48 protein-coding genes, 2 tRNA genes and 1 pseudogene (1 of these 51 running past the window's edge) are annotated in these 57,671 nt (G+C 44.8%); 32 read left to right on the plus strand and 19 right to left on the minus strand.

The window, feature by feature from the left end; translation table 11 throughout:
• Positions 1 to 63 precede the first annotated feature (63 nt).
• The 11 genes from AB4589_RS00640 (at position 64) to luxS (ending at position 11,212) form a co-directional block, all read left to right on the plus strand.
• Positions 64 to 140 (plus strand) — tRNA-Arg (locus AB4589_RS00640).
• A gap of 71 nt (positions 141 to 211) precedes the next feature.
• Positions 212 to 288, plus strand: a tRNA-Arg gene (locus AB4589_RS00645).
• Between the two features lie 375 nt (positions 289 to 663).
• The gene (locus tag AB4589_RS00650; RefSeq protein ID WP_004741884.1) at positions 664 to 921 is read left to right on the plus strand and encodes an oxaloacetate decarboxylase subunit gamma; all 258 of its coding nucleotides are present in this window, start codon (positions 664 to 666) and stop codon (positions 919 to 921) included.
• A gap of 31 nt (positions 922 to 952) precedes the next feature.
• The gene (oadA, locus tag AB4589_RS00655; RefSeq protein WP_009847618.1) at positions 953 to 2,737 is read left to right on the plus strand and encodes a sodium-extruding oxaloacetate decarboxylase subunit alpha; all 1,785 of its coding nucleotides are present in this window, start codon (positions 953 to 955) and stop codon (positions 2,735 to 2,737) included.
• Positions 2,738 to 2,746: 9 nt separating this feature from the next.
• Positions 2,747 to 3,877, plus strand: a complete 1,131-nt coding sequence (locus AB4589_RS00660) for a sodium ion-translocating decarboxylase subunit beta (protein ID WP_009847617.1) — start codon at positions 2,747 to 2,749, stop codon at positions 3,875 to 3,877.
• A 173-nt stretch (positions 3,878 to 4,050) separates the two neighbouring features.
• On the plus strand, positions 4,051 to 5,004 hold the full coding sequence (locus tag AB4589_RS00665; RefSeq protein ID WP_372099100.1) for an NADP-dependent oxidoreductase: 954 nt from the start codon (positions 4,051 to 4,053) through the stop codon (positions 5,002 to 5,004).
• Between the two features lie 6 nt (positions 5,005 to 5,010).
• Positions 5,011 to 5,472, plus strand: a complete 462-nt coding sequence (locus tag AB4589_RS00670; protein ID WP_017097357.1) for a YqaA family protein — start codon at positions 5,011 to 5,013, stop codon at positions 5,470 to 5,472.
• A 9-nt stretch (positions 5,473 to 5,481) separates the two neighbouring features.
• On the plus strand, positions 5,482 to 8,340 hold the full coding sequence (locus AB4589_RS00675; RefSeq protein WP_372099101.1) for a M16 family metallopeptidase: 2,859 nt from the start codon (positions 5,482 to 5,484) through the stop codon (positions 8,338 to 8,340).
• 99 nt (positions 8,341 to 8,439) lie between these two features.
• The gene (gene gshA, locus AB4589_RS00680) at positions 8,440 to 10,008 is read left to right on the plus strand and encodes a glutamate--cysteine ligase (RefSeq protein WP_009847614.1); all 1,569 of its coding nucleotides are present in this window, start codon (positions 8,440 to 8,442) and stop codon (positions 10,006 to 10,008) included.
• 10 nt (positions 10,009 to 10,018) lie between these two features.
• Positions 10,019 to 10,669, plus strand: coding sequence for a hypothetical protein (locus tag AB4589_RS00685; protein WP_083994557.1), 651 nt, complete (start codon positions 10,019 to 10,021; stop codon positions 10,667 to 10,669).
• Between the two features lie 24 nt (positions 10,670 to 10,693).
• Entirely contained in the window at positions 10,694 to 11,212 is a 519-nt protein-coding gene (gene luxS / locus AB4589_RS00690) for an S-ribosylhomocysteine lyase (protein ID WP_009847612.1), read from the plus strand.
• Between the two features lie 323 nt (positions 11,213 to 11,535).
• Here luxS and AB4589_RS00695 read toward each other — a convergent pair whose 3' ends face one another.
• Together AB4589_RS00695 and AB4589_RS00700 are read right to left on the minus strand one after the other, a co-directional pair.
• A complete protein-coding gene (locus AB4589_RS00695) occupies positions 11,536 to 12,807 on the minus strand; it encodes an HlyC/CorC family transporter (RefSeq protein WP_371709500.1) in 1,272 nt (423 codons plus the stop codon).
• 127 nt (positions 12,808 to 12,934) lie between these two features.
• A complete protein-coding gene (locus AB4589_RS00700) occupies positions 12,935 to 13,729 on the minus strand; it encodes an inner membrane protein YpjD (protein ID WP_372099102.1) in 795 nt (264 codons plus the stop codon).
• Positions 13,730 to 13,929: 200 nt separating this feature from the next.
• On the opposite strand from AB4589_RS00700, the gene ffh reads away from it, so the two are divergent.
• The 5 genes from ffh (at position 13,930) to rplS (ending at position 17,546) form a co-directional block, all read left to right on the plus strand.
• Complete coding sequence (gene ffh, locus AB4589_RS00705) at positions 13,930 to 15,324, plus strand: signal recognition particle protein (protein ID WP_004735506.1); 1,395 nt, start codon at positions 13,930 to 13,932, stop codon at positions 15,322 to 15,324.
• 212 nt (positions 15,325 to 15,536) lie between these two features.
• The gene (gene rpsP / locus AB4589_RS00710; RefSeq protein ID WP_004735508.1) at positions 15,537 to 15,785 is read left to right on the plus strand and encodes a 30S ribosomal protein S16; all 249 of its coding nucleotides are present in this window, start codon (positions 15,537 to 15,539) and stop codon (positions 15,783 to 15,785) included.
• 26 nt (positions 15,786 to 15,811) lie between these two features.
• Positions 15,812 to 16,366 (plus strand): ribosome maturation factor RimM, encoded by a 555-nt coding sequence (rimM, locus tag AB4589_RS00715; RefSeq protein WP_009847609.1) that lies wholly within the window; start codon positions 15,812 to 15,814, stop codon positions 16,364 to 16,366.
• A gap of 26 nt (positions 16,367 to 16,392) precedes the next feature.
• Positions 16,393 to 17,133, plus strand: a complete 741-nt coding sequence (gene trmD, locus AB4589_RS00720) for a tRNA (guanosine(37)-N1)-methyltransferase TrmD (protein ID WP_004735512.1) — start codon at positions 16,393 to 16,395, stop codon at positions 17,131 to 17,133.
• A 59-nt stretch (positions 17,134 to 17,192) separates the two neighbouring features.
• Entirely contained in the window at positions 17,193 to 17,546 is a 354-nt protein-coding gene (rplS, locus tag AB4589_RS00725; protein WP_009847607.1) for a 50S ribosomal protein L19, read from the plus strand.
• Positions 17,547 to 17,875: 329 nt separating this feature from the next.
• Here the strand turns inward: rplS and yacG are convergent, their stop codons facing one another.
• From yacG to nadC, 8 genes are all read right to left on the minus strand, one after another.
• A complete protein-coding gene (yacG, locus tag AB4589_RS00730; RefSeq protein WP_017056605.1) occupies positions 17,876 to 18,073 on the minus strand; it encodes a DNA gyrase inhibitor YacG in 198 nt (65 codons plus the stop codon).
• 244 nt (positions 18,074 to 18,317) lie between these two features.
• The gene (zapD, locus tag AB4589_RS00735) at positions 18,318 to 19,058 is read right to left on the minus strand and encodes a cell division protein ZapD (RefSeq protein WP_371709501.1); all 741 of its coding nucleotides are present in this window, start codon (positions 19,056 to 19,058) and stop codon (positions 18,318 to 18,320) included.
• Positions 19,059 to 19,084: 26 nt separating this feature from the next.
• Positions 19,085 to 19,699: a dephospho-CoA kinase gene (gene coaE / locus AB4589_RS00740; RefSeq protein ID WP_371709502.1), complete on the minus strand. Its 615-nt coding sequence runs from the start codon at positions 19,697 to 19,699 to the stop codon at positions 19,085 to 19,087.
• 2 nt (positions 19,700 to 19,701) lie between these two features.
• Positions 19,702 to 20,571 carry an A24 family peptidase gene (locus tag AB4589_RS00745; RefSeq protein ID WP_086048774.1) on the minus strand — a complete coding sequence of 290 codons (870 nt, stop codon included), beginning with the start codon at positions 20,569 to 20,571 and terminating at the stop codon, positions 19,702 to 19,704.
• Positions 20,572 to 20,639: 68 nt separating this feature from the next.
• A complete protein-coding gene (locus AB4589_RS00750; protein WP_017097337.1) occupies positions 20,640 to 21,866 on the minus strand; it encodes a type II secretion system F family protein in 1,227 nt (408 codons plus the stop codon).
• A gap of 15 nt (positions 21,867 to 21,881) precedes the next feature.
• Positions 21,882 to 23,567 (minus strand): type IV-A pilus assembly ATPase PilB, encoded by a 1,686-nt coding sequence (pilB, locus tag AB4589_RS00755; protein ID WP_371709503.1) that lies wholly within the window; start codon positions 23,565 to 23,567, stop codon positions 21,882 to 21,884.
• Positions 23,568 to 23,572: 5 nt separating this feature from the next.
• Positions 23,573 to 23,977, minus strand: coding sequence for a pilin (locus tag AB4589_RS00760; RefSeq protein WP_371709504.1), 405 nt, complete (start codon positions 23,975 to 23,977; stop codon positions 23,573 to 23,575).
• A gap of 255 nt (positions 23,978 to 24,232) precedes the next feature.
• Positions 24,233 to 25,123 carry a carboxylating nicotinate-nucleotide diphosphorylase gene (gene nadC / locus AB4589_RS00765; protein ID WP_371709505.1) on the minus strand — a complete coding sequence of 297 codons (891 nt, stop codon included), beginning with the start codon at positions 25,121 to 25,123 and terminating at the stop codon, positions 24,233 to 24,235.
• An 83-nt stretch (positions 25,124 to 25,206) separates the two neighbouring features.
• On the opposite strand from nadC, the pseudogene ampD reads away from it, so the two are divergent.
• The 5 genes and pseudogenes from ampD (at position 25,207) to lpdA (ending at position 33,371) form a co-directional block, all read left to right on the plus strand.
• A pseudogene (gene ampD / locus AB4589_RS00770) lies at positions 25,207 to 25,807 on the plus strand (1,6-anhydro-N-acetylmuramyl-L-alanine amidase AmpD).
• Between the two features lie 481 nt (positions 25,808 to 26,288).
• A complete protein-coding gene (gene pdhR / locus AB4589_RS00775; RefSeq protein ID WP_029225519.1) occupies positions 26,289 to 27,050 on the plus strand; it encodes a pyruvate dehydrogenase complex transcriptional repressor PdhR in 762 nt (253 codons plus the stop codon).
• Between the two features lie 62 nt (positions 27,051 to 27,112).
• Entirely contained in the window at positions 27,113 to 29,776 is a 2,664-nt protein-coding gene (gene aceE, locus AB4589_RS00780) for a pyruvate dehydrogenase (acetyl-transferring), homodimeric type (protein ID WP_017101226.1), read from the plus strand.
• Between the two features lie 26 nt (positions 29,777 to 29,802).
• Positions 29,803 to 31,701 (plus strand): pyruvate dehydrogenase complex dihydrolipoyllysine-residue acetyltransferase, encoded by a 1,899-nt coding sequence (gene aceF, locus AB4589_RS00785; RefSeq protein ID WP_371709506.1) that lies wholly within the window; start codon positions 29,803 to 29,805, stop codon positions 31,699 to 31,701.
• 242 nt (positions 31,702 to 31,943) lie between these two features.
• Entirely contained in the window at positions 31,944 to 33,371 is a 1,428-nt protein-coding gene (gene lpdA, locus AB4589_RS00790) for a dihydrolipoyl dehydrogenase (protein WP_017106891.1), read from the plus strand.
• 224 nt (positions 33,372 to 33,595) lie between these two features.
• On the opposite strand, the gene AB4589_RS00795 is transcribed toward lpdA, so the two are convergent.
• The gene (locus AB4589_RS00795) at positions 33,596 to 34,201 is read right to left on the minus strand and encodes a LuxR/HapR/OpaR family quorum-sensing transcriptional regulator (protein WP_017101672.1); all 606 of its coding nucleotides are present in this window, start codon (positions 34,199 to 34,201) and stop codon (positions 33,596 to 33,598) included.
• A gap of 337 nt (positions 34,202 to 34,538) precedes the next feature.
• Between AB4589_RS00795 and hpt the strand changes: the two genes are divergently transcribed.
• On the plus strand, positions 34,539 to 35,069 hold the full coding sequence (gene hpt / locus AB4589_RS00800; protein ID WP_009847591.1) for a hypoxanthine phosphoribosyltransferase: 531 nt from the start codon (positions 34,539 to 34,541) through the stop codon (positions 35,067 to 35,069).
• Positions 35,070 to 35,164: 95 nt separating this feature from the next.
• Here hpt and can read toward each other — a convergent pair whose 3' ends face one another.
• Complete coding sequence (can, locus tag AB4589_RS00805) at positions 35,165 to 35,824, minus strand: carbonate dehydratase (protein WP_009847590.1); 660 nt, start codon at positions 35,822 to 35,824, stop codon at positions 35,165 to 35,167.
• A 286-nt stretch (positions 35,825 to 36,110) separates the two neighbouring features.
• Here can and AB4589_RS00810 point away from each other — a divergent pair, with 286 nt between their 5' ends.
• From AB4589_RS00810 to AB4589_RS00820, 3 genes are all read left to right on the plus strand, one after another.
• Positions 36,111 to 37,742, plus strand: a complete 1,632-nt coding sequence (locus tag AB4589_RS00810; RefSeq protein WP_029223085.1) for a SulP family inorganic anion transporter — start codon at positions 36,111 to 36,113, stop codon at positions 37,740 to 37,742.
• A 322-nt stretch (positions 37,743 to 38,064) separates the two neighbouring features.
• Positions 38,065 to 38,982 carry an ABC transporter ATP-binding protein gene (locus tag AB4589_RS00815; RefSeq protein ID WP_009847588.1) on the plus strand — a complete coding sequence of 306 codons (918 nt, stop codon included), beginning with the start codon at positions 38,065 to 38,067 and terminating at the stop codon, positions 38,980 to 38,982.
• A gap of 1 nt (position 38,983) precedes the next feature.
• The gene (locus tag AB4589_RS00820; protein WP_009847587.1) at positions 38,984 to 39,754 is read left to right on the plus strand and encodes an ABC transporter permease; all 771 of its coding nucleotides are present in this window, start codon (positions 38,984 to 38,986) and stop codon (positions 39,752 to 39,754) included.
• Between the two features lie 170 nt (positions 39,755 to 39,924).
• On the opposite strand, the gene panC is transcribed toward AB4589_RS00820, so the two are convergent.
• The 7 genes from panC to sfsA form a co-directional block, all read right to left on the minus strand.
• Positions 39,925 to 40,815, minus strand: a complete 891-nt coding sequence (panC, locus tag AB4589_RS00825) for a pantoate--beta-alanine ligase (RefSeq protein ID WP_009847586.1) — start codon at positions 40,813 to 40,815, stop codon at positions 39,925 to 39,927.
• A gap of 8 nt (positions 40,816 to 40,823) precedes the next feature.
• Entirely contained in the window at positions 40,824 to 41,618 is a 795-nt protein-coding gene (gene panB / locus AB4589_RS00830; RefSeq protein ID WP_009847585.1) for a 3-methyl-2-oxobutanoate hydroxymethyltransferase, read from the minus strand.
• 22 nt (positions 41,619 to 41,640) lie between these two features.
• Complete coding sequence (gene folK, locus AB4589_RS00835) at positions 41,641 to 42,126, minus strand: 2-amino-4-hydroxy-6-hydroxymethyldihydropteridine diphosphokinase (protein WP_009847584.1); 486 nt, start codon at positions 42,124 to 42,126, stop codon at positions 41,641 to 41,643.
• Positions 42,123 to 43,478, minus strand: a complete 1,356-nt coding sequence (gene pcnB / locus AB4589_RS00840; protein ID WP_009847583.1) for a polynucleotide adenylyltransferase PcnB — start codon at positions 43,476 to 43,478, stop codon at positions 42,123 to 42,125. Before pcnB ends, folK begins: the two co-directional genes overlap by 4 nt.
• A gap of 156 nt (positions 43,479 to 43,634) precedes the next feature.
• The gene (gluQRS, locus tag AB4589_RS00845) at positions 43,635 to 44,537 is read right to left on the minus strand and encodes a tRNA glutamyl-Q(34) synthetase GluQRS (protein WP_009847582.1); all 903 of its coding nucleotides are present in this window, start codon (positions 44,535 to 44,537) and stop codon (positions 43,635 to 43,637) included.
• Positions 44,538 to 44,685: 148 nt separating this feature from the next.
• The gene (gene dksA / locus AB4589_RS00850; RefSeq protein WP_009847581.1) at positions 44,686 to 45,132 is read right to left on the minus strand and encodes an RNA polymerase-binding protein DksA; all 447 of its coding nucleotides are present in this window, start codon (positions 45,130 to 45,132) and stop codon (positions 44,686 to 44,688) included.
• Between the two features lie 135 nt (positions 45,133 to 45,267).
• Entirely contained in the window at positions 45,268 to 46,026 is a 759-nt protein-coding gene (gene sfsA / locus AB4589_RS00855) for a DNA/RNA nuclease SfsA (protein WP_009847580.1), read from the minus strand.
• Between the two features lie 94 nt (positions 46,027 to 46,120).
• Here sfsA and hrpB point away from each other — a divergent pair, with 94 nt between their 5' ends.
• From hrpB to AB4589_RS00890, 7 genes are all read left to right on the plus strand, one after another.
• Positions 46,121 to 48,559 carry an ATP-dependent helicase HrpB gene (hrpB, locus tag AB4589_RS00860; RefSeq protein ID WP_371709532.1) on the plus strand — a complete coding sequence of 813 codons (2,439 nt, stop codon included), beginning with the start codon at positions 46,121 to 46,123 and terminating at the stop codon, positions 48,557 to 48,559.
• Positions 48,556 to 50,955: a penicillin-binding protein 1B gene (gene mrcB, locus AB4589_RS00865; protein WP_371709508.1), complete on the plus strand. Its 2,400-nt coding sequence runs from the start codon at positions 48,556 to 48,558 to the stop codon at positions 50,953 to 50,955. The genes hrpB and mrcB overlap by 4 nt, the downstream gene beginning before the upstream one ends.
• Before the next feature lie 38 nt (positions 50,956 to 50,993).
• Positions 50,994 to 53,333 carry a patatin-like phospholipase family protein gene (locus AB4589_RS00870; RefSeq protein WP_012604725.1) on the plus strand — a complete coding sequence of 780 codons (2,340 nt, stop codon included), beginning with the start codon at positions 50,994 to 50,996 and terminating at the stop codon, positions 53,331 to 53,333.
• Positions 53,334 to 53,605: 272 nt separating this feature from the next.
• Positions 53,606 to 56,194 carry a bifunctional aconitate hydratase 2/2-methylisocitrate dehydratase gene (gene acnB, locus AB4589_RS00875; RefSeq protein WP_029223086.1) on the plus strand — a complete coding sequence of 863 codons (2,589 nt, stop codon included), beginning with the start codon at positions 53,606 to 53,608 and terminating at the stop codon, positions 56,192 to 56,194.
• 159 nt (positions 56,195 to 56,353) lie between these two features.
• The gene (locus AB4589_RS00880) at positions 56,354 to 56,722 is read left to right on the plus strand and encodes a YacL family protein (RefSeq protein ID WP_029223087.1); all 369 of its coding nucleotides are present in this window, start codon (positions 56,354 to 56,356) and stop codon (positions 56,720 to 56,722) included.
• A 239-nt stretch (positions 56,723 to 56,961) separates the two neighbouring features.
• Positions 56,962 to 57,300: a P-II family nitrogen regulator gene (locus tag AB4589_RS00885; protein ID WP_372099103.1), complete on the plus strand. Its 339-nt coding sequence runs from the start codon at positions 56,962 to 56,964 to the stop codon at positions 57,298 to 57,300.
• A 27-nt stretch (positions 57,301 to 57,327) separates the two neighbouring features.
• Positions 57,328 to 57,671 carry the 5' portion of an ammonium transporter gene (locus AB4589_RS00890; protein ID WP_122045983.1) on the plus strand. 886 nt of this gene lie beyond the right edge of the window, so 344 of the gene's 1,230 nt are visible here — the first part of the coding sequence; it begins with the start codon at positions 57,328 to 57,330; its stop codon lies off the right edge, out of view.

A 57,671-nucleotide genomic window follows, 5' to 3' on the forward strand; every position in this document is an offset into this window, starting at 1 on the left:
GGTTTTCATTAATCCTGATGTTGAACGTTTAGTTTTAACTTTATGCTCAATATCAAAACCGTTGCGCCCTTAGCTCAGCTGGATAGAGTACCTGGCTACGAACCAGGCGGTCGGAGGTTCGAATCCTCCAGGGCGCACCACTATTTAGGGTTTTCATTAATCCTGATGTTGAATGTTTAGTTTTAACTTCATGCTCAATATCGAAACCGTTGCGCCCTTAGCTCAGCTGGATAGAGTACCTGGCTACGAACCAGGCGGTCGGAGGTTCGAATCCTCCAGGGCGCACCACATTATTAGAGAAAGCCTCGTTTTTACGAGGCTTTTTTTATGTCCGCTATAAATTTGTTGCAACAATGTTAAATTTGTGGTGTTTTTAACTTGTTGTATTTAAAGTAATTCTTGATTGCTTCTTTGTTATTCCACCTTTCTCATATCAATTCTCAGAAAAGCCCCGTTTAAGTCACAGTTTAAATATCTAAAAATGACTCATTTGACAGATTTATGTGATCTGATAGGCGAATAATTAACCTTATGTGTGCGTTATCCGTAACAGAACCTTAAACAAAATTGACAAACTTTTACCAATCGAGATAATCCATGGGTCGGGATCACTATTCGCTGAAATCCTGTACGTATGTCAGGATGACGAAGAAAGGAAGCAACATGACTAATATTGGAAGCCTGCTAGGAGATGCGGCGACTCTAATGATAACGGGGATGTCCGTTGTCTTTATTTTCTTAACTATTCTAGTTTACCTCGTTCGGTTGATGTCAAAACTGGTACCAGAAGAAGTACCGGAGCCGATCGCAGCACCTAAAAAAATTCAAAAATCACAATCAAACCCTTCAGCTGTTAGTCCACAGGTAGTGGCAGCAATTTCGGCCGCGGTTCATCAATACCGTGCGTCTACTGCTAAGTAGCATTTAAAGGATTAAAAAGGAGTTTATGAGCATGTCTAAACCACTAGCTATCACAGATGTGGTACTTCGTGACGCGCACCAGTCACTATTTGCTACTCGTATGCGTATCGAAGATATGCTGCCAATTGCGGCAGAACTGGATAAAGTCGGTTACTGGTCACTTGAGACTTGGGGCGGCGCAACGTTTGATTCGTGCATCCGTTTTCTTGGAGAAGATCCGTGGGAACGTTTACGAGAGCTGAAAAAAGCGATGCCCAACACACCAATGCAGATGCTACTGCGTGGTCAAAATTTATTGGGTTACCGTCACTACGCGGATGATGTAGTAGAAAAGTTTGTTGAACGTGCCCATAGTAACGGCATGGACGTATTCCGTATTTTTGATGCGATGAATGACGTACGTAACTTTGAAACCGCAGTGAAAGCAACGATTGATGTTGGCGGCCACGCTCAAGGTACGTTGTCTTACACAACCAGTCCGGTTCACAACTCAGATACGTGGGTTGATTTGGCTAAGCGGCTAGAGGATCTAGGTTGTCATTCACTATGCATCAAAGATATGTCAGGTTTATTAAAGCCCTATGAAGCGGAAGAGCTAATCACTCGCATCAAAGCGTCTTGTGATGTGCCTCTAGCGCTGCATAGCCACGCGACAACGGGTCTATCAACCGCTACAGCCGTTAAAGCTGTTGAAGCGGGTATTGATATTCTAGACACCGCAATCTCTTCTATGAGCTGTACTTACGGCCATACACCAACCGAAACGGTTGTTGCTATGCTAGAAGGCACAGAGCGCGACACGAATCTCAAACTAGACCAAATCGAACCAATCGCGGCTTACTTCCGTGATGTACGTAAAAAGTATGCGAAATGGGAAGGCCAGCTAAAAGGTGTCGACTCTCGAATCTTGATCGCTCAAGTTCCTGGCGGCATGTTAACCAACATGGAAGGCCAGCTTAAAGAGCAAGGCGCTGCCGATCGCATGGATGAAGTTCTAGAAGAGATCCCACGCGTACGTAAAGAGTTGGGTTACATTCCTTTGGTAACACCTACTTCTCAGATTGTCGGTACTCAAGCGGTTATCAACGTTCTAACGGGTGAGCGCTACAAGAGCATCACTAAAGAGACTGCGGGTCTACTGAAAGGCGAATACGGTCAAGCTCCTGCTGAGGTTGATGCTGAACTGCAAGCGAAAGTGTTAGATGGTGCTGAGCCAATCACGTGTCGTCCTGCTGATTTACTTAAGTCTGAAATGGATACGTTAACGACTGACCTTTTAGAAAAAGCGAAATCAGATGGTATTTCACTCGCTGAAGATACCGTTGATGATGTACTGACGTACGCACTATTCCCACAAGTGGGTCTTAAGTTCCTTAAAAACCGTCACAACCCTGAAGCGTTTGAACCTGTACCAACGGCTGAAGCTGCAACTCCTGTTACGGCTGCACCACAACCTGCTGCTGGCGGCATTGAGAGCTACAGCGTGAAGGTTGATGGTCAAGTTTATGATGTTGAAGTTGGCCCACAAGGTGAACTGACATCGGTATCTCCATCAGCGAAACCAGCACAAGCGGCTCAAGCAGCACCTGCTGCGGCTTCTGATGCAGAAGCGGTTCCAGCTCCATTAGCCGGCAACATCTTTAAAGTCATCGTTCAGGCGGGTGCTGAAGTTGCCGAAGGTGATGTACTGCTGATCCTAGAAGCGATGAAAATGGAAACGGAAGTACGAGCTGCTCGCAGTGGTATCGTTCAAGAATTGAATGTTAAAGAAGGCGATGCAGTTACTGTAGGCGCTCCACTACTAAGCTTAGCGTAAGGGAGTACCATGGAAGGATTGATGACCTTATGGTCTGAAACAGGGATTGCTAACTTTGAGTTCGGCCAGATCTGTATGATGTTGGTTGGTTGCTCACTGTTGTTTTTGGCAATTCGCAAAGGGTTTGAACCTTTACTGCTGTTACCTATTGGTTTTGGTGCTGTATTAGCCAATATTCCAAATGCTGGATTCACGGATCCCGGCGGTTTGCTTTACTACGTTTACTACATTGGTATTGAAACTGGCATTTTTCCACTGCTGATCTTTATGGGTGTTGGAGCGATGACGGACTTTGGTGCGTTGATTGCTAACCCTAAAACACTGTGGCTCGGGGCTGCTGCTCAGTTTGGTATATTCGCAACACTATTTGGCGCGATCTTGCTGAACTATGTACCAGGAATGGAGTTCTCAATGGCAGATGCTTCGTCAATTGCGATCATTGGTGGTGCCGATGGCCCAACCGCGATCTTTTTGGCGAGCAAGCTATCTCCTGATCTATTAGGTGCGATTGCGGTAGCGGCGTATAGCTACATGGCTTTAGTTCCTATTATTCAGCCACCAATCATGAAAGCGTTAACGTCTCCTGAAGAGCGCCAAATTAAGATGGCTCAACTTCGTCATGTAAGCAAAGCTGAGAAGATCCTTTTCCCGCTAGCTGTACTGCTGATGACGATTTTGTTCCTACCTTCAGCAACCCCTCTAGTAGGTATGTTCTGTTTGGGTAATTTAATGCGTGAAGCGGGTGTGGTTGATCGTCTTTCAAAAACAGCCCAAAACGAACTGATTAACGTTGTGACTATTTTCCTTGGCCTAGGTGTTGGCTCTAAGCTTCAAGCGGATACGTTTTTGAACTTAGAGACACTGGGTATTCTAGGTTTAGGTGCGGTGGCATTTAGTATTGGTACGGCTGGTGGTGTATTGATGGCGAAGTTGCTGAACCGCTTCTCGAAAGAAGACATTAACCCACTGATTGGCGCCGCTGGTGTATCAGCGGTTCCGATGGCGGCTCGTGTTGTGAATAAGGTTGGACTTGAGGCAAACCCTCAGAACTTCCTGTTGATGCATGCGATGGGTCCGAACGTAGCGGGTGTACTTGGTAGTGCCGTTGCTGCGGGTATCCTATTAGCTCTCGTAGGTTAATGAGCTACTTGGCTATGCTGCTCGTTACGTTAATTGGTCGTCAATTTACGCATGAGCGGTTAACTTCGCCTTATTAAATGGTTTATAGTCAAAGGGATGCTTTCGCATCCCTTTCTTTTTATTAATTAGGGTGCTTACTCATCAGGGCTTCTATCAATCAAGGAAATGTGGAAATGGAAAATAAACAGATTGCGATTACTCAATTCGGCGGCGTCGAAAACCTCAGTATTCAAACCAGTGCTATTCCTGAGCCAAAGGCCGGAGAAGTGGTGGTTAAAGTTTCCTTTTCAGGCATTAATCCTATTGATGTGAAAACCCGTGCAGGCCTTGGTTGGGCGGCAGCACAAAACAAAGACAACCTTCCTTGGGTTCCTGGTTACGATATTTCAGGGCAAATTGTCACGCTAGGCGAACAGGCAGAGCGTTTTACTGTTGGTGATAACGTAGCTGGCTTTATTGGTTTTCCACTGCAAGGTGGCGGTTATAGCCAGTATGTGTGTGTTCCAGAAGTCGCATTAAGTATGGTCCCAGACTCGGTTGCGTTAGAAGCGGCTGCAGCTTTACCACTCGCTAGCCAAACCGCAGCACAAGCGCTTAACAAAGCGGAAGTGAAAGAGGGCGATCGCGTACTCATCTTAGCGGGCGCCGGCGGCGTTGGTCACCTTGCGGTTCAAATCGCAGTGGCTGCAAAAGCTGAGGTTTACACGACCTGCAGTGAAGCCAACCTTGATTACCTTGCTACGTTAGGCGCTCATGCTATTAACTATCAATTTGCGCCAGCATCGGAAAGAGTCTCTGATGTTGATGTACTGATTGATTTAGTGGGTGGTGATACCGCGCTTGATGCGTTGAAGTGTTTGAAAGATGGTGCGAGAGTGGTAACGGTGCCTACGCTGTCTGCTGAATTAATTTGCGAGAAAGCGACATTATTGGGTTTCACTGCTTCAGGTATGCTCGTTGAGCCAAATCCAGAGCAAATGGACACTATGCTTTACATGGTTAGCGTAGGATTGCTCAAAACAGAAATTCAAACTATCTACCCGTTAGATGAAGCACAGTCGGCGCATCTACAAGTAGAAACCGGACACACCAGAGGCAAGGTACTACTTAAAATGGAAGAAGGTTAATATGCAGTGCTAGAGTTCTTTAATTCTCTTTTTGAAAACATAGCGTTGTGGTTTTCTGACTCGGCGCTGTGGGTGCTCTTCATTAGTGGCTTCTTGAGTGCCACATTGTTACCAGGGGGCTCAGAAGCAAGCCTTGTGGCAGCATTGAGCTTAGAACAGTTCTCAACATCATCAATCATTCTTCTGGCGACACTCGGTAATACTTTAGGCGGGCTGACCAACTATTGGATTGGTTTGTGGCTGCCTAATCGAACTCAATCTGAAAAGCATGGTCATAAGGCTATGGCTTGGCTGAGCCGCTATGGCTATTGGACACTGCTATTCAGTTGGTTGCCGATCATTGGTGACCCTTTGTGCTTAGCCGCGGGTTGGTTAAGAATGAAATTTATTCCTAGCGTTATTTTGATAGCGATTGGCAAAGCCGCTCGCTACAGCTTACTTGCTGCTATCTACTTCGGTTTTTTCTAAGGAGAACCTATGAAAAAGGTTTTACTTGGTACATTTTCTCTTATCGCCATTGCAGGCTGTTCTTACAATGTACCTAGCTCTACACCCTTCTTTTCCTCGTTACCTGAAGGTGTCACTCTGTTAGAAGAGGTTAAGCCTTCTAAAGATAAAGTGGTGATCCCTTACACCAAATATCAGCTTGAAAACGGCCTGACAGTTATTCTTTCCCCTGATGATTCTGATCCTCTTGTACATGTGGATGTTACCTATCATGTCGGCTCAGCTCGTGAAGAAATAGGCAAATCGGGCTTTGCTCATTTCTTCGAACACATGATGTTCCAAGGCTCTGAGAACGTCGGTGACCAGCAGCACTTTAAGATCATTACCGAGGCGGGTGGCTCGTTAAACGGCACGACTAACCGTGATCGTACTAACTACTTTGAAACCGTTCCATCTAACCAACTTGAGAAAATGTTGTGGTTAGAATCAGACCGAATGGGTTTTTTATTGGATGCGGTTTCTCAGAAGAAATTCGAAGTTCAAAGAGGCACGGTTAAAAACGAACGTGCTCAAAGTTATGAAAACCGTCCTTATGGCTTGATGTGGGAACGCATGGGTGAAGCGCTTTACCCTGAAGGTCACCCTTACTCATGGCAACCAATCGGTTATGTGGAAGATCTAGACCGTGTTGATGTGAATGACCTTAAGGCGTTCTTCCTACGTTGGTACGGCCCAAATAATGCGGTACTGACTATCGGTGGTGATATCGACGTTGATGACACGCTAGAGTGGGTTAATCAGTACTTTGGCCCAATCCCTCAAGGTCCGGAAGTTAAGGCTGCTGAGAAGCAACCAGCTGTTCTAACAGAAGATAAGTACATCACGTTAGAAGACAACGTTCGTCAGCCGATGGTGCTTGTTGGTTGGCCAACAACCTACCGGGGTGAAGATACGCAAGCTTCACTGAATGCGCTGTCTAACGTGTTAGGTTCAGGGACCAACAGTTATCTGTACCAAAACCTCGTAAAAACGCAAAAAGCGGTGAGTGCAGGCTCTTTCCACGATTGTGCAGAGCTCGCTTGTACTATGTATGTCTATGCGATGGGTGACTCAGGTGAAAAGGGGGATTTGACGGTTCTAAATAAAGAACTGATGGAAACCCTAGAACAATTTTCGAAAGGCGGTGTGGAACAAGATCGTCTAGATCAAATTACCGGCATGGCTGAAGCGAATGCGGTGTTTGCACTGCAAAGTGTTAGAGGCAAGGTTTCACAGCTCGCGTCAAATCAAACCTTCTATGGCCAGCCTGATCGTATTGAATCACAACTCGATCAAATCCGAGCTGTTACCCCTGAAAGCGTAAGCAAGGCGTATCAAGATTTTATCGAAGGTAAGCACAAGGTTACCTTGAGTGTGGTTCCTAAGAAAAAACTCGACTTAGCGGTTCGCGAGGCTACATTTAGCACTCCTGCTCGTACCCTTCCTGAATACAGCAAAGTGACAGAAGAACAATTGGATTTCAGAAAGGCACCGAACACATTTGATCGCAGCGTGATGCCCGAAGTGAACTTTGGTGTTGAAGCGACCATGCCTGAGCTGTATCGCATGCATTTTGCAAATGGTACTGACTTGATTGGTACTGTGACCAGCGAAACGCCGACAGTGCAGCTACAAATTCAACTCCCTGCGGGTGAGCGCTATGTTGGTAAAGGTCAAGAGGGTTTGGCGAACCTAACTGCATCAATGATGGAAGAAGGTTCGACTAAACGAACGGTTGAAGAGTTACAGGCGACCTTAGATAAGCTGGGTAGTAGCGTTAGCATTAGTGCTGGCAGTTATACCACAGATATTTCAGTCTCGACGTTAGAGAAAAACCTGCCTCAAACCTTAGCGATCGTGCAAGAAGTTCTATTTGAGCCTAAGTTTGATGTTCAAGATTTCGAACGCGTTAAGAGTCAGATGTTAGAAGGCGTAGTCTACCAGCATCAACAACCGAGCTGGATGGCTTCTCAAGCAACCCGAGAAGTGTTGTTCGGTAGCAGTATTTTTGGTCGAGCGAGTGATGGCACCAAGGACTCTCTAGAATCGTTAACTCTAGACGATGTAAAACTGTTTTACAGTCAGCACTATACTCCTGAGGGAGCTAATATTGTTATTGTAGGGGACATCTCGAAGGAGGAGGTTGGAAAGCAGCTTCAGTTCTTTGAAGAATGGCAAGGTGACGCTGCACCACTCACTCGTCCACAGATCATCAAGGAGCTTTCGGGGCAGAACTTGTACTTAGTGGATAAGCCGGGAGCACCACAAAGTATTGTACGCTTAGTTCGTAAAGGGTTACCGTTTGATGCGACCGGTGAATTGTATTTAAGTCAATTGGCTAACTTTAATTTAGCTGGTAACTTCAATAGCCGTATCAACCAGAACCTGCGTGAAGACAAGGCCTACACTTACGGTGCAAGCGGTTACTTTGCGAGTACGCGTGAAACTGGTGCGGTAGTGTTTAGTGCTCAAGTTAGAGCCAATGCGACGGTTCCATCGATTCAAGAGTTTATTGCTGAGCTAAATGAATTTAGTCAGAGTGGATTAACTGACGAAGAGGTGAAATTTATGCGCCTTGCCGTCGGTCAACAAGATGCGCTTAAATACGAAACACCAAGTCAAAAGGCTGGATTGTTGAGTAATATTGTTACGCTGAGCCTTGATGAAGACTACCTACAGCAGCGCAACCAGATAGTAGAAACGGTTTCAAAAGAGACTTTAAATGAGCTCTCGAAGAAATGGTTTGACCCGAATGATTATCAAATAATTGTTGTTGGTGACGCGACTTCGCTGCGCCCTCAATTAGAAAAGTTAGATATTCCAATAGAAGAGCTTGAAATCATTCGTTAGAGTACACATTAAAGGGGGAGGGAAGAGATTCTACTTTTCTCCTCCAACCTAATTTATGATAGTTCTAATAAGAACAATATAAGATAAGTGAACAGAATTTTGACTGATTTTGCTGCGCGACTAAAGCAAGTTGCAACCAACCCTAAGACCTTCTCTCAATTTGGTCGTGGTGTTGAAAGGGAAACATTGCGCTACACGGAAGATGGGCATCTTGCTACTGGGCCGCACCCTAAGGCTTTAGGATCTGCGTTGATGAACGAATGGGTAACGACCGATTTCTCTGAGTCGCTACTGGAGTTTATCACGCCTGTTTCTAACGACGTTCCGACGCTTTTGAATCAGTTGTCTGATATCCATCACTTCACTCAAACCAAGTTAGACGGCGAAAAGCTGTGGCCACTCTCTATGCCTTGTTATGTGGGGAGTGAAGATTACATTCAGCTTGCGCAATACGGTACTTCTAACAACGGTAAGATGAAGACGCTATATCGTGAAGGCCTAAAGCGTCGCTACGGTAGTCTGATGCAGATTATTTCGGGTGTTCACTTCAACTTCTCTTTCCCAGAAAGCTTTTGGGACAGTCTGTTTGGAGAGCAAACCGAAGAAGCGCGTTGCGAAGCTAAATCAGATGCGTACTTCGGTTTGATTCGTAATTACTACCGCTTTGGTTGGTTAATCCCATACTTCTTCGGTGCTTCACCTGCGCTATGTTCTTCTTTTATCAAAGGAAGAGAAACCAACCTACCTTTTGAAAAGGTTGGAGAAACACTGTATCTACCCAAAGCAACGGCATTGCGCTTAAGTGACCTTGGTTACACCAACAGTGCGCAAAGTGTACTGAAGATTGGCTTCAACAGCCTAGACCAATACCTTGAAGGTTTGAATCAAGCGATTCGCACACCATCAGAAGAATTCGCTGAGATTGGCACTAAGGTTGATGGGGAATACCGTCAACTAAATAGCAACGTACTGCAAATTGAGAATGAGCTTTATGCTCCAATCCGTCCTAAGCGTGTGGCGAAAAGTGGTGAGAAACCATCTGAAGCACTGGCTCGTGCTGGCGTTGAGTACATCGAGGTTCGCTCTTTAGACGTAAACCCATTCAGTTCAATTGGTATCAATGAACAGCAAGTTCGCTTCTTAGATTTATTCCTAACGTGGAGCGTGTTATCAGACTCTGCTGAAATGGATAACTGCGAGCTTGAATGCTGGCGCGATAACTGGAATAAGGTGATCTTAGAAGGTCGTCAGGTTGGTTTAGAGCTCAAGATTGGTTGTGATGGCGAAAGACTGTCCCTGCAAGACTGGGCTAAAAATGTATTCAAAGATCTTCGAGTTATCGCTGAGTTGATGGATGCTGAGCAAGGTGGTCGTGCATACCAAGAAACGTGCGATACGCTTGAAGCCTGGATTGATAACCCAGAGTTGACCATTTCTGGCCAGTTATTAGAAGAGACCAAGAAATTGGGTGGTTTGGGTAAAGTGGGTTGTGCGTTAGGAAAAACGTATGCTCAACAACACAAGGCACACCAATATAAAGTTTATTCTGCTGAGTTAATGGAAGCGGAAGTTCAACGCTCTGTCATTGCTCAACAGCAAAGTGAAGAAGCGAGCACTCAAGATTTTGATAGTTTCTTAACGGACTATTTTTCATATTTAAAAGCATAGCGAGACTTTGGTGGAAAGGAAGCAAACCTTATTAGGTCAGTCTACTCATGTGGGTGGAAAATGGTTACCTGTCGTGACTGTTGGTATTGTCTCTAGCCTATTGGTTGGATGTGCGACGCCTCCTCCTAAGCAGCAAAATAATATATGCAGCATCTTCAGAGAGCACCCTTCTTGGTATGAAGATGCGGTCGATATGCAAGATGAGTGGGGCACACCGATTAACGTCGCGATGGCTTTTGTTAAACAAGAGAGCAGCTTTCGACATGATGCGCGTCCACCAAAAGATTATATTCTTGGCTTTATACCGTGGGGAAGAGTCAGTAGTGCCTACGGCTATGCACAAGCTCAAGACCCTGCTTGGGAAGACTTTCAAAAAGCGACCAATAATGGTGGTTCGAGAACCAATTTTGATGATGCATTGATGTTCATTGGTTGGTACACCAGCGAGACGCGCCGTCAGTTAGGGATCTCATTATGGGACCCGTATAACCAATATCTGGCTTATCATGAAGGTCGTGGTGGCTATAAACGCAAATCATACAACAGCAAACCATCGTTGATTAAGGTGGCTCGCAAAGTCGAACAGCAAGCAAAAGATTATGGATGGCAACTTAAACAGTGCCGAAAAGAACTAGAAGACAATCGAAGTTGGTTTTTTTAAAGCCAATCGTCATGGAGAATAGCAATGCCTTTATTAGATAGTTTTACTGTTGATCATACGCGCATGAACGCACCTGCAGTTCGTGTTGCTAAAACAATGCAAACCCCAAAAGGGGATACCATTACGGTATTTGACCTGCGTTTTACTGCGCCAAACAAAGATATCCTATCTGAGAGAGGTATTCATACTCTCGAGCACCTATACGCTGGGTTCATGCGTGCTCACCTCAATGGCTCTGCGGTTGAGATCATTGATATTTCGCCTATGGGTTGTCGTACCGGTTTCTATATGAGCTTGATTGGTACGCCTTCAGAGCAGCAAGTGGCTGAAGCTTGGTTAGCGGCTATGCAAGACGTACTGAAAGTTGAGAACCAGAATAAGATCCCTGAGTTGAACGAATACCAGTGTGGTACTGCGGCAATGCATTCCTTAGATGAAGCTAAAGAGATTGCGAATGCAATCATCGCTACCGGTATTTCAGTAAACAAAAATGATGAACTGGCATTGCCAGAGTCGATGCTTCAAGAGCTTAAAATCGACTAATCACTTTTCTTTACTTTAGATGCGCTTCACTCTAGATACATTTCAATCTAGAGGCAGAGCGAGTTAGATACTAAAAGGCCCGGTTCAATGAGCCGGGCCTTTTGTTGTAGAGGGACTTAGTTGGTAACTCAGTTGGTTATACCAATCGTAGTAAATAACTGGTCACCCTAGCTTGCTAAAACGCTCGATAACTACGTTAGAATTTTTGATTGTAGAATAACTACTTATCGAAAAATTCTGCCTTGTTCTCAAGCCTTTTCCCTACGCTATTTTTGATCACTTACTTACTGTGATTGGTATTACTCTCATCTAATGAGTCGCCTCTATCCGGTTACGATCTGCGGAAACACACGCACCAGCTTGATGCGATTCTCTTCGAGCTCAACAATTTCCATTGGATGGCTGGCAACCTGAACACTCAGGTGACTCTCTGGAATATCTTCAAGATGCTCCAGTATCAAACCATTAAGTGTTCTTGGTCCATCGGTAGGCAGTGCCCACTGCAAACCTTTGTTGATATCTCGGATATTAGCGCTGCCTTCAATCAAGAAGCTACCATCGCTTTGCGGTGTGATCTCTTCAGATAAACTTGGTGCGATTGAAGTCGTAAATTCGCCCACGATCTCTTCGAGAATATCTTCGAGGGTAACCAAACCGTTAATATCGCCATACTCATCAACAATCAAACCGATACGCTGTTTGTTGCGTTGGAATTTAAGCAGTTGGGTGTTAAGCGGTGTCGCTTCCGGAATAAAGTAGATCTCATCTGCAGCACGCAGCAGGGTCTCTTTATTGAATTCGTTCTTTTCGAGCATCAAGCGATAAGCTTCACGTAGCCTCAGCATGCCAACTACTTCATCTATCTGATCACGGTACAACACGATGCGACCATGAGGTGAATGAGTGAGCTGACGCACGATCGATTTCCAATCATCATTGATGTCGATGCCGGTGATCTCGTTACGTGGCACCATTATGTCATTCACGGTGACGTGTTCTAAATCGAGAATAGACACCAACATATCTTGGTGACGCTGTGGTATTAGGCTACCCGCTTCATTTACTACGGTTCTGAGTTCTTCTGAGCTTAGATGATCGGTTGCATCATGGTTAGCTTTAACGCCTAAGATACGAATGAAGCCATTGGTAATAAAGTTGACCAAGATAACCAATGGCGACAGCACCTTCATCAGTATTATTAATAGAATACTGCTGGCGTAAGAAACTCGTTCAGGGAAAAGAGAAGCGATGGTTTTTGGTGTAACCTCAGCAAACACGAGGATCACTAGGGTCAGGGCTCCGGTTGCGATTGCAACACCGATATCGCCGTAGATACGCATACCAAGAATAGTCGCGATCGCGGATGCAAGAATATTGACGAGATTGTTGCCGATGAGAATAAGGCCAATCAATCTGTCTGGGCGACTTAGAAGTTTTTCTACGCGTTTGGCACCTTTATGACCCGTATTGGCCAAGTGCTTTAAACGGTAGCGGTTCAAGGACATCATGCCCGTTTCGGAACCAGAGAAATAACCAGAAATTACAATGAGACACGCGAGTAGCGCAAATAAGATACCCGTTGATATGTCGTCCAAAACTATTCTTTTCCTTTTTGTGTATCTTGATTAATTTATGACCGAACATGGTCGAGATGTCAATTGAATGTATCGTACTCAATATTTTAAAGGCAAGGTGTGTGAGACCTTGCCTTCATTATACAGACTAATTCAGGATTATTTCCTGAACGAAGCGGCTACCGAAGTAAGCTAATGTGAGCATGGTGGCACCCGCAAGGGCAAACCATGTGACTTTTTGCCCACGCCAACCTTTCTGATAGTGACCCCAAAGAAGGATGGAATAGATAACCCAAGCTATAAAAGACAATACTGCTTTATGTGCTTTACCTTGAGCAAACATATCTTGTACGAAGATAAGTCCAGTTAATAAAGTACCTGTTAACAAACCATTACCGATTAAAATGATCTTGAAAAGCTGTCTTTCCACCATCATTAAAGGAGGTAGGTTAGGGTTTATCACTAACGCTTTTTTCTTTTTAAGTTTGTGATCTAGCCACGCGAGTTGCATAGCGTATAGCGCACCGATGGTAAGTGTCGCGTATGAGAACAGAGCTAAAGATATGTGTAGCAACAGCTTTGGGTCATTCTCTAAGTGTTTGATGAAGGTGCTAGGAAGAAAAGTGGCAGCCATTAGATTTAGAGCAGCGAAGCTATAAACAACCGGCAAGATGAACCACAAACGTGTTTTGAGCATAGCACCGCTCATGACCACAGATATGATTAAACTGATTAAAGAAGCAACGTTTAAGATACTGAGGTTTTGACCACTGGCATTAAAGATTAAATCGCTAAGCAACCAAGCATGGAAAGCTAAAGCAAGTAATGCGCTGATAAACACCGTTTTTACACGGATTCCTGTTTGGTGCACGAGACCTGGAATGATCGTGAAAATCGCCATTGTATAAAGAAAGGCTGCTGCGATCGCAATAAGACTGTCCATGGTATCCATTTAAATGATTACTAATTGGCGAATTATACCTCGCATCGCTCTTTGGGGCTATGGTGAACCTCATTCAATTCCAAGTGAATAATGTCTCACATCACATGCGTGGATGATTAACGCTCCACAACGGGTATGACTCTAATCCGCGCTAATGTATACTCACAGTAATAGTCGCAGTTTTGAGCGAAGAGAAAACTATGTTTGATAATTTAACGGATCGTCTATCCAAAACGCTGAAAAACATCAGCGGTAAAGGTCGCCTGACCGAAGACAATATTAAAGAGACGCTGCGTGAAGTACGTATGGCGCTACTTGAAGCCGACGTTGCACTGCCAGTTGTCCGCGATTTTGTTAAGCGCGTAAAAGAAGGCGCTGTGGGTGTCGAGGTTTCTAAATCTCTAACACCTGGTCAAGAATTCATTAAGATCGTTCAAGCTGAACTTGAAGCTGTGATGGGAGAGTCTAACGAGGCTCTTGACCTAGCAGCACAACCGCCAGCAGTTATCTTAATGGCAGGTCTACAAGGTGCGGGTAAAACCACATCGGTAGGTAAGCTATCTAAGCTCCTGACTGAGCGTGATAAGAAGAAAGTTTTGGTTGTGTCTGCCGACGTTTACCGTCCGGCCGCGATCAAACAGCTTGAAACCTTAGCAAGCGATGTGGGTGTCGACTTCTTCCCATCTTCAGCTGACCAAAAGCCTCTTGATATTGCAAACGCTGCAATCGACCACGCGAAGAAGAAATTCTACGATGTGCTAATTGTCGATACTGCCGGTCGTTTGGCTATCGATGAAGAGATGATGGGTGAAATCAAAGAGCTTCATACTGCCATTAAACCAGTAGAGACGCTGTTCGTTGTTGATGCTATGACAGGTCAAGATGCTGCGAATACTGCAAAAGCCTTTGGCGATACGCTACCACTAACCGGTGTTATCTTAACGAAAGTGGATGGTGACGCGCGTGGTGGTGCTGCACTGTCTGTTCGTCACATCACAGGTAAGCCGATTAAATTCTTAGGTGTTGGTGAAAAGACTGACGCATTAGAACCATTCCACCCAGATCGTGTTGCTTCTCGCATCCTAGGTATGGGCGACGTACTGTCGCTTATTGAAGATCTACAGAAAAACGTTGATACCGAAAAAGCAGAGAAGCTGGCTAAGAAGTTCAAAGAGAAGAAAGGCTTTGACCTTGAAGACTTCCGTGAGCAACTTGGTCAGATGAAAAACATGGGCGGCATGATGGGCATGATGGATAAGCTTCCAGGCATGTCTCAACTACCAGACAACGTTAAAGATAAAGTTGATGACAAGATGTTCAAGCAAATGGAAGCGATCATCAACTCTATGACAATGAAAGAGCGTCAGCGCCCAGACCTAATCAAAGGCTCACGCAAAAAGCGTATTGCTGCAGGTTCTGGTACGCAAGTACAAGATGTAAACCGTATGCTTAAACAGTTCACTCAAATGCAGAAGATGATGAAGAAAATGCAGAAAGGTGGAATGAAAGGCATGATGCGCAACATGCAAGGCATGATGGGCGGCGGTGGAGGTATGGGCGGAATGGGTGGTGGTTTTAACCCGTTTGGCCGATAATCTACAAATGTAAGCTTTAGCTACGTTACTTTTCATAGTGTTAGCCGTGTCACAGAAAGTGAGCGGTGGCTATGTTGGTGAAAAAATAGCTAAAGCCCTTGCATTGCCCCGGAATAAGAGTAAAATTCCGGGGCTTTAATTTGGCACGAGACCCCAAGCTATTTACTTATACTTGGGGTTAATTATTTTATTAAGAAAGCAAAGAGGACGACATGGTAACCATTCGTTTGGCACGTCACGGTGCAAAGAAGCGCCCATTTTATCAAATCGTAGTTGCGGATAGCCGTAACTCTGTAACTGGCCGTTTCATCGAGAAAGTAGGTTTCTTTAACCCTACTGCTCAAGGTCAAGAAGAAGGTCTACGTCTAGACCTAGATCGTGTTAACCACTGGGTTGGTCAAGGCGCATCTCTATCTGACCGCGTAGCTAAGCTAGTTAAAGACGCTCAAAAAGCGGCTTAATTCTTTTTTAAAAAGAGAAATAGCTTATGTCGATGAAGGGTAAAGAAACGATGAGCGAGCAAAACGAAAGAATTGTTATGGGTAAACTTGGGTCTACCTATGGTATTCGTGGCTGGCTTAAAGTGTTCTCCTACACAGACAATGCTGAAAGCATATTTGATTACAGTCCTTGGTATTTAAAGCTAAAGGGCGAGTGGGTTGAGTATAAAGTTGAAAGCTGGAAACGTCATGGTCAAGGCTATGTATGTAAGCTAGCGGGATTAGATGTACGTGAAGACGCGCAACTGATGACCAACTTTGAAATTGCTATTGACCCTGCTTCATTACCTGAATTGTCAGAAGATGAATTCTACTGGCGCGAATTGTTCGGTATGCAAGTTTTTACCACTAAAGGTTACAACCTTGGTGAGGTCACTGACCTATTAGAAACTGGCTCGAACGATGTTCTAGTAATCAAAGCAAATCTTAAAGATGCTTTTGGCCAAAAGGAACGGTTAATCCCGTACCTTGAAGAGCAAGTGATCAAGAAAGTTGATCGCGAAGCTCGCCGGATCGAAGTTGACTGGGATCCTGGATTCTAACTCCAAATTACAGAGCGAGAGAACACATGTGGGTTGGCATTATTAGCCTTTTTCCTGAAATGTTCCGTTCTGTTACTGATTTTGGAGTAACAGGTCAAGCGGTTAAAAAAGGTCTTTTATCTATTGAGACATGGAATCCTCGCGATTTCACTCATGATAAACATCGCACTGTTGATGATAGACCTTACGGTGGTGGTCCTGGCATGTTAATGATGGTTCAGCCTTTGCGCGATGCTATCCAAACAGCCAAACAGGCAGCACCGGGAAAGACGAAGGTTATCTACCTTTCACCTCAAGGTCGTAAACTCGACCAGAAAGGTGTTGAAGAGTTGGCAACAAACGAGAACTTGCTTCTTATTTGTGGCCGCTATGAAGGGGTAGATGAGCGCATTATTCAATCTGAAGTCGACGAAGAATGGTCGATTGGCGATTTTGTGATGACGGGTGGCGAACTGCCAGCCATGACGTTGATTGATTCAGTCTCTCGGTTTGTTCCGGGTGTACTTGGAGATTTCGCATCAGCAGAAGAAGATTCTTTTGCAAATGGTTTGCTAGATTGTCCCCATTATACGCGCCCTGAGGTGCTAGACGATAAAGATGTGCCATCGGTACTCAAGTCTGGAAACCATAAGGACATTCGTCGCTGGCGATTGAAACAATCGTTGGGCCGAACTTGGCTAAGAAGACCAGAACTCCTGGAAAACCTAGCTCTGACTGACGAACAGGAACAATTACTGGCTGAATTCATTAAAGAGCAACGCTCTTAACGAAAAGCAAGCAGTAACCTATTAAATTTAGTATCAGTTTATTCTAGGAATTTATACAAATGAGCAACATCATCAAGGCTCTTGAAGAAGAGCAACTAAAATCAGACCTTCCTAAATTCGCACCAGGTGACACTGTTGTAGTTAAGGTTAAGGTAAAAGAAGGTGACCGTGAGCGTCTACAGGCTTTCGAAGGCGTTGTAATCGCTATTCGTAACCGTGGTCTACACTCTGCATTCACAGTTCGTAAGATCTCGAACGGTGAAGGCGTAGAGCGTGCGTTCCAAACTCACTCTCCAATGGTTGATAGCATCGAAGTTAAACGCCGTGGTGCAGTACGTCGTGCCAAGTTGTACTACCTACGTGAGCGTTCTGGTAAGTCAGCTCGTATTAAAGAGAAGCTTACTAAGAAGTAATTCTTTTTGCATTCTATCGATAAAAGCGGAGCCATTTGGCTCCGCTTTTTTGTGTCTGCTATTTAGAGTCTCACAGGTAAGAGATCTCCAACTTGCTCGTTCCTCACTCTTGAGGATGACGAATGACAAGCCTTGATAGGCAGTCGAACCACTGGGGAGTTTTTTGTTACGGGCAACCAGAGCTGTCATTCCCTAGACTGACGAAGGAAGGAGTAGGAAATCTCTACTCATACCATTTTACCGGCAATAAAAAAGGATTGCCGTAAACGCCAACCCTTCAAAATTTACTCGCTACTCGCTACTCGCTACTCGCTACTCGCTACTCGCGCCTAGTGTGGGTCTTCCGACCAACCATCGCTATCCGACATGTCTGGAGCACCAGCGATGCTGTTCTCTTCGTCAGCCCATTCCCCGAAATCAATCATCTGACATTGCTTGCTGCAAAACGGGCGGTGCGGGCTTTGTTCGCCCCATTCAACGTCAGTGTTACATTGAGGGCATTTAACGATGGTGATTTTCTTCGACATAGTGATTCTTAATTTGAAGGTGTAGTAATACCAATCGTAGCAAATAACTGGTCATCCTAGCTTGTTAAAACGCTCGATAACTTCGTTAGAAATTTTGATTGTAGAATAACTACTTATCGAAAATTTCTGTCTTGTTCTCAAGCATTTTTCCTACGCTATTTATGAACACTTACTTACTGTGATTGGCATAAGAAATAGTTTAGGCTCGAGTGAAGGCTTAAGCCAAACTATAAAAGGAAATTAATTAGCTGCAGACAGCCAATTCAAATTCGATGTCTTGTGTGCAGGCTTGCCCAGTTTCAAAGCTCATAAACTTAATGGCGAAGCGATTTTTATGCCCTGAGATCATGGGGTAGGCGCCATATTGCATCGGGATTGAAAGACGAAGGATATTTGCTTCTTCAGCATCACTCTGGAAGAAACCTGTACGAGCGATCTGATCCTTAAAGTGACCTGTCTCTCTGGTGAGCTTCAACCATAGTGTTAGTGCTTCATACAGAGGCTGTAGGCTATCCATCCATGTCTTAGCATCTCTAACTCTCTTATCAAGAGGAAGATGAAGCCAATAATGTAGAGCCGGTAAATCAAAGCAACATGAGCCACCTGGCAAGTTAAAGCGTTGACGAATAGCGCTAAGGAAGCGGTCCTCTTTTAATGATTGCCCAAAACGTTCCGCCTGCATCAGTTCACGATAGATATGACTAATATCATTGAGCAATGATGTCAGCATCTCTTGATCGACACCTTCAACATCTAACCAACTTTTATAGGTTACACGCTGTTTTTCAATATCTTTTGCGAGTTCGCTCTTAAGTTGTATCTGTTCGAATATTTCAATCAGATCAAAGATAGAACGGAAAAAGAGTTGATACTGTTGAGCATCGGAAAATGCAGAAGACAGGTGTAACTGCCTCAAGAGTGATTCAACTCTTAAGTAGATGCGTGTTTTCTCATTTAGAGGATGTTCAAATTTGTGGGTGATCATCGAGCAAACCTTCATTCAACATTGTTCTATTCTGACCCATCTACTGCACTGATTGCCAGATACTTTTGATGTAAATCTGTGATTTGAGGCAAAAGTTCTTGGTTTTTAGTATGGTTTTTAATCACGTCATCTGCAACTGCTAAGCGCTGTTCTCTTGATGCCTGTGATTTTAAAATTGATTTAACTTGTTCCCTAGGAACATTATCGCGACTCATCGTACGTTCTATTTGCACTTCTACCGGCACATCAACGATTAATACGCGATCGGTCATGCCTTGCATTTGGTTTTCAACCAATAGCGGTGCGACTAATAAAGCATAAGGGGATGTGACTTTAGACAGGTCACTGTCAATTTTGTCGCGGATCATAGGGTGAAGCAGTTCATTGAGCCATTGTTTCTCTGTGGGATCAGAAAAGATCACTTCGCGCAGTTTAGCTCGGTTTAGCGCCCCATCTTCGAGCAATACCTCTTCACCAAAATGAGTCGCAATCTGTTTTAGACCTTCACTGCCCAACGCCACCACTTCACGTGCCACGATATCAGCATCGACAATATCAATGTGAAAATGTTCGCTGAAGAGATTAGCTACCGTCGTTTTACCACTGGCGATCCCACCGCTTAATCCGATAATGATTGCCATGATTAAATCCCTAGTACAGAAGTGAAATACCAACCCATGATGTCATTGCCCCACATCAAACTTACCCAACCCGCAATCGCAAGGTATGGGCCAAACGGGAAGGCTTTATCTATGCCTTGCTGTTTCAAGCGAAGTTGAATCAAGCCGAAAACCAAACCGACAAGCGACGACAAAAGGATGATCATCGGCAGATGTTGCCACCCCAGCCATGCACCTAATGCGGCTAGGAGTTTGAAGTCTCCATATCCCATGCCTTCTTTGCCTGTTAGTAGCTTGAACAACCAATAAACAGACCACAAAGCTAGATAGCCAGCCATTGCGCCAACGACGGAATCTTGAAGCGATACAGGACTGATGTTAAACAGTGCCAAAGCGATACCAGACCAAACTAAAGGTAAGGTGATTTGATCAGGTAACAGCATGGTATCTAGGTCGATAAAGGTTGCGGCAATCAATGCAAAGGTGAAAAAAATCAAAGCAATGGCGTAGTAACTGAAACCAAAGTGGCTAGCCACTACGGTGCATAGTATTGCAGTCAGCAGTTCGACCAATGGATAGCGAGCACTGATTGGGTTAGCACAGCTATGACACTTACCTTTCAAGAACAACCAGCTTAATACTGGAACATTGTCGACGATTCTTAATTGGGTTTTACATTTCGGGCAAGCCGAACGAGGGATACTGAGATTGAACTTCCCCTCTGGCGCTGGAATTTTATATTGAGAGAAATACTCCGAGCACTCTTGTTGCCACTCTCGTTCCATCATAATCGGTAAACGGTGTATGACTACGTTGAGGAAACTGCCAATAAGAAGGCTAAAAATGAAAGCTAATACGGGGAATAGCCAAGGATAGTAGTGAAATACTTCCATAGTGTCCTTTACCACTTAATCAATACAAGCAGTGGTTCTCTGCTTGAGGGGTGTTTGGTTGCTTTTAGCTATCCTAACACACTCATAAGATTAAAGATCGGTAAGTACATCGCGACAACCAGTCCACCAATAGCGGTGCCTAAAAATACGATGATAAGAGGTTCTAAAATCTTACCTAAATTATCGACGGTGTTGTCGACTTCAAATTCATAAATAGATGCGATTTTATTGAGCATGTCATCAAGGTTGCCAGACTCTTCTCCTATCATGACCATCTGTAAAACCATCTCAGGAAAAGCATCGGTATTGCGCATCGCGATATACATCGGCATGCCAGCGGCAGTTTCACGGTGAACCTCGATGATGGCCGATTCATAATGCAGGTTACCTGCGGTTTTGGCTGTGGTCTTCAGGCTGGTTAAAATAGGAATCCCTGAACTAAAACTGGTTGATAAGGTTCGGCTGAATTTGGCGATTGAGGCTTTGGCCAATACTCCGCCAAGAATAGGGAATCGCAAACCTAGACGGCTGAATGATAAACGAATGGAATAAGACCGTTGACGCAGTTGGTAGGTAAATAATGTGACTAACCCTATGCCAACGGCAGCATAAAGACTGTAAGCCTGTACCCAATGTGAAAGGGAGAGTACTTGTTGAGTAAACCAAGGGAGGTCTGCCCCGAAGCTTGAAAACATCGATTCAAATTCAGGAATGACCATGGTGAGCATTAAGTAAGAGACAGTCAGCGCGACAGCGACCACCATTGTGGGGTAAATCAGTGCTTTTATGACCTTAGACTTTAGCTGCTCACTCTTTTCTCTATAGGTTGCCAAGCGTTCAAAGACTTGCGCTAGGTTTCCGGAAAGCTCGCCAGTAGCGACCAAATCGGTGTACAGGTCGTCAAAGTGAGTGCTTGCCGTCCGCATCGCTTTTGATATAGGGGTTCCCGCTTCGACACCTCGGCAGATATGCAATAGAATTGATTTCATTTCAGCTTTACGGTGATTGTCTGATACTAGCTTAATGGCCTGAACGATAGGCACGCCAGTGGCAAGCATGGTCGCAAGTTGTCGAGTCAAAATGGTGATGTCTTTGGCTTTTACTCGGTGTGTTAAACGAGTGACTGCTGAGATGCTTTTCTTTTTGATTTTCTTAATCTGAATATGCTGCTCTTTGAGCTTTTCTCGTACTTCTAATTCGGCGAGTGCCAAGGTTTGACCGGACACCTTTTTGCCTGAGCTGTTTATGCCTTTCCAGTGGTAGTTTTTTAATTGTGACTGCAGTTTAGTGCTCATGAGTGCTCCGATGGATTATAGATACAGAACACGTTGCAGTTCTTGATAGCTGGTGGTGCCTTCAAGCAACTTATCGATACCGGATTCTTGCAGTGTTCTCATTCCTTCTCTACGCGCGAGATCTTCAATCTCTAACGCGTTAGGTTTATTGATCAGACTATTTTTTAGTTTGTCGGTGAACGGCATTACTTCGTAGATACCTACTCGACCGGAGTAACCCTGATTACACTCATTGCATCCTTGTGGGGTGGCTTTGTAGATATTTTGGCTGTTAGGAATAGAGTGACGTAGAAATATGTCCGGCGAGTTGTCAGCTGTTTTACAGTGGTTGCACAGTCGCCTTGCCAGTCGCTGCGCGATAATCAGGCTTAATGACGAGGCGAGGTTAAATGGTTCAATCCCCATATGGGCGAGTCGAGTCACGGTTTCCGAAGCTGAGTTAGTATGGAGTGTCGAGAGGACTAAGTGACCCGTTTGCGACGCTTTGATCGCGATCTCTGCGGTTTCTAAATCACGGATCTCACCGACCATCACTACATCAGGGTCTTGTCGCAAGAACGATCGTAGTGCTTCGGCAAACCCAAAACCGATCTTTGGCGTCACCTGTACCTGATTGATACCACACAGGTTGATCTCCACCGGATCTTCAGCTGTTGAGATATTACGCTCTGAGGTGTTAAGCATGCGAAGTCCAGTGTAAAGAGATACCGTTTTGCCACTGCCTGTGGGCCCAGTCATTAAGATCATCCCTTGGGGGCGTTTTAGGGCATTGAGATAGAGCGCTTTTTGATCCTCGCTGTAACCTAATTTATCGATATCTAAATTGGCTGCGCTGCTGTCTAGAAGACGCAGTACGATCTTTTCTCCCCACAATGTCGGTAGAGTCGACACACGCATATCGATCGCCAGCTCGTCGTTCAAACGCAGCTTAATACGGCCGTCTTGAGGTAAGCGACGTTCAGCGATATCAAGTTTGGCGAGAATCTTTAAACGAGCGGATAACCGACGGCTTAAATGAGACGCGGGCTGTTGGACCTCAACAAGAATGCCATCGCAACGCAGACGCACTCGGTAGTTTTCTTCATAAGGTTCGAAGTGGATGTCTGATGCGCCTTTACGCACCGCATCAACCAGTATCTGATTGATAAATCGACTGACAGGGGAATCGTCTTGACTGAGATCTTCAATTGAACTCATTTCATCGTCAGAGACTTCAACAAGATTGGCGAGCTCATCTTGGGTGATCTCTTTGCGTTTGGAGTCTTGCCCGGAAATAGAGCGACCATACAGCTTTCGTATGGCGCCTTCTAATTCTGAATAGTTAGCGATAACGAGTTCTATCTGCAATCCAGTCGCGAATCTAAAATCGTCTTCAGCTTGCAAGTCGGTTGGATCGGCAGAGGCGAGCGTGAGAGTAGAGTGAGAGAGGCCAACTGGGATAGCACGATACTTAGTGATCAATTCACGAAGTCCCAATTGGTCACACAAGATTTCATAGTCAGTATTGGCCAGTTGCACTAACGGCAAACCGAAAATGGTTTTGATGTTATTGGCGAGGCTCTCGTCAGAGAGGATGTCTAGAACAAGCAAAGCTTCAGGTGCAGAAATACCTGAAGCTTGTACATGTTCCGCAACGGCCTGTTCTTGAGTCAGGCTAAGTAAGTTAGCCTGACGGAGAACTGTTGGGAGGTTGGTTAGCATTAAATTTAGCTACAACCTTCAATTGACGGTACGCCAGAGTCTGGGGTGCATGACCAACCAGTGTTATCATCTCTTTTCATAGTCAATTTCTTGTTTTTGAGGCTTCCATCATTGAATTTGAACTCAATCGACTTCTTATCTGTACCAATAGATAAAGTACCTAAAGTGTTAGAACCTGCAGAGACTCCGAGTAGCGTTATCGCACCACTGATAGTGCCTTCTTCTTGAATGATTAGTTCAGCTGGAGTGACAAGTGATTTAACTGTCGCTAGCGCAGATGAAACCTGACTTTTTGTTACATAATCTTTGTATGCAGGCACAGCAATTGCCGATAGCACACCAATAATCGCAACCACAATCATCAATTCAATCAGCGTAAAGCCTTTCTGGTTTTTTCTTTTGTTTTTCATTGTTCTATTCCATTCGTTTAGTTTGTTTCAGTGCAAGCACCGGTTGATGGAGAGAATAGAAGTTGAGATCGAGAAGTGGAATGGTGTTCAGGTGTGGGCGCGAGTGGTTTTGTATTTATTAGTGTGTTGTTTCATATAGGGCGCAAAATTATGCGATCAGCTTAGTTAACTGGTTGATATACTGATAATAAAAGCAATAAAAAGGCATGGCTGATTGCCATGCCTAGAAGTTAAGTAATTGATAGAACCATGAGATTAAGCTTTGAATCGCATTGAAAGGTCCATTGCTTTTAGATGCTTAGTCAGTGCACCCACAGAGATGTAATCGACACCTGTTTCAGCGAACTCTGCAATCGTATCTAAAGTCACGTTACCTGAGTTTTCTAGTGCTGCACGACCTGCGTTGATTTTAACCGCTTCACGCATCATGTCTGTGGTGAAGTTGTCTAGCATGATGATGTCTGCACCGGCGCTGATTGCTTGCTCTAGCTCTGCTAGGCTTTCGGTTTCAACTTCTACAGGCTTACCCGGGTTAAGCTCTTTTGCTGTCGAGATCGCTTTCTCAATGCCACCACATGCGATGATGTGGTTTTCTTTGATTAGGTAGGCATCGAAAACACCAATACGGTGGTTGAAGCCACCACCACAAGCCACAGCGTATTTTAGTGCGCTACGTAGGCCAGGAATCGTTTTGCGAGTGTCTAACAGGCGGCATTCTGTGTGTTTGATTTTGTCAGCGTAGATTGCTGTCGCCGTCGCACAACCAGATAGTGTTTGAATGAAGTTCATTGCGTTACGCTCACCGGTTAAAAGTGCGCGAGCAGGGCCTGTTAGCGTGCAAAGTGTTTGGTTTGGTTCAACTTTGTCACCGTCTTCTACATTCCACTCGATAGTGACTTCACCGCCCAATTGCTTAAACACTTCATCAGCCCAAGCTTTACCACAGAACACACCGTACTCACGGGTAATGATGGTTGCGCTGTTGATTGCGTCTGCAGGGATTAGACTTGCCGTAATATCAGCCGCTGGATCTAACGTTCCACCTAGATCTTCTTTGATGGTCTCAGCGACTGCGCGAGTGATCTCTAGCGGCAGTTGCTCTTTTAAGTAATCAAGGCGTTGGTGGCTGTTATGTGTGTTTTTCATCGCAAATCTAATCTTGAAAGGGAGTGGGAATGGAATGATACTCTTGCTTAACTTCAAATTAAAGAGGCTAGCGCGACTGCTCTATGGGCAAAGTCACAATCTTATTGCGCTAGTAGAAAAGAAAGCGAGACTAAGATGACGATGAGCTTCAACGGATGGTACGACAATGCTCGGCATGTTCCTTCTCCGTATTTTGATGCTAGACCCAGCACCGACGATATCTCTCTGCTGGTGGTCCATAACATTAGTTTACCACCTGGCCAATTTGGCGGCCCTTACATTGAACAGTTTTTCACGGGCAAACTTGATCCGACAGATCATCCATTTTTTAAAGTGATTCATCAAATGGGCGTTTCGGCACATTGCTTGATTCGCCGTGATGGTGAGGTGGTACAGTTTGTGTCATTTCTTGACCGAGCTTGGCACGCAGGCCAGTCGAGCTTTGCGGGGCGTAAAAGGTGTAATGATTACTCGATTGGTATTGAGCTGGAAGGAAGCGACTTTATCGCTTATACAGAGCAGCAGTACCAAGCGCTTACTCGATTAACAGAAACGATCGTATCGACTTTCCCTCAAATAACCACCGAACGTATCACCGGTCATCAATATATAGCCCCGCTACGCAAAACTGACCCTGGCTTGGTTTTCGACTGGCAGAAGTTTAAAGGCGAGCTCAAGGTTTAAGCCTCATTATTGAAGGTGCTCTATTGTTGCTGGTGGTTGAATAGTCAACGCCTGGCATAATCACTTGTGAATTTTTGTTGTTGCGATGTAAATAAAGTGGTTAGGGGGAGGGCGTCAATAAATCGAGAGTGTGACGAGCTTATCAAACGATCTAATATTAAAACTTATGAACAGGATTTCTACCTCTAATGTGCGCTTGGTTTGATTTTTAATCAAGTGGCACTCATCTTTCTGAAACAATCCATTTTTATCCTGAAACTTTCTAGCACGGATACTCCCCAAAAGTATTACCCCTGTAAATGGTAAGACCAAATTGGTTGCTGTTTTAAATTTCATTTGTTAAATCATGGTTAATTCGTGCTGTGTTCTATGATTCAGGTCAATTTTAGTCTGGACAGTGGCGTTTTAATTATGTTAATTTCTGCCCAACTTAAAATTGGTAATACCAATTGTCAGCGAAGAAAAAGAAGAACAACAAACTATGGCTTATCAAAGGATTCGTCAGCCAAAACTCTCGGACGTTATCGAACAAGAGTTAGAAAGGTTGATAGTGGAAGGAACACTGGCTCCAGGGCAGCAACTGCCGCCTGAGCGTGAACTGGCGAAACAGTTCGATGTGTCTCGTCCTTCAATCCGAGAAGCGATACAACGTTTAGAAGCAAAACGCTTGCTTACTCGCCGTCAAGGTGGAGGTACGTTTGTTAGCGAAAATATCTGGAAAAGCTTTTCAGATCCTTTGCTTAATTTGTTGTCCTCCCATTCTGAAACCCAACTAGACTTGTTGGAATCGCGTCATGCGATGGAAGGGATTTCGGCTTACTTCGCGGCATTACGTGGTACTGATGAAGACTTTGCTCGAATTCAAGCATGCCAAGAAAAAATTCGCGGTGCGCAAGATAAGGGTGATATTGAAGCCGAGTCTGCAGCTGTGATGGCTTTTCTTATTGCTTTAACAGAGGCAGCACACAATGTGGTGTTATTGCACATTGTTCGTAGCTTGGCTCCGTTACTCGAACAAAATGTCTTAGAAAATTTAAAGCTGTTGCATCGTCGTAAAGACGTTGTGGAGAAAGTGAGTATACATCGAGCTAACATTGTAGATGCGATCGTTTCAGGGCAGCCAGAACAGGCGCGTGAAATGTCACATTCTCATTTAGCTTACATCGAAGAAACATTGCTGGATTTGACCAAAGAAGAGTCGCGCCGCGAACGTTCTTTACGTCGAATTCAACAGGGTAAATAGCCGTAATACTTCGGCTTTTTACGTGTTTAGTAGAATCCAACTAACAAAAAGGATAGATCGCCATGTCTAACATGAAGCATGACGTTGATGCTCTGGAAACTCAAGATTGGTTAGAAGCTCTTGAGTCAGTAGTACGTGAAGAAGGTGTAGAACGTGCACAGTTTTTACTAGAACAAGTTCTAGATAAAGCGCGTTTAGATGGTGTTGATATGGCTACAGGCATCAACACAAACTACATCAACACAATTCCAGCAGCACAAGAGCCAGCTTACCCTGGTGACGTAACTCTTGAGCGTCGTATTCGTTCGATTATTCGCTGGAACGCAATCATGATCGTATTGCGTGCTTCTAAGAAAGACCTAGACCTTGGTGGTCACATGGCTTCTTACCAGTCAGCTGCAGCGTTCTACGAAGTATGTTTCAACCACTTCTTCCGTGCTCCAAATGAGACGGACGGTGGCGATCTAGTTTATTACCAAGGTCACATCTCTCCAGGTATCTACTCTCGAGCATTCGTTGAAGGTCGTCTAACTGAAGATCAGCTAGATAACTTCCGTCAAGAAGTTGATGGTAAAGGTATCCCTTCTTACCCGCATCCTAAACTGATGCCTGAGTTCTGGCAGTTCCCGACAGTATCTATGGGTCTAGGCCCTATCTCTGCTATCTACCAAGCGCGCTTCCTTAAGTACCTTGAAGGTCGTGGCATGAAAGATACTTCAGGTCAGCGTGTATACGCGTTCCTAGGTGACGGTGAGATGGATGAGCCAGAATCACGTGGTGCTATCTCTTTCGCTGCGCGTGAGAAGCTAGACAACCTATGTTTCCTAATCAACTGTAACCTACAGCGTCTAGACGGCCCTGTAATGGGTAACGGTAGCATCATCCAAGAACTTGAAGGCCTATTTAAAGGCGCCGGTTGGAACGTTGTTAAAGTTATCTGGGGTAGCAACTGGGATTCTCTGCTAGCTAAAGACACGACTGGTAAGCTTCTTCAACTAATGAACGAAACTATCGATGGTGACTACCAGACATTCAAATCTAAAGATGGCGCATACGTACGTGAGCACTTCTTTGGTAAGTACCCAGAAACAGCTGCACTAGTTGCAGACATGACTGATGACGAAATCTTCGCTCTTAAGCGTGGTGGTCACGAGTCTTCTAAGCTGTACGCAGCTTACACAAATGCAGCAGAAACTAAAGGTCGTCCGACAGTAATCCTAGCGAAGACTGTTAAAGGTTACGGCATGGGTGAAGCGGCTGAAGGTAAGAACATAGCGCACCAAGTTAAGAAGATGGACATGACTCACGTACTACACCTACGTGATCGCCTAGGTCTTCAAGATATCTTAACTGACGAAGCAGTAAAAGAACTTCCATACCTGAAGCTTGAAGAAGGTTCAGCTGAGTATGAATACCTACATGCACGTCGTAAAGACCTAAAAGGTTACACGCCACAGCGTTTACCTAAGTTCACTCAAGAATTCAAAACCCCTGAGCTAGAAGAGTTCGCACCTCTACTAGGTGAGCAGAAGCGTGATATCTCTACAACTATGGCTTACGTACGTACGCTAAACATCTTGCTTAAGAACAAGAACATTGGTAAGAATATCGTTCCTATCATCTGTGACGAAGCTCGTACGTTCGGTATGGAAGGTCTATTCCGTCAGATTGGTATCTACAACCCACACGGTCAAGAATACACGCCAGAAGATAAAGGCATTGTTTCTTACTACAAAGAAGCGACTTCAGGTCAGGTTCTACAAGAAGGCATCAACGAGCTAGGTTCAATGGCTTCTTGGGTTGCAGCTGCAACATCATACAGCACGAACGATCTCCCAATGATCCCGTTCTACATCTACTACTCAATGTTTGGTTTCCAACGTGTAGGCGATATGGCGTGGATGGCTGGTGACCAACAAGCTCGTGGCTTCCTACTAGGTGCTACTGCAGGTCGTACAACACTGAATGGTGAAGGTCTACAGCACGAAGATGGTCACTCGCACATTCAAGCGAACACGATCCCTAACTGTATCTCTTACGATCCAACGTTTGCTTACGAGCTAGCGGTTATCATGCAAGACGGTATCCGTCGCATGTACGGTGAGAACCAAGAGAACGTTTACTACTACCTAACAGTAATGAACGAGAACTACGCAATGCCAGCTATGCCAGAAGGCGCTGAAGAAGGCATTCGTAAGGGTATCTACAAGCTTGAGTCTCACGCTGGTGCTAAGGGCAAAGTTCAACTAATGAGCTCTGGTACTATCATGAACGAAGCGCGTAAAGCCGCTGAAATTCTAAGCGAAGAGTACGGCGTAGCATCTGACGTATTCTCTGTAACGTCGTTCAACGAACTAACTCGTGACGGCCAAGCGGTAGAGCGTGACAACATGCTTCACCCAGAAGCTGAAGAGAAAGTACCGTACATCACGACTGTTCTTGGTAAAGAACCTGCAATCGCAGTGACTGATTACATGAAGAACTACGCTGAGCAAGTACGTGCGTACATGCCAACTGAGTCTTACAAAGTACTTGGTACAGATGGTTTCGGCCGTTCTGACAGCCGTGCAAACCTACGTCGTCACTTCGAAGTTAACGCTGGCTACATCGTAGTTGCAGCTCTAACTGAACTGGCTAAACGTGGTGATATCGAGAAGTCTGTTGTTGCTGAAGCAATTGCTAAGTTCGATATCGACACTGAAAAAACTAACCCGCAATACGCATAAGACTGGCATTAAGGTAGGTAAATACAATGACAATCGAAATTAATGTACCAGACATCGGTGCTGACGAGGTTGAAGTAACTGAGATTCTTGTAAACGTTGGCGACAAGGTTGAAGAAGAGCAGTCACTGATCACTGTTGAAGGCGACAAAGCTTCAATGGAAGTTCCGGCGTCTCAAGCGGGTATCGTTAAAGAAATCAAGATTTCAGAAGGTGATTCTGTTTCTACTGGTTCTCTTATCATGATCTTCGAAGCGGAAGGTGCTGCAGCAGCACCGGCTGCTCCAGCAGTTGAAGCGGCGGCACCAGTTGCAGCTGCTCCTGCAGCAGCTGAGCTTAAAGAAGTTCACGTTCCTGATATCGGCGGTGATGAAGTTGAAGTAACTGAAATCATGGTAGCTATCGGCGACGCAGTAGAAGAAGAGCAATCTCTTCTTACTGTTGAAGGTGACAAGGCTTCAATGGAAGTACCTGCACCATTCGCTGGTATCGTTAAAGAAATCAAGATCGCTTCTGGTGATTCAGTATCTACTGGTTCTCTAGTGATGGTATTTGAAGTGGCAGGTTCTGACGCTCCAGTTGCAGCAGCTCCTGCTCCAGCGGCGGCACCAGTTGCAGCGGCTCCAGCAGCATCTGCTGAGAAAGAAGTGAACGTTCCTGATATCGGTGGCGACGAAGTAGAAGTTACTGAAATCATGGTAGCGGTTGGCGATACAGTAGAAGAAGAGCAATCTCTAATTACTGTTGAAGGCGACAAAGCTTCAATGGAAGTGCCTGCACCATTCGCTGGTACAGTAAAAGAGATCAAGATTGCAGCTGGCGACAAAGTGTCAACAGGCTCTTCAATCATGACTTTCGTTGTGGCCGGCACTCCGGTTGAAGGCGCAGCTCCAGTAGCGGCTCCAGCTCCAGCACAAGCAGCAGCTCCGGCAGCAGCACCTGCACCTAAAGCTGAAGCAGTAGCTCCAGCAGCTGGCGACTTCCAAGAGAACGGCGAGTACGCTCACGCATCTCCAGTTGTTCGTCGTCTAGCTCGTGAATTCGGTGTGAACCTAGCGAAAGTTAAAGGTACTGGTCGTAAGAGTCGTGTACTTAAAGAAGACGTTCAGTCTTACGTTAAAGATGCACTTAAGCGTCTTGAGTCTGGTGCAGCAGCATCTGGCAAAGGCGGCGATGGTTCTGCTCTTGGTCTACTACCATGGCCAAAAGTTGACTTCAGCAAGTTCGGCGAAACGGAAGTTCAGAAGCTTTCTAAGATTAAGAAGATCTCTGGCGCTAACCTGCACCGTAACTGGGTAATGATCCCTCACGTTACACAGTGGGACAACGCAGATATCACTGAGCTAGAAGCATTCCGTAAAGAACAGAACGCAATCGAAGCAAAGAAAGACACTGGCATGAAGATCACTCCACTTGTGTTCATCATGAAAGCTGTTGCTAAAGCGTTAGAAGCATTCCCAGCATTTAACTCTTCTCTTTCTGAAGATGGCGAAAGCATCATTCTTAAGAAGTACGTAAACGTGGGTATCGCTGTTGATACACCAAACGGCCTAGTTGTTCCTGTCTTCAAAGACGTGAACAAGAAAGGCATTTACGAGCTATCTGAAGAGCTAATGGCTGTTTCTAAGAAAGCACGCTCTGGTAAGCTAACAGCGGCAGACATGCAAGGCGGTTGTTTCACAATCTCTAGCCTTGGTGGTATTGGCGGTACTGCATTTACACCAATCGTAAATGCTCCAGAAGTAGGTATCCTAGGTGTATCTAAGTCTGAGATTAAGCCAGTTTGGAATGGCAAAGAGTTCCAACCACGTCTACAGCTTCCACTGTCTCTATCATACGATCACCGTGTGATCGATGGTGCTGAAGGTGCACGCTTCATTACTTTCCTAAACAGCGCACTATCTGACATTCGTCGTCTAGTACTGTAATTGAGAAAGTAATTATTAAGGTGACTTTCGGGTCACCTTAATTCTTTATATAAAGACTATTTTTAGAGAACAGTTTCCGGCATTTCTCATAAACTGCGGGGGAATTGTTGTCTAGCTCACAGGCTAACTTAAAGCTACTTTCACACTGTTAACATCTCTGTAAAATGTTTCCTGTTTGAAAGCCCAATAATTTTAAGAACATCTACTCAGCCTGTTAGGGATAATGACTACAAGAGGTCACAATGAGCAAAGAAATTAAAGCCCAAGTTGTTGTACTTGGTTCAGGTCCTGCTGGCTACTCAGCGGCATTCCGTTGTGCGGATTTAGGTCTAGAAACAGTACTAGTTGAACGTTACAGCACTCTTGGTGGTGTATGTCTAAACGTTGGTTGTATTCCATCAAAAGCACTTCTTCACGTATCTAAAGTAATTGAAGAAGCAAAAGCGATGGCAGAGCACGGCGTTGTATTCGGCGAGCCACAAACGGACATCAACAAAGTTCGTATCTGGAAAGACAAAGTAGTTGATCAACTGACTGGCGGTCTTGGCGGTATGGCTAAGATGCGTAATGTTACTGTTGTTAACGGTTTCGGTAAGTTTACTGGTCCTAACAGCATCGAAGTTGTTGGCGAAGAAACGACAACAATTAACTTTGATAATGCAATCATTGCAGCGGGTTCTCGCCCAATCAAACTTCCGTTCATCCCACATGAAGACCCACGCATTTGGGATTCTACGGATGCACTAGAACTAAACGAAGTACCAGAAAAACTGCTTATCATGGGCGGCGGTATCATCGGTCTTGAGATGGGTACGGTTTACCACTCTCTAGGTTCTAAAGTTGAAGTTGTTGAGATGTTCGATCAAGTTATCCCAGCTGCGGATAAAGACATCGTTAAAGTCTTCACTAAACGCATCAAGAACAAGTTCAAGCTAATGCTTGAAACTAAAGTTACTGCTGTTGAAGCGAAAGAAGATGGTATCTACGTTTCAATGGAAGGCAAAAAAGCACCAGCTGAAGCTGAGCGCTACGATGCTGTTCTTGTTGCTATCGGTCGTGTTCCAAACGGTGCACTTATCGACGCTGAAAAAGCGGGTATCGAAGTTGATGAGCGTGGTTTCATCAATGTTGATAAGCAAATGCGTACTAACGTTCCTCACATCCACGCGATCGGTGACGTTGTTGGTCAACCAATGCTTGCTCACAAAGGTGTGCATGAAGGTCACGTAGCTGCTGAAGTTATCTCTGGTAAGAAGCACTACTTCGATCCTAAAGTAATCCCATCAATTGCGTACACTGAGCCAGAAGTAGCTTGGGTAGGTAAGACTGAGAAAGAAGCGAAAGCGGAAGGCCTGAACTACGAAGTTGCTACTTTCCCTTGGGCTGCTTCTGGTCGTGCAATCGCTTCAGACTGTGCTGACGGTATGACTAAGATGATCTTCGATAAAGAGACTCATCGCGTAATCGGTGGTGCTGTTGTTGGTACTAACGGTGGTGAACTTCTTGGCGAAATCGGCCTAGCAATCGAAATGGGTTGTGATGCAGAAGATATCGCACTGACTATCCACGCTCACCCAACTCTACACGAGTCTGTTGGTCTTGCTGCGGAAGTATTCGAAGGTTCAATCACTGACCTTCCAAATAAGAAAGCAGTGAAAAAGAAGAAGTAATTCTTTTTTAGCCACTCGCTAATGTTTTTAAAAGCCGCTGATTCGTCAGCGGCTTTTTTATGTCTGAAGAAAAGATGGTCGTCATGCTTGTAAGAGATCCCCAACTCGCTCGTCCCTCGCTCTTTAGGATGACGAAGGAAGGAATAGGGAATCTGATTAGGTGAGAGGAAATAAAAAAGGGTTAGCGTAAAAGCCAACCCTTTAGTTTTGTTCGAAGATCGAATCTACTTATAAATGCACAGCATGTTCAAGTAGCTATCCGTCAAGGTCGAAAGTTCTTCTTGCGTATCAGCACGTTTCGCTTGGATGAATAGCGAGTAGCAAATGCCGTGGAATAGATTTGCTAGATGTTTAGGATCGTGATCGTCACAGACTTCGCCGCGTTCAATCGCCTTGCTAAACATGTTTTGTACCAACATCTGGTTAGTGCGGTTAGTGGTTACAAACAGAGGCCATACTTCATCACGAGTCGAAGCGCTCCATTCAAACCATACATTTAACCAATTGCTATCTTGAGCCACTAACGTCACCATTTCAGTCGCAATATTATGTAGATTTTCTTTTGCGTGAATATCTAGGTCAATGTTGTCTGAAAGGAAGTTCGAGAATTGACGAACAACGTGGTTAAGTACTTCATCAACCAGATCTTCACGGGTAGGGAAGTAGTTAAATACTGTTGCTACTGACACCTGAGCGATGTCGGCAATGTCAGCGTGTCCACCGCGGCCAATGCCACGGCGAGAGAATACTTCAAGTGCGATTTCCATCAATTGAAGTTTTCTTTTTAAGGGTGAAAGCCTAGTTCTAGGTCTCTTCGTTATTGAGTCCATATTGTTTTTCCTTGCCAACGAATTTTTATATTAATGATTTTATTATTATTTAAGCCAAGATGAGTGTAATGGTGCATATGTGAATGGTCAATCCCTTGTGCTTGTTTTATAGACAGTTACATCAAACTTGATACATAAAGCGTGATCAGTGTTGATGTGAAAGGATGCGAGTATTGGATAACGCACCAATGCACATTTCATTGAGAATCTAACAGTAAATTCGAACCATAAGGTGGTGTGGGTATTTGAGCAGTGCTAGACTTACGCACAAAATTGAGCGACACAACTGACGAAAGTGTCAACATTCGTCGCAATCACCAAATAAAATGAGAGCAGTATGAAGCATACAGTTGAAGTCATGATCTCTGAGCAAGAAGTTCAGGATCGAGTGAACGAACTAGGCAAGCAGATCACGGAGCACTACCAAGGTAGCGAAGATCTAGTTTTAGTTGGCTTATTGCGCGGATCTTTTGTCTTTATGGCGGATCTTGCTCGTGCTATCGATTTAACTCACCAAGTGGATTTCATGACAGCCTCTAGCTACGGCAACGGCATGGAAAGCTCACGTGATGTTCGTATTTTGAAAGACCTTGATGATGACATCCAAGGTAAAGATGTTCTACTTGTAGAAGACATTATCGATACTGGTAACACGCTGACTAAAGTAAAAGAAATTCTGAGCCTGCGTGGTCCTAAATCTATCGAAATTTGTACGTTATTAGACAAGCCTTCTCGTCGTGAAGTCATTGTAGACACAAAGTGGATTGGTTTTGAAATCCCAGATGAATTCGTTGTTGGTGTGGGTATCGACTACGCACAAAAATATCGTCACCTACCGTACATCGGTAAAGTTGTACCTCAAGAGTAATAACGGCTCTGTTGAACACAAACAAAAAAGGCTCGCACAATGCGAGCCTTTCTTATATCTATTCTTTCTTATATCTATTGGTTAGACGTTAAGAATTAACCTAGGATTGGAGACGATAGGATTTTATCAAGTGCCGCTAAATGGCTGTTTTCTAAAGTGTCATTACTTGAGCAACGAACACCAAGATCTTGCAGTTTGCCATTACCAATACCATAAACCACACCGTGGATTTCAATATCTTGTCCACGTTCCCATGCGCTTTGCATGATGGTCGAGTTACCAAGATTGTAGACTTGTTCTGCAACGTTAATTTCGCATAACTTGTCACCCCATTGTTCACGAGGCAGAGATTCAATTTGCTTACGGTACTTAAGATAGTTATCGCGTATGTGGAGTAGCCAGTTGTTGATAAGACCCAGTTTAGGGTTATCTATCGCTGCGTTAACACCGCCACAGCCGTAGTGACCACAAACAATAACGTGTTTCACTTTGAGTACATCGACAGCGTATTGCACTACTGATAAGCAGTTTAGGTCGGTATGAACTACTTGATTAGCGACATTTCGGTGAACAAACAGTTCGCCAGAATACAAACCAGTGAGACGCTCGGCTGGAACGCGGCTATCTGAGCAGCCTATCCATAGAAAACCAGGGCTTTGACCCTCTTCAAGCGTTGTAAAATACTCTGGTCGTTGAGAGCGAATTTCTTCTGACCATTTAGAGTTGTTTTCAAAAAGCTGTTTAATCTCTGGCATTTTGCGTCTTACATCCCTTAATTAAGAACTCTAACTATACACAATGTTACAAATTCAATCTTGTAAAAACTGTGTCAAATAGTACTCATCTGACGTGTACTAGTCGTTAAAATCATTAACTTAGCGTAAAAGGCATAATCCGAATATAAGAGACGAATAGTGTGATTAAATTAACACTTTCTGAACCGTTGATACATTTGTTAAAGTGATAAGGTTTGTCATTTCATCATCAGGAAGGTGTGTTTTGTTTGGAAGTCGTTTTACGGATATCAATCTCAAAGGAGATATGTTTGGCGGTGTAACTACAGCCATCATCTCATTGCCTTTAGCGTTGGCATTTGGTGTCGCTTCTGGTGCGGGCGCGGAAGCTGGCCTTTGGGGCGCCATCATGGTGGGCCTATTTGCGGCATTGTTTGGTGGCTCAAGCAGCTTGATATCAGAGCCTACCGGGCCGATGACAGTGATCATGACGGCAGTAATGACCAGCATGGTGGCCAAGTACCCTGAAACCGGGATGGCAATGACCTTTACCGTGGTAATGATGGCGGGTGCTTTTCAGATATTACTCGGTACATTAAAGCTAGGAAAGTACGTCACTTTGATGCCATATAGCGTGATATCTGGCTTTATGTCCGGTATCGGCGTGATTCTTGTCATTCTGCAACTTTCTCCTTTGCTAGGGCACGCAGCCCCTTCTGGCGGAGTGATGGGCACACTTTCGGCACTTCCTGATACGCTAGCTAATCTGAAAGTCAGCGAGCTGTTTTTAGGGGTATTAACGCTTGGTATCCTTTTCGGTTTTCCAGCTAAATATCGTAAGTATGTGCCCGCTCAATTGGTCGCTTTAGTGGCTGTAACGCTCTTATCCGTTATTATCTTTGATACCGACTCTATTCGCCGTATTGGTGAAATTCCCGCAGGCTTACCTTCTCTTGTTATTCCGACTATCAGTTCTGAGCAATTCACCACAATGGTGATCGATGCTTTGGTGCTAGGTACTCTTGGTTGTATTGATACGCTTTTGACTGCGGTTATCGGAGATTCATTGACTCGTAAAGAGCATGATTCAGACAAAGAACTTCGTGGCCAAGGCATTGCGAATATGATTTCTGGTCTGTTTGGTGCGCTACCCGGTGCGGGCGCAACCATGGGCACCGTGACCAACATTCAGGTAGGGGCTCGTTCTCCGCTTTCTGGTGTTATTCGTGCTTTGGTGCTTGCGCTAGTGGTATTGGTTGCGGGAGGCTTAACAGAACCGATCCCTATGGCTGTGTTGGCTGGTATCGCGATGTATGTCGGTTTCAACATCCTTGATTGGAGTTTTATTCAGCGCGCACACAAGGTGAGTTATGCCGGCATGGGTGTCATGTACGGTGTGATGTTATTAACCGTATTCGTTGATCTAATTATTGCGGTCGGGCTGGGCGTTTTTATCTCAAACATTCTGATCATTGAAAGGCTGAGTCGAGAGCAAGCTAGACAAGTTAAGGCGATCAGTGATGGCGATGATGAAGACGATATCCCATTGACTGACAGTGAACGTCAGTTACTGGATAGTGCCAATGGTAAAGTGCTGTTCTTCTACCTTTCTGGGCCGATGATATTCAGTGTTTCAAAAGCGATCTCACGTCAACACTCGAGCATTTCTGATTATGAAGCGATGATCTTAGACCTAACTGATGTGCCTATGATTGATGTTACCGTTGGCTTAGCGCTAGAAAATGCGATTAAAGATGCCCTAGATGCGCAGTGTGAAGTGTACTTATTGTGTCCTAATGAGAATACTCGTCAGCAATTAGAAAAATTCCATGTGATTGACCTTGTACCTGAATCCAATACTTATCGATTCAGATATGAAGCCCTGACAGCTGCAACAAGCTATGTTGATAGAGATGAACATCAATTTGACTCGGTTTAATCTTCAGCAATAATTTCACATGAATCAGTTATAGACGGCAAATATAGTATTGGTGATTAATGCCGTTAAGTTAATAACTTAACGGCATTTTTTATGTTTACTGAACACTGAATTGCTCTTTACGTACCTAATATTCTTGTTCGCTTTCGAAAGAAAGCCTCACTCGGTATTTGTGTTAATCGTTAATCAACGATAAACTTGTTTGCAAAATGGCCGAGTAAACAAGTTTGAGTTAGTTTTCTGCTAGCTCGTATTAAGCATTACTCTCTTCCTCAAATTCGGCCATCAACATCTTATCTATAGCAAATGGCAGTCTATCTCTATGTATGCATTAGAAATTGAGCAACTAAGAAAAACTTATGCAGGGGGCTTTGAGGCTCTTAAGGGCGTGAGTTTACAAGTAGAAAAAGGCGACTTTTACGCACTACTTGGCCCAAATGGTGCGGGTAAATCCACCACCATTGGTGTTATCTCTTCACTGGTTAATAAAACGTCAGGCAAGGTGAAAGTGTTTGGCTACGACATTGATACCGATCTGGAGCTAGCGAAGTTGAACTTAGGTTTAGTCCCGCAAGAGTTTAACTTTAACCCGTTCGAAACGGTTGAGCAGATCGTGCTACAACAAGCCGGTTACTACGGTGTACCGAAAGCTCTTGCTAAAGAACGCGCTAAAAAGTACTTATCTCAGCTCGATTTGTGGGAAAAGCGTGGCGAACGTGCGCGTAACTTATCTGGTGGTATGAAGCGTCGTTTGATGATCGCGCGTGCACTGATGCATGAGCCTCATTTGTTGATTCTTGATGAACCAACGGCGGGTGTTGATATTGAATTGCGTCGTTCAATGTGGGAATTCCTCAAGGAGATCAACGAGAAGCAGGGCATCACCATTATTTTAACTACGCACTATCTAGAAGAAGCGGAAATGCTGTGTCGTAACATTGGTATCATCAATCGTGGTGAGTTGATTGAGAACACCACAATGAAGTCGCTGTTGGGTAAGTTGAGTGCCGAGACCTTTATTCTTGATCTTGAAGAGGGTGCGACTGAACCTAAACTTGAAGGTGTGAATAGCCAAGTGATGGTTAATGGCTCGCTAGAAATCGAAATCGACAAGAATCGAGGTTTGAATACCATCTTTGATCAATTGAGTGAGCAGCAGGTAAAAGTTCTCTCTATGCGTAACAAAGCAAACCGCCTAGAAGAGCTATTTGTGAGTATCGTCCGTGAGGGGAATAAATAATATGTACAGCCTATATTGGACCGCTTTCTGCAGCTTGTTGACCAAAGAGATCAATCGCTTCACGCGTATCTGGGTGCAAACTCTGGTGCCGCCAGCGATTACCATGACGCTTTACTTCATCATCTTCGGTAACCTGATTGGTGCGCGTATTGGTGAAATGAATGGCTTTAGCTACATGGAATACATTGTGCCCGGTCTGATCATGATGTCGGTGATCACCAACTCATATTCCAACGTTGCTTCATCGTTCTTTAGTGCCAAATTCCAGAAGAACATTGAAGAGCTGCTTGTAGCACCTGTTCCTAACTACGTGATTATCGCCGGCTTCGTAATGGGCGGCGTGGTGCGTGGCTTGTTAGTGGGCACTATCGTCACCTTTGTATCGCTGTTCTTTGTTGACCTTCAAGTCGACCACTGGGGCGTGATCATTGCGACGGTATTTCTCACGTCGGTTGTGTTTGCTCTGGGTGGCTTGATCAACGCGGTATTCGCACGCACGTTTGATGATATTTCTATTATCCCAACCTTCATTTTAACGCCGCTGACGTATCTCGGTGGTGTGTTCTACTCGATCAGTCTATTGCCTGAATTCTGGCAAGGTGTATCGAAGTTGAACCCTATCGTGTATATGGTAAACGCGTTTAGATATGGTTTTTTGGGTGTGTCTGATGTGGGTATTGTGACGTCGTTTGGCGTACTAGGTGTGTTTATTGTCGTGCTGTATGGCATTGCACATTACTTAGTTACAAAGGGGATCGGCTTACGTAGTTAACTTTTAGTTATCCAAGAGCTATTAGTTATCCAGGATCTATTAGTTATCTAGGAGCTATTAATTATGCTGAATCGCAGGCAAAGAAAAAGGTCGATATTACATCGACCTTTTTTATGTTTTTCATTTGTGCTTTGCGGTATAACCTGGTTTACGTAAAGAGAAGAAAGCGATTACTCAGCAGTTTCTTCTTTCACTTCTTCTTTCGTTTCCGTGACCAAATCTAAAACTTGGTTGTCGATAAGACGAGTCTTACCTAGGAAAGCCGACATTAGAATCACTGCTTGAGTCGATTCTGAAGTGATCGCTTGTAACGTTTTTACATCACAAATGAATATTTCATCCGGTTGTAGGTCTGCTGCGCGTAGTTGGTCTGTTGCATCTTCAATGACAGACGCGTAATCATCACGACCACCACGAATAGCACTGCTGATCCAACGCATAGTGCGCGCTAGAACTGGAGCTCGCTGACGTTCATCAATCGTTAGGTTGCTATTGCGAGAGCTCATGGCTAAACCATCCATTTCACGAACAGTCGCTACGCCCACAACTTCAATGTCTAGCGCTAAGTCAGTTGTCATCTGGCGAATCACAGCAAGTTGTTGGAAATCTTTCTCACCGAAGCATGCAAAGTCTGGCTGAACGATATTAAACAGTTTCGTGACAATTGTTGATACACCGCGGAAATGACCTGGGCGAGAGGCACCTTCAAGCATATGAGATATACCAGGGACTTCAACAAACGTCTGTTTGTCCAATCCATCTGGGTACATAACCTCTGGTGTTGGCGTAAAGACTAACTCAACACCTTCGCCTGTTAGTTTGTTTAAATCGGCTTCTAACGTACGAGGGTAGTTATTTAGGTCGTCGGCGCGATCAAACTGCATTGGGTTAACAAAAATGCTTACAACAACAATGTCAGCCAGTTCACGAGCTTTCTTGACCAGAGTTAGGTGACCTTCATGTAGGTTTCCCATTGTTGGGACAAAAGCAACCGTACGTCCATCACGCTTAAACTGTTTAATCTGCTCACGAAGAGCCGCTATTTCAGCAAAAGTTTGCATAGTTACTCCTAAGCGATTGTATGAGCATCATCAGGGAAACGTGCGCTCTCTACTTCTTCTTTGTATAGAGCGACGGCTTTACGCATATCACCTGTTTCAGCTAGGAAATTCTTAGAGAATTTCGGCATGTAGTTCGCAGAAATACCGAACATGTCATGCATAACCAAGATCTGACCATCGGTAACATTACCTGCGCCGATGCCGATAACCGGTACGTCACAAGCTTCTGTAATTCTTTTTGCTAATGAAGCTGGTACACATTCAAGAAGAACGATTTGAGCACCTGCATTTTGTAGTGCTAGCGCATCAGCAACCATTTTATCGGCTTGCTCGTTGTCACGACCTTGAACTTTGTAACCACCAAAAATGTTTACCGATTGAGGCGTTAAGCCTAAGTGTGCACATACTGGTACAGCACGTTCTGTTAGCATCTTCACAGTTTCAATCAACCAGCTTCCGCCTTCGATTTTCACCATATTCGCACCAGCGCGCATTAAGGTTGCTGCGTTCTCACAGGCTTGCTCTGGTGTGGCGTAACTCATGAATGGCATGTCAGCCATAAGAAGACAGTTTGGGCTACCGGCACGCACTGAGCGAGTATGGTAAGCAATATCTTCAACGGTTACTGGTAATGTATCGTTACGACCTTGTAGAACCATGCCAAGTGAGTCACCGACAAGTAGAACTGGCATATCTTGGCTTTCGAATAATTGAGCAAAACTCGCATCATAAGCTGTCGACGTCGCGAATTTACGGCCTTCTTGTTTGCACTTGATTAGGTCGTTAATGGTTACTTTTTTCATTGATTTTCCTTAATGCGCTTGGCTATTGCTGCCAAACATTGAGCCCGTTCTTATCTACTATTTTTAGTAGTTCTGTCAGCTCAGTCCCATCAGGGAGTTGTAAACTTGGTGCGATTTCAGCAAGCGGGTAGAGCACAAACTCTCTTTCTTTCATTCCGTAATGAGGAACGGTTAAGCGCTCTGAATCGATCACCTCATTGCCGTATAACACGATATCGAGATCCAAGGTTCTTGGACCCCAACGCTCGTCTTTACGGACGCGCCCTTGCTCTTGCTCGATCTTTTGAGTGCAATCAAGCAGTTCAATTGGCGTTAATTCTGTTTTAATTGCTACTACCGCGTTGATGTAGTCGGGTTGGTTTTGCGGCCCCATTGGAGTGCTACTATATAGCTGTGAGGTCGCAACAAACGTTGTTCGCGGAAGATTCTTTAGCGTTTCGATAGCCAAGTTTGCTTGGCTAACAGGGTCGGCAAGATTACTGCCGACCGCAATGTAAGCCGTTATCATTCTGATTGCTTACTCTTTTTGTTCCTGTAAGTCTTACGGCGGCGATGACCCGACTTTGATGGTGCTGCTACGTCATTAGCCATCGCTTGACGCATATTGCGTCCTGCTGTCTGATAACGCTCCCACCATTTTGCTAGTTCTTTGGTTTCGCCACCTTCAATTTCGCCACGCATTTCTAGGAAATCGTAGCCAGCACGGAACTTATTGAGTTCCATCAGGCGAACGGCACGTTTACCGTTGCGGCGAGGCAGTCGTAGTTGCAGTTGCCAAACTTCGCGAATGGTTGCGGTATGGCGACGAGGAATCGCAATTGATTTTACTTGTCGATCAAGAATGATGTTACTTGCTTCCATGATCGCATCGTAGTGCGCCATACCCTGTTCAGCGACAAGCTTGTCTGCCAACTTGTTCATTGGGTACCAAAGCATTGCAGCAAACATAAACGCGGGGTTTACTCGCTTGCCATCTTCGATGCGAAGGTCAGTCGAGTCGAGTACCAAATCAAGCATCTGCTCGGTATGTGAGTCGTAGCCTTCTGTGAAGTGTTCCGCTACTGAAGGGAACATCTGCTGGAACAGGTTGTACTCACGCATCAAGTGGTAGGTTTCTAAACCGTGACCTGATTGCAGTAATTTTAGAGACTCTTCGTAAAGGCGCGCTGCTGGGATATCTTTTAGAAGGTGTGCTAACTCTTCAATTGGGTCGGCTGTATCTTCCTCAATATCAAAATCCAGTTTAGCGGCGAAGCGCATTGCACGTAGCATGCGTACTGGGTCTTCGCGGTAACGCGTTTCTGGATCGCCAATCAGGCGGATCAGCTTATCTTCTAAATCTTCTACACCACCCGCGTAATCGTGGATGCTATAGTCTGCAATGTTGTAGTACATCGCATTGATTGTGAAGTCACGACGTTCTGCATCTTCATCAACATTGCCGTACACGTTATCGCGTAGCAACATACCTTCTTCAGATTGCGCAGAAACGTTTTTCGATGGCTCTTGGTGGTGGCCACGGAAAGTTGCTACTTCAATGATGTCACGACCAAACATGATATGTGCCAAGCGAAAACGTCGACCGATAAGGCGACAGTTTCTGAATAGGTGCTTGATTTGCTCTGGCGTTGCGTTGGTCGCGATATCAAAATCTTTTGGCTGAGAGCCCAATAAGATGTCGCGTACACCACCACCGACTAGAAATGCGTCAAAACCCGCACCATTCAGGCGATATAACACTTTAAGTGCATTGTCGCTGATCTGCTTGCGTGAAATATTGTGCTCTTGACGAGTATAAATATTCAGAGCTAATTCGTGGAATCCGCGTTGTTCGCTTGGGGTATTGTCGTTTGTATTCATTAGTTTATAACAAAGTAGGTATCGCCAGCTTTGTTTTTCTCTTAGTCCAAAGTGGTAGTGCAGAGTTTAATTGCGGCTAATAATAGCTTAGCGCGAGCCATTTGAGAACATCGTCTGCTTAGTCACAGGTATTTGTTACGGTATTTTTATGTATCGTTATTGCGATTTGCCGTTAGTTTCGAACTCATTGCTGTGCTCTTTTTGTAAACTATCAGGTAACTGATAGACGTTCCATTGCTGGCAGCCCCACAATAAAATTTCATCTATTGACGCCTCGAAAAGAGCATTCGGGATATTAAAACCTAAGAATCGCATCGCATTGATTAACGTCGGTTTTGGGTTGTCGAGATCTATCGCGGTGGCATGATTTTGTTTTGACAGTTTATTCCCCAAGCCATCGGTTGCCAATGGTAAGTGCAAGTAGCTCACGTTTTTTTGCTTGAGCGTCTTATACAAACTGATTTGTCGACCTGTTGGTTCTATCAGATCTGCACCTCTAACGACTTCTGTTACCCCTTGTTCGATGTCATCAAGGACAACTGCCAAGTTATAGGCAAACAACCCATCTCTGCGCTTGATAATAAAATCTTCTTCAGCCAATGCTTTGGGAATTTGAATCGTGCCGTGACGAACATCGTCAAAGGACTCGATGGGAAAGTCCATACACAAGCGCACCGCCTGTTCGCCTGAATCAACCAAACCTTTGTCTCGGCAGTGGCCACTATAAAACCCACCCAAGGACTTTATTTGCTTACGGGTACATTGACAGTAGTAGGCCTGATTGTCAGTGACCCATTGATCAATTTGAGCTTGATATAGGTCATGACGCTGGCTTTGATAAACGACTTCACCGTCCCAATACAGGTGGTAAGCCTCAAGCGTCTTAAGAATGAGGTCTGCAGCGCCAGCCATTTCTCTTGGCGGATCGAGGTCTTCCATACGAACTAACCATTGTCCTTGGTTAGATTTCGCTTGAAAGTAGCTACCAAGAGCAGCAACCAGTGAGCCAAAATGAAGAGGACCTGACGGTGATGGTGCAAAGCGTCCGATATAATTCATGAGTGAGAAACCTAATCTTGATGGTACCGCAGTAGCCGATTCTTAAGACGTTTGGTGATTAGTTTATCGCTATCAACAACGATATAAACCACTTTTTAAAACAAACAAAAAAGGGAGCCAAAGCTCCCTTTCTTTACATCCGCAAGAATTAACCTTGCATCTGTTTCTCTTTGATCTCTGCAAGTGTTTTACAGTCAATACAAAGGTCAGCAGTTGGACGAGCTTCAAGACGACGAATACCAATCTCGACACCGCAAGAGTCGCAGAAGCCGAAATCGTCTTCTTCGATCTTATCTAGTGTCTTCTCAATTTTCTTGATAAGACGGCGCTCACGGTCACGGTTACGTAACTCTAGGCTGAATTCTTCTTCTTGAGAAGCTCGGTCAACAGGATCTGGAAAATTCGCTGCTTCGTCCTGCATGTGGTGCACAGTACGATCAACTTCTTCCCTGAGCTGGTTGCGCCAAGCTGATAAAATTTTTGTAAAATGTTCCGTTTGCTCAGGTGACATGTACTCTTCACCTGTCTTTGCTTGGTACGGTTCAACACCTGCGATGGCTAGGATGCCTAGCGCTTTTTTCTTAGATTCTGGCATACAGCATCTCCTATTTACACCTAGTCAACTGCAAAGCAGCTAATTTTAAGGCGGGTATCTATAGCAGAAAGAACGAATGGTGGCAAATACTCTTGTTAAAACTTGCAATCAATGTGAATAGTTCAGCATTTTTGCTTAGCTATTGATAAATTCAACGGCTTGTTTTAGTTGTATTTGAGTACTGCTGAGCTCTGCTTTATAGCAAAGCACTTCAACTCCAGCGTCTTGTGCTTGTTTTAGTAATAACGAATATTTGGCGTCTATATGGTGTGCCGCAGACACTTTTTCAATGCCTGAATGTAAAACAGTGAATAAAAGTACGGCTCTACTTCCAGATTCGACCATTTCTGTGAGTTCTCGCAGGTGTTTTTGGCCTCTAGTTGTCACTGCATCAGGGAAAAAACCTTGCCCTTCGGTCGACGCTTGTTGTTTAGTTGATATTTGTTGCTTAGTTGACACTTCTTCGTCGAGCAAAGTGACGCTTTTTACTTCGATATAGCAAGGCGGCTTTTCGTTATCTTCAAGCAGAATATCAATGCGACTATTCTCACTGCCATATTTCACTTCGGTTCGTAACGCGTTATAACCTAAGAGTTCAACTATAGTCCCATTTTCAATTGCTTCCACCGCTAGCTGGTTTGCCCGCGCAGTATTTACACAAATACGGTGACCTTTGTCTGTTTCTGAGATCTCCCAGCTGTTTGGGTACTTTCTTTTTGCATTGTCTGACGTTGAGTACCACACCGTATTGCCAGGAGTCGCACATCCTGTCATCGCTCCGGTGTTAGCGCAGTGGATAGTACGCTCGCTGCCGTCTGGAAGTTGGATGTCAGTGAGAAAGCGTTTATAGCGTTTAATAAGAGTCGCTGGCTCTAATGGAGGATTGAAGTGCATATTACTTATTTAGAGAGGTAGGTTTTTATGTACAATGTTGCCAACATTACACCACAAGGTTCACCCATTGCCACAACTGCCCATAGAAGCTGTGATGCCAGATCTGCTCGCTGGCGTACAAACACACACTCAACTTATTCTAAAGGCCGCTCCCGGTGCCGGTAAGTCAACATTCTTCCCTTTACAGTTGGTTAAGGCTAATGCCGTTCAAGGCAAAATCATTATGCTTGAACCAAGGCGTTTGGCTGCAAGGAATATTGCTACTTACTTAGCGAGCCAACTAGGAGAGAAAGTGGGAGAGAGCACAGGTTTTAGGGTTCGTGGTGAATCTAAAACCAGTAGTGCGACTCGCTTGGAAATCGTGACTGAAGGGATCATGACGAGAATGATCCAAACCGACCCTGAATTGACTGGGGTTGATATGGTGATCTTTGATGAATTTCATGAACGCAGCATTCACGCAGATACTGCATTGGCGTTCAGCTTGGAGATCCAAGATGCGCTGCGTGACGATCTAAAAGTGGTGGTGATGTCGGCAACCTTAGATCAACACGCTCTGCAATCTTTGTTACCTGATGCCAAGTATGTTGAATCGCAAGGCCGAACTTTCCCTGTCGACTTCTACTATCAGCCATTAGGCTCGAATGAATATTTAGCACCTAAAATGGCTAAGGTGATTCAATCTCTGATGGAGAAAGAATCGGGTTCACTTTTGGCTTTCTTACCGGGTGTCTCGGCGATAAAACAAGTGGAATCACAACTTGGGCAACTTGTCAGTGATATTGACGTGTGTCCGTTGTATGGCCAATTGAGTTTTGAACAGCAGCAGAGAGCGATCGCGCCATCGGTGAAAGGGCGTCGAAAAGTGGTATTGGCCACTAACATTGCGGAAACCTCTTTGACGATTGAGGGGATTCGTTTAGTGGTTGATTCGGGGTTAGAACGAGTTGCAAAGTTTGATTTGAAAACCGGTATTACCAAGCTTGAACAAGTGAAAATTTCGCAGTCTTCTGCTGAGCAAAGAGCGGGTCGAGCAGGGCGAATCGAAGAGGGCTTGTGTGTTCGCTTGTACAGCGAAACACAGCTTATGCAGCAACCTGCTGTACCAGAACCTGAAATTCTTCATTCTGATTTGTCTTCGTTGGTGTCTGAATTGACGCAATGGGGCGCTGCGAGTGCTGAGGAACTGCAATGGTTAGACGTTCCACCAAAAGCTTCAACAGAACAAGGTAAGCAACTCTTACAAAATCTGGAACTGTTAGACGCTAATGGGCAGTTCACTTCGATCGGTAAGCAAGCCCAGCGCCTAGGCATTGAGCCGCGTATCGCTAGTATGCTGATCAAAGCGCAACAAAACAGCCAAGCCTTGTTGAATGTCGCGATTGTCGCTGCCGCTTTACTCGAAGATCCGGAACGCAATGTGACGGATATTCAACACTCGCTACATCGACTTAAGCAAAGAAAGCACTCGAAAAACAGTGTTGTGATGCAGCGAGCGAAAAGTCTCGCCAGCAAACTCAATCATCACTTAGATTTGTCACAAGTTGACGAATCATTGCTACCATTAGTGCTTTGTTTTGCATTCCCAGACCGAATTGCACAAGCGAGAAGTGCGAGCAGCTGTGCTTTTCTTCTGGCGAATGGTCACGGTGCTGAAGTTCGTGATGATGATCCATTGGCGAATAATGACTATATCGTTGTGATTGATTTGATGCGCAGCACAGGGCGAGCCAGTCAAGTTTTCTTAGCTACCGCGGTTGATATTGCGCAGCTAGAAGTTGAATTTCCAAAACTGTTTGTGTGTTCCGATTACGCCGATTGGGATGAGAAACGTGGTCGCTTAGTGGCAGAGCAGCGAGTGTCTTTGGGGAAGTTGATTATCAGCACCAAAGCTTTACCAGAACCCGATGCGAATCAGGCGAGCCAAGCGCTACTCAATTATATCGCTCGCTGCGGACTGGAGCGCTTACATTGGACGTCTTCAGCTAAACAGCTCGTTGAGCGTGTACGCTGCGCACTGCTTTGGATGCCAGAGCATGATTGGCCAGCGATGGATGATGCGAGTTTGATTGAACATCTTGATGAGTGGCTATCACCCTATCTGAATGGCATTAAGTCAGCCAAAGGGCTGTCGAATGTATCGATTGAACAAGCATTGTCGGCTTATCTTGGCTGGCCTCTGAATCAAGAAATAGATCAATGGCTACCGACTAATTACCTGATGCCAACGGGCAGTAAGAAGTCGATTCGTTATCAATATAAATCTGAGCCAATGATCTCTGTTCGAATGCAGGAAGTCTTTGGTGAGCAAGATTCCCCCTTGATTGCCCAAGGGCGTAAAAAGGTGGTGCTTGAGTTGCTTTCTCCTGCGCAACGACCACTGCAAATTACTCAGGATTTAGCCGGCTTTTGGGCTGGCGCGTACAAAGAAGTACAAAAAGAGATGAAAGGCCGTTACCCAAAACATCCTTGGCCGGATGACCCTGCTAATCATGTAGCAACCACTAAAACCAAACGACAGTTGAACCGATGATGACCAAAATGTTAACGCCAAAAAAGGCACCACCTAAAAAAGCGCCAGCAAAGAAGTCACCAGCGACCAAAGGCAAGCCTAGAAAGCCAAGATCAGCAGCGAAAAAGACTAAACCTAAGGCTAAGCCGTCTGGCAAGAGAGGTTGGTTGAAGATTCTGTGGGGCATTTCTTGGAAAGCTGGCTTAGCACTTGCCGCATTGCTGTTGTTCGTCGGTATTTATCTGGATTCAGTGGTTAAGCAGCGTTTTGAAGGTCAGCTTTTTGATCTGCCAACCGTTGTTTATGCTCGTGTGTTGGATCTGTCTCCGGGGACTGCGGTGAGTGTGGTACAGGTTAAGAATGAACTGGATGTACTTAATTACCGTAAAGTGAATTCTCCTCGTCACCCAGGTGAGTACTCTTCTTCTTCAACCAAGATTGAAATGATTCGTCGTCCGTTCGAGTTTGTCGATGGACCTGAAGCGGATCGTCATGTAATGCTGCATTTCAACGGTAACGAGTTAACTCGTATACAGTCGCTAGAGAAGAAAGGCGACATGGGCTATCTACGTGTTGAGCCGAAAATGTTGGGTATGCTTGAAAAAAGTAACGATGAGCAACGCCTGTTCTTAAAACGTAATCAGTTCCCAGAAGTGATGGTTGATGCCTTATTAGCAACTGAAGACCGAAGCTTCTATCAACACGATGGGGTATCGCCATTAGCAATCGCTCGTGCAATGGTCGTTAACGTCAAAGCTGGGCGAACGGTACAGGGGGGTAGTACGCTGACACAACAGCTGGCAAAAAACCTGTTCTTGTCCAGTGAACGTACATTGTGGCGTAAGGTTCGTGAAGCCTACATTGCGCTTATCTTGGACCATCGTTACAGCAAAGACCGTATTCTAGAGGCTTACTTAAACGAGGTTTACCTTGGGCAAAATGGTGGGCAAGCGATTCATGGTTTCGGCTTGGCATCTCGTTTGTATTTCGGTCAACCTATTCAAGAGCTCCGCATCGATCAACTAGCATTGCTGGTGGGTATGGTGAAAGGCCCTTCGTATTACAATCCGGTTCGTTACCCTGAGCGTGCTAAGACTCGACGCGATCTGGTTCTTCGCTTATTGATGCAGCAAGACATATTAACTCCGCGACAATACGAAGAAGCGGCGAGTCGTGATTTGGATATTCAAGACAATCCACGTATTGCTAGTCGTCAGCCAGCTTACTTCCAGCAAGTAAACATTGAGCTTAAGAAGTATGTAGGCGATCGATTTGAAGCGAAAAAAGGGATTCGAGTCTTTACCTCTCTGGATCCCGTTTCCCAAGACAAGTTAGAAAAGTCGATTGCTCGTAAAGTGCCTGATTTATCGAAAACGGCAGGTAACAAACTGGAAGCCGCAGCGATTGCCGTGGATCGCAATACTGGTGAAATCCGAGCGATGGTTGGTGGTAAACGTACCGGTTACGATGGTTTTAACCGTGCTTTGAATGCGAGTCGCCCTATTGGTTCTTTGGTTAAGCCTGCCATCTACTTAACCGCATTGGAACAACCTCAGAAGTATACGTTGGCGACAACATTGAAGGACACCCCACTGAGCTTGAAAGGTAGTAAGGGCAGCGTATGGAGCCCAAGAAACTTCGATCGTAAGTTCCGTGGCGATGTGCCCTTGTATGTGGCGCTTTCTAAGTCTTATAACGTACCTACCGTTCGTTTAGGCATGCAGTTAGGCATTGATAGCGTCTCGGACACCATTGGTAAGCTGGGTGTCGATAAAAATGAGATTCGCCCAGTACCGTCGATGTTTTTGGGTTCGTTCTCACTGACTCCGTTCCAAGTTGCTCAGATGTACCAAACCATTACCAACTCTGGTCGCATTGCGCCTTTGTCTGCACTTCGTTCTGTTGTTGATAATGATGGCGAAGTTCTGTATCAATCGATTCCTCGTGTATCGCAAAGCGTTGACCAGCAGGCAGCTTGGTTAACAACCTATGCGATGAAGCGGGGTGTATCGGAAGGTACAGGTCGTTTCTTACAAGGTCAGTTTGCATGGGCTGGGTTAGCTGGTAAAACGGGCACAAGTAATGACAGCCGTGACAGTTGGTTCGTGGGTGTTGATGGTCGTGAAGTCACGACGATTTGGTTAGGCCGAGATGATAATAAACCGACTAAACTAACCGGTTCTAGCGGTGCGTTGCGTGTCTATGCCGATTATCTGAAGCAAAGAACGCCTGAACAACTATTACTGCCTTGGCCAACAGGAATTGCGACCGCTAGCTTTACTCGAACTTCTGAAGGGGCGTTAGAGTTTGACTGTGGTGGTACAGTCAAATTGCCGGTCTGGGATGAAAGTGGCAGCATTAAAAAGGGCTGTGAAAGTCAACCAAAACAGTGGCTAAAGAAGCTTTTTCAGTGGTAAAGTCATAACAGAAAAGAATGACAAGGATAGTTTAGATAATGATTTCTCGTTGGTTAGTGAGTAGCTTGGGTATTGTCGGTACTGTGATCAGTTTTCAACTGTTTGCCGCTACTGCAGCACAGGTTGATTCATCAGAACATGTTGAACTTAAACAAGCTCATAAAAGGCCAACCGTTGCTGTCGTTCTTGCTGGTGGTGGGGCAAAAGGTGCAGCTCACATCGGTGTGCTTAAAGCCCTAGAAGAGATGCAAATTCCGGTTGATTACATTACCGGTACCAGCATGGGCGCATACGTTGGTGGTCTTTATGCGACAGGGATGAGCGCTGATGAGATCGAGAGCTTTATTTATACGGTTGATTGGAATCGTGGTTATCGCGATCGCGTTAACCGTAGTGATCGCCGTGTGCGAGACAAAGAATATGAAGACCGTTATCAACTGAATACCGATCTCGGTTTAGGTTGGGGCGAAATCAAAGCCAGAAAAGGTGTGGTTCAAGGTCAGAATATGTTGCGTATTCTGCGCGAGACCACTGGTAATTTATCTCCCCTCGATTCTTTCGACAGCCTCGCTATTCCATATCGCTCTGTCGCAACCGATATTATCGACCTTGAAGAAGTCGTGATCGATCATGGTCACCTTGTTGATGCGATGATGGCGAGTATGTCAGTACCTGGAGCACTTCCTCCTTATGAAGTTGATGGGCGAATGTTGGTCGATGGTGGTGTCACCAATAACATGCCTGTTGATGTTGCTAGAGCGATGGGGGCTGACATAGTTATTGCGATTGATATCAGTACTAACTACAAAAGCAAAGAAGACTTCACTAACTTTTTAGCCGCAGCAGACCAACTCTCTAATTACCTTGTTCAACGCAGCACTCAAGAGCAAGCCGCGACGTTAACAGACGATGATTTTTTCCTACGTCCTGATGTTGGGCAAATGGAGACCACCGAGTTCGATAAAATGCCGACGGCTTATCATGCTGGATACGAAGCAACAAGGCAGTATACGGATCAGCTTTCTAAGTTGGCGCTCTCTAACGCAGACTATCAAAAGTATATTGATCAGAAACAGCAAGCTCGAAAGCAGCTAAAACATGGCGACCAGACTGTCGTTGATAGAGTTATTATTAACAACAACACCCACTATTCAGATAAGTTAATCGAAAATCGTTTAAACCTCGATTCTGGTCAGGTTATTAAAACCAGTGAAATCGAATCTAAAGTGAAAGATCTTTATGCCTTAGATCGGTTCGAGTTGGTTACTTATGAATTTGAAAATGTTGATGGTGAGGATCAACTGCTGGTCGATGTGAACGAAAAATCTTGGGGTCCAAACTACCTCAATTTTCGATTCTTTCTTGAAGATGATTTCTCTACAACCAGCCAGTACTCGCTCGGTGTCTCTGCCAACTTTACCGATATTAATAAGCATGGTGCAGAGCTAAGAACTAATATCGAGATGGGAACGGACAAACGCATTGAGGCGGAACTCTTCTCACCATTCTTTTCGAGTCAAAAGTTGTTCACATCTGTGTCTATTGCTTACAGCAACCAGAATCGAAACCTGCCAGCAGGAATCGGCGAGATTGGAGAACCTACACTGGATGCAACCAAAGACTACTTACCAATGTCTTATCAAGAGTATCTGAGTGAATTTGCATTGGGCTATCAACCGACATTGTGGCAAGAGCTGAAATTTGGTGCACGTTATACCGATGGCAGTATTGAGGTGGCATCATTACCTTCACTAGGAAGTGGTGGCTATAAACGTATTGGTGCCTTTGCCAGTTATAGATTGGATACTTTGGATAACTTCAGTCTTCCTACCGAAGGTTATTTTGTCGATTTAGAATACCTTATCTCTCATGACGATTTTGAGAATGAGAGCTCTAATGGTGGTTCAGATTTCTCTTCTGAGAGTGATACAGTCTTTGAACTTTCGGCCAATTTTATGGCAGCACAAAGCATTGAAAAGCATACTTTAGTCGCAAAGGTTGATTACGGCATCGTAGAAAGTAAAAACTCAGTCTTTCCGATTGATCCGAAAGAGTTAGGAGGGTTCCTCAATCTATCCGGTATTCCAAGAAATAGTTTGATCGGTCAGAACTTAGCTTACACCAGTTTGATCTACCGTTATAAGTGGTTTGAAAATGACTTCGGCCTCTTTGAATCACCGTTCTACGTGGGTGCCTCTATTGAACATGGTGGTGTTTGGTCGAACAATGACTTAAAACTGGATGAAGCTCCAATGTATACTGCAGGCTCTGTTTTTGCGGGTGTCGACTCACCCATCGGGCCGATCATATTAGCTTATGGTCGAACCGAAGATAACTTTGATTCGGTGTATCTGATTGTCGGTACTTCCTACAAATAATCATGCGTAGAGTCACCGTTTAACTGCGTAAATAGGCAAAAATAGTGGGACTTTCGTCTTAACTTGCTATGTTGGTCAAAATGATAAGATTTTAATTTAACGTTAAATTTGCTATTCTACCGCCCACAGTTTGGCCTCTATGATGCCGCTCATCAATACAAATTGAATGACAAAAATGGCAATGGAGAGCCAAGTTTCCAAGGATGTTCGCTTCTTTATTTTACTAATAATTATGAAGGTAAGAAGTGAACCGCAATGAGAGGAAAAAAGTCGTGCTTGAAGCCTACCGTAAACACGTCGAAGAACGTGCTGCCGAGGGAGTTGTCCCAAGACCACTAGATGCTGAGCAAGTCGCTGGCCTAGTTGAACTTCTAAAGAATCCACCTCAAGGTGAAGAAGAAATCATTCTTGACCTACTAGAAAATCGCATTCCACCGGGTGTAGATGAAGCTGCTTACGTAAAAGCTGGCTTCCTTACGGCTATCACTAAAGGTGAAGTAGCTTCTCCACTAGTAAGCAAAGCAAAAGCTGCACAACTGCTTGGTACTATGCAAGGTGGTTACAACATCGAGTCTCTAGTGTCTCTGTTAGACGATGCTGAGCTTGCTCCAATCGCAGTTAAAGCCCTGTCTCATACTCTACTGATGTTCGATGCGTTTTACGATGTAGAAGATAAAGCGAAAGCAGGTAATGCTTCAGCACAACAAGTACTTCAATCTTGGGCTGATGCTGAATGGTTTACAGCGAAAAACAAAGTAGCGGAAAAGATCACCGTTAAAGTATTTAAAGTTACCGGTGAAACTAACACTGATGACTTATCACCAGCGCCTGATGCATGGTCACGTCCTGATATCCCAGTGCACGCGAAAGCGATGCTGAAGATGGAACGTGATGGCATTACTCCTGATGAACAGGGTAGCGTTGGTCCAATCAATCAAATTGAAGAAATGCAAAAAGACGGCATTCCACTGGCTTACGTTGGTGATGTTGTTGGTACAGGTTCTTCACGTAAATCGGCAACAAACTCAGTACTTTGGTTTATGGGTGAAGATATCCCATTCGTACCAAACAAGCGTACTGGCGGTGTTTGTCTGGGTGGTAAAATTGCACCAATCTTCTACAACACAATGGAAGATTCAGGCGCACTACCCATTGAACTGAACGTACAAGACATGAACATGGGCGATGTCATTGATATCTACCCGTACGAAGGTGTTGTTCACAAGAACGGTTCTGTGATTTCAAACTTTGAGCTAAGCAAAGTACTTCTTGATGAAGTGCGTGCTGGTGGCCGTATTCCACTGATCATTGGTCGTGGCCTAACGGGTCGTGCTCGTGATGCTCTAGGCCTAGCTGAAACCGATCTGTTTGCTAAACCAATCGATCCTTCTGCTTCTGATAAAGGCTACACATTAGCTCAGAAGATGGTAGGTAAAGCGTGTGGCGTTGAAGGTGTGCGTGCGGGTCAGTACTGCGAACCTAAAATGACGACAGTGGGTTCTCAAGATACTACGGGTCCTATGACGCGTGATGAGCTGAAAGATCTGGCTTGTCTTGGCTTCTCTGCGGATCTTGTGATGCAGTCTTTCTGTCACACATCTGCATACCCGAAACCAGTTGATGTAAACACTCACCATACACTGCCTGATTTCATCATGAACCGTGCAGGTGTTTCACTTCGTCCGGGTGATGGTGTTATCCACTCATGGTTAAACCGTATGCTTCTTCCTGATACTGTAGGTACAGGTGGTGACTCGCATACTCGTTTCCCTCTAGGTATTTCATTCCCTGCGGGTTCTGGCTTAGTAGCATTTGCTGCAGCAACAGGTGTTATGCCTCTTGATATGCCTGAATCAATCTTGGTTCGCTTTAAAGGTGAAATGCAGCCAGGTATCACGCTACGTGACCTAGTACATGCAATTCCGCTTTACGGTATCAAGCAAGGTCTACTAACGGTAGAGAAAGCAGGAAAGATCAATGAGTTCTCTGGTCGTGTACTAGAAATCGAAGGTGTTGAGCACCTATCTGTTGAGCAAGCATTTGAACTTTCAGATGCATCAGCAGAGCGTTCTGCGGCAGGTTGTACGGTTAAGCTATCTCAAGAGTCTATCGATGAGTACCTGAACTCGAATATCGTTATGCTTAAGTGGATGATCGCTGAAGGTTACGGTGATGTTCGTACGATTGAGCGTCGTATCACGGCAATGGAAGAGTGGTTAGCGAACCCTGAGTTGCTATCTGCTGATTCAGATGCGGAATACGCGCACGTTATCGAGATTGATCTTGCTGACATCGATCAACCAATCCTATGTGCGCCAAACGATCCAGATGATGCTCGTCTTCTTTCTGACGTTCAAGGCACTGAGATTCAAGAAGTGTTCATCGGTTCTTGTATGACCAACATCGGTCACTTCCGTGCTGCAGGTAAGATGCTAGAAGAGTTTAATGGCTCTTTAAATACTCGCCTATGGGTTGCTCCGCCAACTAAGATGGATAAAGACCAACTGACAGAAGAAGGCTACTACGGCATCTTCGGTCGTGCTGGGGTTCGTATTGAAACTCCGGGTTGTTCATTATGTATGGGTAACCAAGCTCGTGTTGCTGATGCTTCGACGGTTATGTCTACGTCTACTCGTAACTTCCCGAACCGTTTAGGTAATGGTGCGAACGTTTATCTAGCTTCTGCTGAACTTTCTGCTGTTGGTGCGATTCTTGGTCGTATCCCAACTAAAGAAGAGTACTTAGCGTACGCTGAGAAGATCAATGCAACCGCTGCTGATACATACCGTTACCTGAATTTCCATAAAATGGGTCAGTACACGGATAAAGCAGACACGGTTATCTTCCAAGAACCAGCTTAATCGTTGACTGAGTAAGATACAGACAGAACGCCTTCTATTCGTAGAAGGCGTTTTTTTATGTCTGAATGCTGGACAACGAGCGACTCGATCTCTTGATGACTTCGCTATATACTCTCGCCTCATTTTTTACCCTATCTGTCATTAGTGCGCGGAGCCTTTATGGAATTTGAATTTACACGAAACACTTTAATGGGCGAGTACTATGTAAAGTGCAGCATGGGTCATGAAATTGTTGGCCGCTGGCTTCAAGAAGAGATCGGAAAAGATAAGCAGAAACTGGATCATGTGATGGCGTTGATTGAGCAATCTCGACAAGATCTGAGCAATGAAGTGACGCTACTAGGCAAAGAGATCAGCCTAGCGATCAATGAAGACGACGTAACGATTCAAGAAAATGTGCTAGGGCACGAACAAGAGATGGAAGAGGGTAGTGAGTTCGATTTCTATAATTGTGAAAGCGAAGCAAGCTGCGGAATTGACGATTTCGAGTTGCTCATCGAACGTTGGATTGATTTTTTAGGTTACTAGTCCTGACACCTATTTATTAGTCATTCAGAGCTTTGAAGGCTCCGTTGCCCAAAACTAGAGCAACGACAATGCAGCGCATTAAGATAGTGAAAAGGCCGCACCATATTGGTGCGGCCTTTTTCTTTTCTAAAACGGTATTATTTCCATTTCATTTGAAATCAATAACTTAACTTTTTGGCACGCTACTTGGATTGTAATAAGAGTATTAACGGATTAAGTGAAGAATTTAAGGAAAGAATATGAAATTAATAAATGCCATTGTAAAGCCGTTCAAATTAGACGATGTACGCGAAGCGCTCTCTGATGTTGGTATTGAAGGTATGACCGTTTCTGAAGTGAAAGGCTTTGGTCGTCAGAAGGGGCACACTGAATTGTATCGTGGTGCAGAGTACCAAGTGGACTTCCTACCAAAGGTAAAGTTAGAGATTGCAACCCAAGCTGAAAATGTTGACCGAGTTGTTGAAGCGATTAGCCAAGCGGCACACACCGGAAAAATCGGCGATGGCAAAATTTTTGTGTATGACCTAAGCCAAGCCGTACGAATTCGTACCAGTGAAATGGATGCTGAAGCACTTTAAAGAATTACAAGGACTGGAGACTTTAATATGGAACTTACAACAACAGTAATGGAACTACGTTACGCACTAGACACTTTTTTCTTCCTCATTTCAGGTGCGTTGGTCATGTGGATGGCTGCAGGCTTCGCGATGTTAGAAGCTGGTCTCGTTCGTTCGAAGAACACCACAGAAATTTTAACTAAGAACATTTGTTTGTACGCGATTGCTTGTACGACTTTCTTAGTCGTTGGTTACAACATTATGTATGTCGATAACGGCGAAGGTGGCTGGTTACCGTCATTTGGTACTCTGATTGGTACTCAAGGTGAAGGTGCAGACCACTCATTAGAATCAGACTTCTTCTTCCAAGTCGTTTTCGTTGCAACAGCAAT

It is taken from the genome of Vibrio sp. 10N.222.49.A3 (genome assembly GCF_041475145.1).
GTDB lineage: Bacteria > Pseudomonadota > Gammaproteobacteria > Enterobacterales > Vibrionaceae > Vibrio > Vibrio tasmaniensis_A.

What these genes read in the sequence shown, in the direction of transcription:
- zapD (WP_371709501.1), bottom strand. Translation starts at nt 19,058, where the DNA reads ATGATCACCCACAAATTTGAACATCCTCTAAATGAGAAAACACGCATC.
- AB4589_RS00870 (WP_012604725.1), top strand. Translation starts at nt 50,994, where the DNA reads ATGATTTCTCGTTGGTTAGTGAGTAGCTTGGGTATTGTCGGTACTGTG.
- AB4589_RS00750 (WP_017097337.1), bottom strand. Translation starts at nt 21,866, where the DNA reads ATGAGCACTAAACTGCAGTCACAATTAAAAAACTACCACTGGAAAGGC.
- luxS (WP_009847612.1), top strand. Translation starts at nt 10,694, where the DNA reads ATGCCTTTATTAGATAGTTTTACTGTTGATCATACGCGCATGAACGCA.
- hrpB (WP_371709532.1), top strand. Translation starts at nt 46,121, where the DNA reads ATGCCAGATCTGCTCGCTGGCGTACAAACACACACTCAACTTATTCTA.
- AB4589_RS00795 (WP_017101672.1), bottom strand. Translation starts at nt 34,201, where the DNA reads ATGGACTCAATAACGAAGAGACCTAGAACTAGGCTTTCACCCTTAAAA.
- AB4589_RS00820 (WP_009847587.1), top strand. Translation starts at nt 38,984, where the DNA reads ATGTACAGCCTATATTGGACCGCTTTCTGCAGCTTGTTGACCAAAGAG.
- AB4589_RS00700 (WP_372099102.1), bottom strand. Translation starts at nt 13,729, where the DNA reads ATGGACAGTCTTATTGCGATCGCAGCAGCCTTTCTTTATACAATGGCG.
- rpsP (WP_004735508.1), top strand. Translation starts at nt 15,537, where the DNA reads ATGGTAACCATTCGTTTGGCACGTCACGGTGCAAAGAAGCGCCCATTT.
- AB4589_RS00745 (WP_086048774.1), bottom strand. Translation starts at nt 20,571, where the DNA reads ATGGAAGTATTTCACTACTATCCTTGGCTATTCCCCGTATTAGCTTTC.
- AB4589_RS00760 (WP_371709504.1), bottom strand. Translation starts at nt 23,977, where the DNA reads ATGAAAAACAAAAGAAAAAACCAGAAAGGCTTTACGCTGATTGAATTG.
- AB4589_RS00675 (WP_372099101.1), top strand. Translation starts at nt 5,482, where the DNA reads ATGAAAAAGGTTTTACTTGGTACATTTTCTCTTATCGCCATTGCAGGC.
- yacG (WP_017056605.1), bottom strand. Translation starts at nt 18,073, where the DNA reads ATGTCGAAGAAAATCACCATCGTTAAATGCCCTCAATGTAACACTGAC.
- AB4589_RS00665 (WP_372099100.1), top strand. Translation starts at nt 4,051, where the DNA reads ATGGAAAATAAACAGATTGCGATTACTCAATTCGGCGGCGTCGAAAAC.
- AB4589_RS00650 (WP_004741884.1), top strand. Translation starts at nt 664, where the DNA reads ATGACTAATATTGGAAGCCTGCTAGGAGATGCGGCGACTCTAATGATA.
- ffh (WP_004735506.1), top strand. Translation starts at nt 13,930, where the DNA reads ATGTTTGATAATTTAACGGATCGTCTATCCAAAACGCTGAAAAACATC.
- hpt (WP_009847591.1), top strand. Translation starts at nt 34,539, where the DNA reads ATGAAGCATACAGTTGAAGTCATGATCTCTGAGCAAGAAGTTCAGGAT.
- dksA (WP_009847581.1), bottom strand. Translation starts at nt 45,132, where the DNA reads ATGCCAGAATCTAAGAAAAAAGCGCTAGGCATCCTAGCCATCGCAGGT.
- panC (WP_009847586.1), bottom strand. Translation starts at nt 40,815, where the DNA reads ATGCAAACTTTTGCTGAAATAGCGGCTCTTCGTGAGCAGATTAAACAG.
- rimM (WP_009847609.1), top strand. Translation starts at nt 15,812, where the DNA reads ATGTCGATGAAGGGTAAAGAAACGATGAGCGAGCAAAACGAAAGAATT.
- aceF (WP_371709506.1), top strand. Translation starts at nt 29,803, where the DNA reads ATGACAATCGAAATTAATGTACCAGACATCGGTGCTGACGAGGTTGAA.
- lpdA (WP_017106891.1), top strand. Translation starts at nt 31,944, where the DNA reads ATGAGCAAAGAAATTAAAGCCCAAGTTGTTGTACTTGGTTCAGGTCCT.
- coaE (WP_371709502.1), bottom strand. Translation starts at nt 19,699, where the DNA reads ATGGCAATCATTATCGGATTAAGCGGTGGGATCGCCAGTGGTAAAACG.
- pilB (WP_371709503.1), bottom strand. Translation starts at nt 23,567, where the DNA reads ATGCTAACCAACCTCCCAACAGTTCTCCGTCAGGCTAACTTACTTAGC.
- AB4589_RS00885 (WP_372099103.1), top strand. Translation starts at nt 56,962, where the DNA reads ATGAAATTAATAAATGCCATTGTAAAGCCGTTCAAATTAGACGATGTA.
- trmD (WP_004735512.1), top strand. Translation starts at nt 16,393, where the DNA reads ATGTGGGTTGGCATTATTAGCCTTTTTCCTGAAATGTTCCGTTCTGTT.
- folK (WP_009847584.1), bottom strand. Translation starts at nt 42,126, where the DNA reads ATGATAACGGCTTACATTGCGGTCGGCAGTAATCTTGCCGACCCTGTT.
- rplS (WP_009847607.1), top strand. Translation starts at nt 17,193, where the DNA reads ATGAGCAACATCATCAAGGCTCTTGAAGAAGAGCAACTAAAATCAGAC.
- oadA (WP_009847618.1), top strand. Translation starts at nt 953, where the DNA reads ATGTCTAAACCACTAGCTATCACAGATGTGGTACTTCGTGACGCGCAC.
- pcnB (WP_009847583.1), bottom strand. Translation starts at nt 43,478, where the DNA reads ATGAATACAAACGACAATACCCCAAGCGAACAACGCGGATTCCACGAA.
- sfsA (WP_009847580.1), bottom strand. Translation starts at nt 46,026, where the DNA reads ATGCACTTCAATCCTCCATTAGAGCCAGCGACTCTTATTAAACGCTAT.
- panB (WP_009847585.1), bottom strand. Translation starts at nt 41,618, where the DNA reads ATGAAAAAAGTAACCATTAACGACCTAATCAAGTGCAAACAAGAAGGC.
- gluQRS (WP_009847582.1), bottom strand. Translation starts at nt 44,537, where the DNA reads ATGAATTATATCGGACGCTTTGCACCATCACCGTCAGGTCCTCTTCAT.
- mrcB (WP_371709508.1), top strand. Translation starts at nt 48,556, where the DNA reads ATGATGACCAAAATGTTAACGCCAAAAAAGGCACCACCTAAAAAAGCG.
- AB4589_RS00880 (WP_029223087.1), top strand. Translation starts at nt 56,354, where the DNA reads ATGGAATTTGAATTTACACGAAACACTTTAATGGGCGAGTACTATGTA.
- AB4589_RS00660 (WP_009847617.1), top strand. Translation starts at nt 2,747, where the DNA reads ATGGAAGGATTGATGACCTTATGGTCTGAAACAGGGATTGCTAACTTT.
- can (WP_009847590.1), bottom strand. Translation starts at nt 35,824, where the DNA reads ATGCCAGAGATTAAACAGCTTTTTGAAAACAACTCTAAATGGTCAGAA.
- aceE (WP_017101226.1), top strand. Translation starts at nt 27,113, where the DNA reads ATGTCTAACATGAAGCATGACGTTGATGCTCTGGAAACTCAAGATTGG.
- pdhR (WP_029225519.1), top strand. Translation starts at nt 26,289, where the DNA reads ATGGCTTATCAAAGGATTCGTCAGCCAAAACTCTCGGACGTTATCGAA.
- AB4589_RS00810 (WP_029223085.1), top strand. Translation starts at nt 36,111, where the DNA reads ATGTTTGGCGGTGTAACTACAGCCATCATCTCATTGCCTTTAGCGTTG.
- nadC (WP_371709505.1), bottom strand. Translation starts at nt 25,123, where the DNA reads ATGAAAAACACACATAACAGCCACCAACGCCTTGATTACTTAAAAGAG.
- AB4589_RS00815 (WP_009847588.1), top strand. Translation starts at nt 38,065, where the DNA reads ATGTATGCATTAGAAATTGAGCAACTAAGAAAAACTTATGCAGGGGGC.